Here is a 57,671-nt window from a genome sequence, read left to right on the forward strand (position 1 = left end):
CACCCGGTAGCCCGTCCAGCCGCCCAGCTTACCCACCGTCTTGCGATCAAACATTGCCGTGCCCCATTCCCATGCGGTCTCGGGCACAATACGGCGGGTGAGGTCAGGGGCTCAACGTCCCCGGAAACCTTCGAAGAACCTAAAAAAAGCGCCCTAGCGGCGGGCGCGGAAGAACCCGCGCAGGAGTTCACCGCTCTCCTCGGCGAGGGGTCCCTGGCGCCAGCTGACGCGGTGGTTATAGTGGGTGGCATCGAGGAGCCGGGCGGTACTGCAGACGGCCCCGGCGCGGGGCTCGAGAGCCGCGAAAACGAGTTCCGCCACCCGGGCGTGCACGAGCGCGCCGACGCACATGGTGCACGGCTCGAGGGTCACGTACAGCACGCTGCCGGGCAGGCGATAGTTGCCGAGGCGCTGGCCCGCCGCCCGCAGCGTAGTGATCTCGGCATGGGCTGTGGGGTCGCAGCGGGCGATCACGCCATTGGCGCCCTCTCCCACGATCGTGCCATCGCTGACCAGCACCGCGCCGATGGGGACCTCCCCGGCCTCTGCGGCCGCCTCGGCGAGCGCCAGGGCCCGGCCCATGAATTCACTGTCTCTGTCGACGGCCACCGCGCCGGCTCCCTTACTCTGCCAGGGCGCAAGTGTCGCACGGCGTCGCGGTTCGTGGCAGCGATCCGGCCGCTTCAGGTACGATCAACAGGGTGCGCCCTTTACCGACAGCCATCGGCACCCTGCTGCTTTGCACCGTGCTGCCGGCCTTCGCCGAGCCGACCGCCAACGAGTACAACGCCTACCTGGAAAAAGGCCCCTGGACGGCCATGTACCGACACTCCGAGGGCACCTGGCACGCCCGCCTGTCGCGACGGGCGGGTGACTTTACGCTGGCCTACCGCCGCGCGGACCTGTGCCTGGCCCGGGAACACCGGGTCAGCGTCCAGCAGGATCTTTTCAAAGGCGATGGCCTCTCCCTGGCGCACCGCCTGGAATACCGCGCCTTCAGCAACGCCGCGATCGACGATCACTGGCGCTATCGCCTGATTGCCGGCTACCGGCACCGGCTGACGGAGAACGTCGTGGCCTGGATCCGCCTGCAGCCGCGCCTGGCCTTCCCCGGCGGCCGGCGCCTCTTCGACGCGAGGGACCAGGTAGGCCTCGAGTTCCAGCTCGGCGCGCTGCGCATCTCACCGTTTTACGAGCGCTACGCCCTCAGGCGCTGGGATAGGCACGGCGGCAATGTCTTCGGGGTGCACGCGACCCTGCAGCTCTGACCGCGGCGAGTCCGCTTTCCAGTTACCACTCGCCTACCAGATAACGTTGATCATCGACACCGCTTTCATAGCCCTACCGTCCACCCGATTAGGGTCGGAAGCGGATTGTCACCCGGTTGCCAGGCGCGGCACCATCTGCCCGCTTCCCTGCTAGCGGGCAGCCTCACTCGCGATACCGTGCAGGGCACCCCGCATCGTTTCGAGGAGCGGCATGGACGGGTCTATGCCGTGACGCCCGGCGAGCCAGCGCGGGTCGTTCCAGCCGACGGTGACGCCGCCGTCCTTGTCCGCCCAGACCAGGTACTTCAGCGGTAGATCGATGCCAGCTGCGGGGGCCGCCTGCATCAGCGCCGTGCCGGCGGCAGGTTTGCCGAAAATCAGGAGTTCGCTCGCCGGCAGCGCCATCGCGACACGCTCGGCGCCGGCGCCGTGGTCGATCCGGGCAAAAATTGTGAAGCCCTGGGTCGTCAGGGCCTGCTGTAGGCGATCGACAGTGGCGGCGACGGGATGCTCGCTCTTCAGGGTTACCAGTCCCTCCCCCGCGTTCGCCAGGGCCCCGAAGACCAATGCAAGAGCCAGCATTCCCATTGTCAGCAGGGAGGCTCTCATGGCGATGCCTCCCGTGACGCGCCGTCAACGATATACACCTGTGTCATGCGCACATCGAGGGCGGTGGAGATGGCGGTGTTCTCGCCGGTCTCCGGGTCCGGGTAGGCGTCGGCGAGGCGGCGCAGGGCCTTGTAGAGGGAGATGGCGGAAATCTGCCCGTTGGCGAGGTGGTGCGTGGAGTCGTTGCGGATGAGCTGGAAATACCAGGTGTCGACGTCCGCGTAGCCGGCGAGCAGCCCCTCGGCGCTCGTCCCGTCGAGGCGCAGCTCGAAGCGCGCATCGCGGATGCGGTGGATCGACGGCACCTGCAGGTTCTGCCAGGGGATCACGAGTTCGTCGATGGGCTCGGTGGTCAGCACGCCGTCCTCAATGCGCCCGGGCGTCTCGCGGATCAGCGGCTCGCCCCAGCGGCGGTCCACGCGCTGCGTGCCGCCGGGCATGATCTCCTCGCCGGTGGCATCGGTGAGCAGCTCGTCGCGGCCGCGGTAGACGGTCACGGTGACGCTGTCGTCATCGGCCAGGCTGTCGACGCCGGTGAGGTTGATCATCATCCGGTTGTAGGCCTCGTCCTTGATGGCCTTGCTCTGGAAGATGTACTCCACGCCGTCGGGGCCGCGGAAGCCGATGATGCAGCCCACGGCGCGGTAGACGGCGTTGTCGATGCCGGGAGTCCCATCCGGGTGTTCGAAATCGTCGGGGCTGGTCTCGCCATCGAGGTCGAGGCCGTAGGCATAGGGCCCCTCCACGGTGTAGAACGGGAAGCCGTCCGGTTCCGCGGTCGGATGCCAGGTGGCGATCTCCTGCGCGAGCTGCGTTGCCTGGACATCGAGACGGTCCGGCTCGGGATACAGCGCCGCGAACTGCTCCCGCGGCCCGTCATTGAAGCCCTGCGGGCACTCGCTGGCGTCCTCGGTCTGGTAGACAGACCAGAACAGGTCCGTGAATACGTAACCGATGGTGCCGCCCGGCGGCCCTTCTGCCGCGGCGCCGCGCACACCGGCAAGCAGCAGCGCGACGACAAACAGCGCGGCGCGCGGCCTCACAGAATCCCCTGCATGTAATCGTCCCTCAGCCAGAAGGCGCGCAGGCCATTGCGCATGCCGCGCCATTCGCCGGTGCCGCCGCCGGCCACGTCACCGGGGCGGTCATCACCGCCGAAGGTGTACACGGGCCGGTCGCGGTAGGCCCAGACGCGCAGAGCCCCGGGCGCGTCGTCCGCGGCGAAGCGGCCCGTGCGCGGGTCGATGGTGACGATGGTCCAGGTGCGGTTCGGGCTCGTTTCCGCTTCACCGGCCGGTACATAAGGCCAGTGCGTGAGGCAGCGCTCCGGGTCGCCGCCGCCACACATGGCGAGGCGGTAGACCTGGGTATCCTCCGGGTGGTCGCAGGCGAGCTGGTCCGCCGAGTCGTCGGCACAGTAGTAAACATAGATCGTCCGGCCCTCGCGATCGGCGAGAACATTGCCGGCGAGCGTCGCCTGCACCGTAAAGCTCGCCGGCCAGGCCGGAGCGCGCTGCAGGAAGACGTTTTCCCAGCCGGGTACGTCGCTGCCCTGCCGGGACCAGGAGTGCCGGTCGAGGCGGTGGGTGTAGAGGGGCTGGCCGCGGAACACCCACTGGCGCACGCCCGGTGAGCGCTCCAGCAGCGTCCACTCCCCCTGCGCGGCGGCGAGCGCGGGGGCCGTCACCGGCGCCCAGCGCCGCAGGCAGGCGCCCCGGCAGGCCGAGGATTCCGCGTCGTCCTCCGCATAGGCGTAGACGGCATCATTGCTCGCCGTGGTCAGCATGCGGCCGACGCTCGTCGCCTTGACGGCAAAACCAGGCGGCAGCGCCGGCGGCGGCCCCACCGGTACGCGGTAGGCCGGGTCATCACGCTGGTAGCGCCGGCGGGTGCCACCGAGCACATCGCCCGGGCGGCGGTCGCGAACGGAGGTGTACAGCGGCTGCTCCTCGTAGGCCCACTGGCGGCTGCCGTCGCGCCGCTCAAGGATCGTCCAGTCGCCCACGGGCTCGGCGTCCTCAGCGGCCAGCACGGGCGGCCAGAGGTCCGTGCAGGCGGGCCGCTCGTCGAGTTCGGGCAGGGGAATACCCGCCGGGTAGGGGCTCATCAGGCCGGCGGTCACCGTGGTGGGTTCGCCGTAGCACGCCGGTGTTCCGGGCGCCTCGCCGCTGTAACCGTTACGCAGCACGTGCTGTGGCCACTCGTAAAGCGTGCGGCCCTCCGCGTCGGCGAAGACAGGGCCCTCGAGTTCGTTGACGATGACCTGGAAGCCCGGGGGCATCGGCACATCGCGCCAGGTCTGGGCATTTTCTTCACCCGCGACACCGGGCAGCGCCTCGCCGAGCGCCACTCCGGCAACAAGGACTGCGACCAGGGAAAGCAGGGCGCTGCGGCCGCGGGCACCGCACTCAGACAAGAATCTCACCGATCTCGCTGGCCGTCGTGTTGCTCTTGGTGCCCCAGCTGTCGATGTCGACACCCATGAGGCGCTGCGCCGTGTAGCCGAGGCGGCAGCCGGGTGTGCCGCCACCGTCGATGTGCAGGCCCGTGCGCACGCGGCCACCGGCCGTGCCCGCGCTGAACATGGGGATGCCCTCGATGGAGTGGATCTTGGCGTAGGACTGATCCGTGGTCGCATAGACGAAGGTGTTGTCCAGCAGCGTGCCATCGCCTTCGCGGAAGCTGGCCAGGGCCTCGACGAACCACGCCCATTCCTCCATCGCCCGGCGCGTGAACCAGGAAGTATTCGGCTGGTAGCCGAGCGCCGGATCGACGGCCTCCTCGTGCGTCGCCGTGTGGTGGGGCTTGTCGTAGCCGGGCCGCGTGGTGGCCGAGAAAGCCGAGGCATAGAACATGTTGAAGACCCGCGTCTGGTCGCAGGCCACGGCCATGAGCATCAGCTCGCCAAGCATGCGGTGCCGGCGGGCAACGAGATCCGCGTCGAGGCCGGCGGGCAGCTGCGGCGGCGGGTCGACGACCACGCAGGCCTCCCGCGGTTCCGGGCGCGTCAGCTGCAGATCGAAGCGGCGCTCGAGATCGCGCAGGCCGGTGAAATACTGGTCGAGGCGGGCCCGGTCTTCCGCGCCGAGGGACTTCTCAAGGGCTTTCGCATCCTCGCGCACGGCCGAAAGTACGCTCTTGCGCACCATCACCTTCGGGTCGGGCGTGAAGGTCTCGGCGTTCGGGTCCTGGAACCCCGCACCGAAGAGGCGCTCGTAGAAGCGCAGGGGCGACCACTCGGGTGCATTCACGGAATTGCCGCCCTCGTAGCTGAAGCTGTCGCGGACATCACCGGTGGCCGTCGCGCTGAGGCTGCGAAAGCGCGTGGCGTTGCCGAGCTTGCGCGCAATCGTCACGTCCAGGGTCTCCCCGGGGCGGTTCTCCCGGGTCATGGGTGCACTCCCGGAACGCAGGACGACCCATCCGGAGTGGTGGCACAGGTTGGGCGCGTCATCGCGGAAGACGTGGAAATTGGTGTAGAGATTGATGTGCTGCTGCACGGGGGCGAGCGCGGCGATCTCCTCCGGCAGGTCGAAAGCGGGGCCGGTGCGCTTCGGCACGAACACGGGTTCGCTCATGCCGAGGCCCCAGGACCAGGTGCCGAAGCGCTGGGGCACGGGCAGGCCGCTGGCGAGGGCCGAGCCGTTCTCGTTGAGGAAACAGTTGAGCAGGGGCAGACCCACCGTGACCGCGCCGCCGCCCAGTACGCCGCGCAGGAAGCGCCGCCGCGTGAACTTGCTCATCGAGTCGCCCCCGTGTCTCTCAATGCCAGTTGTGCTTCGGTGATACGCGCCGGCGCCGTGGGCGGCGGCTCGCGATCCAGCTTAACAGGTTCTGTCTCCGGCCGGAGCGTGCGGAAGGCGGGACTGGTCGCCAGGGCCTCGAGGAGCGCACGCAGCCGGTAGCCCTCATCGGCAAAGCGCTCCTCCAGCCAGGCCAGGGTAGGGCGATCGTGCACCGGTGACGGCGGTCCGCCGGTTCCCCAGGCATAGACCCGGTTCACCAGGCAGGCGGGCAGCTTGGGGTGGTTGCGCAGCGCTTCGGCAAGGCCCTCGACCCCGTCGTAGAAGACACCGTCGAGCTCGCCCGCGGTATCCAGCGGCGCACCGTTCTCGGTTTCACGGTACTGCCCTGCACCGTCGAAGTGCTCGAGGGCCAGGCCCATCGGGTCCGTGACCAGGTGACAGCCGGCACAAGAGGGATTGCTGTTGTGGGCGTCCAGCCGCTCCCGCGCGGTCTTCGCGTGGGCGTTTTCCTCCAGCGCGGAGAAGTCCACGTTCGGCGGCGGATCGGGCACCTTCTGGCAGAGAAGTTCCTCGCGCAGCGCCTTACCGCGCTGCGTCGGTGAGGAGCGAACGGCGTGGGAGTGCACGGCGAGGAAGCTCACCTGGGTGAGCAGGCCGATACGGGGACTGTCTTCCTCGAATTCATGGGGCGCCCAGCCCGGTTCCGCCGGCAGGTCGTAGACGACGGCCAGCGCCGGGGACAGAAAAGTGCGCCGGGTCGTGAAGAGGTCGCGGTAGTCCAGGTTCCGCACCAGCACATGGTCGACGATCGTGCGCAGCGTCTGCTCCCGGGCCTGCGCCAGGGTCGAGCCGGTCACCCGCGGGTAGACCATCGGGTCCTTGGCCAGGCTGTCGAAAGCGTCGAAGGCGAGCATGTCGTCAAAGAAGGCCCGCATGCCGGTTTCCAGGCGGCTGCTGGCGAGCATGCGCGTCACCGCCTCGCGAAGACCCGCCTCGCTGTGCAACGCGCCACTCGCAGCGGCATCCAGGAGCGCCGCATCCGGGGGACCGTTCCACAGGAAGAAGCTCAGTCGCGACGCCAGCGCGTAGCCGTCCAGGCGTCGCCGGCCGGGCCGCGCCGGGTCCGGCTCGCTGCGATCGGTGATGAAGAGGAACTCGGGGCTCAGGAGCACCGCCTCGAGGGCCAGCGCAAGGCCGGTGTAGAAGTCTTCCATTTCCTCCGCTGCGCGTCCGGCGCCGTCCACCAGCGCTGTAAGCCGCTCATCCGCCAGGGGCCTGCGCTGCAGCAGCCGCCCGGCCTCGCGCAGGAAGGCCTCGGCGCAGGCGGCATCGGCAGCGCCCGCATCCGCCGGGCGACAGGGCAGGAGAAAGGCACGGTGCGACTCATCCACGACCTTTGCCGCAATGGCCGCTGCGGAACGCTGGATCTGCGAGAGCTGGTCCGAGGTGAGACCCACGGCCGCCGCGCCGTTCGCGCGCAGCCCGGCCGTGCGCGACAGCGGGGGCATCGGCGCGAGCACGCTGTCGGCGATATCCGCGCCGAACACCGCCGCAATGCTATTGCGATACTGCTCGGCGGTCAGCAGCCGCGCGCGTTGCGCGGAGCCGGCGTCCGGCACCCCGGCGTCACCCCCCTGCACGCCGTCGCCACAGCCGGCGAGCAGCAAGAGCGCGCCGAGCAGGCCGGGCAGCACTGCGCGCATGCCGCGCAGTCGCAAGCCCCGTCCGCCTCTGCCCGCCGCGGTGATCGCGTGAGCTATCGCTGCCATTACCGCCCTCCTGCGCCGGCCTGGCGCTGCCGCTCGACCTGTGCCGGGGCAACGACACCCGCTGCATTGTCCCAGGTGTTGCGGATGTAGGTTGCCACCGCCGCTACCTCCCTGTCGTCAAGCAGGTAACGGTAGGCCTTCATGGGCTTGAGCCACTGCCGCGCGGGATCCGCACCGGCCACCTCCGGCCCGTAAAGGATGACGTTGATCAGCGATGCCGGGTTTGCCCCCTGCACCACCAGGCTGCCGCGATTCAGGCGCGGCGCCATCTCGGGGTCGCCCTCGCCCGAGGGCAGGTGGCAGGTCCCGCAGTGCAGGTTGTACAGCGAACGGCCCCGCCCCATGAGCTCCTCACCGGGCGCTTCCTCCGCCGCGCCGCCGCCCGCGGCTGGCAGCGCTTTCAGGTAGGTGGCCATGGCGTCGATGTCGGCCGGGTCGAGGTAGCGGGTGCTGTTCATGATGACCTCGTTCATCGGGCCGAAAGCCTCGAGGAAGGCGTTGCGCCCGGTGGCGAGGTAGGCCGTCAGATCCTCGTGGCGCCAGAGCGCGAGGCCCCGGGGATGGGCCGTCAGGTTCGGTGCGAACCACGGCCGGAAGCCGCCGCCCGGCACCCGGTCAAGGTACTCGCCGCCCGCGTGCCGCAGGTCGGCCTGCTCGGCCCCCAGCCGGTTGCGTGGTGAGTGACAGGCACTGCAATGACCCAGCGCCTCCACCAGGTAGGCACCCCGGTTCCATGCCTCGGAACGGGCCGGGTCGGGCTCGAAGGGCCCGGGTTCGTGATACAGCAGCTTCCAGGCCGCCAGCAGCGGGCGCTGGTCGAAGGGAAAGGCGAGCTCATTGGCCGGTGGCGTGCTCTCCACCGGCGGCACCGCGCGCAGGTAGGCCCAGATCGCGGACAGGTCCTCGTCGGTGAGCTGCGTGTAGGCAGTGTACGGGAACGCCGGGTAGAGATGCCCGCCATCCGGGCGCACGCCATCGCGCATGGCGGCGCGGAAGTCGGCCTCGGTCCAGTCGCCGAGACCCGTGGCCAGGTCCGGCGTGATGTTGGTCGAATACAGGGTGCCGAAAGGCGTTTCGAAAGCCACCCCGCCGGCCATGAAGGCTCCGGCGACGGCAGTGTGGCAGCTCGCGCAGTTCCCCGCCGTGACCAGGTAGCGCCCGCGCTCGACCGCTTCAGGCTCGGCGCTGCCAGGACTCGCTGCCGCTGCGCAGAGCACTGCCAGCAGCGGTCGGAGAAAATGGTAAAGCCTTGCGAACACGGGTTGGGGAGAACCTCTTCGACGTCACCGGATTGTGAACACCGGCACGACGCCAGGCCATCGCGGGTGCTGCGGGGGTTGCCGCATTAGGCGTTGTCGGCTGCCGCCTGTCAATACGCGGGCCGGCAGCGCGCTTGGCGGCAGGCCGGTAATCGGTAGTATGCTGCGCGCTCCCGATGGCCCGGCAACGAGATATCACCCTTGCATCCTGCCAACCCGCTACCCCCGCCCCCCTCCGCGCGCCCCGCTGCCCGCTGCAGCACCCGCCTCACTGCTGTGCTGGCGCTCCTCGCCGCCCTGGCTCCCCTGGCGAGCGGAGCCGACGAGGCGGGCGACGCCCACACGCTCGAAGCGGCGCTGGCGGCGCCGAGACCGATAGCTGCGGGCGAGTCACCGTGGCTCGAGGAACTGACCTGGATGGAGATCCGCGACCGCATCGCCGCGGGCACGGACACGGTGATCATTCCTACCGGCGGCATAGAGGAGAACGGCCCCTACCTCGCCACGGGGAAGCACAACCTGATCCTCGAGGCGACCTGCCCGGTGATCGCCGGAGCCCTCGGCAACGCGCTCTGCGCGCCGATCGTGAAGTTCGTCCCGGAGGGGCGCATCGATCCGCCCGAGGGCGCCATGCGCTACCCCGGCACCATCAGCCTGACACCGGCAACCTATGAGTCACTGCTCGTCGATATTGCCCGCAGCCTGAAGCAGGCGGGGTTCCGGCATATCGTGCTCATTGGCGACAGCGGCGGCAACCAGGCCGGCATGGCCGCCGTCGCCGAGCGCCTCGGCGCCGCCTGGGCCGGCAGTGGCACGGCGATCCACTTCGTGCGCGAGTACTACAACCCGGGCTGGTCGGTCACCGAGGATTACACGCGCCAGACGCTGGGCGTGCGCGAGACGCGCCACGACGGCTACCATGACGACATCTGGGTGACGGCCATGATGATGGTCACGGACCCTGCGCAGGTGCGCTTCGACGAGCGCGTACAGGCGGGGCTCGCCAGCATCAATGGCGTATCCCTGGAGCCCCTCGCGGATACCGTGGCCCTCGGCCGGGCGATGATCGACTTCCGCGCGCGCTTTACAGCAGACGCCATCCGCCGGGCCATCGCCGCCCATGGCAACCCATGACTGACCGGGGCGATGCCGCCGCGGCCCTGACTCCGGGGGCCGTCCTGCGCTTCGCGCTGCCGTCCCTGGCGAGCCTGCTCCTCTTCCTGGTGCCCTTCCGCATCGACGGCGAGAGCACCATCCTCGTCGCGGAACTCGCGGCGTTCCTGCGGGAGGGGCTGGCCCCGGTGCTGCCGGTGCTGATCCTGGTCATCGCCGGCGTTTCCGCCCTCGCGAGCCTGGTGCTCAGCCTGCGCCGCCGGGAGCGGGGCCTCGCGGGCAGGCTGTTCTGCGTGCGCTGGTACTGGGTGCTGCTGCGCCTGGCCGGCGCGGCCATCGCGGCCATGGTGCTTTTCGGGGCCGGGCCCGAGTTCCTGCGCGGCGACAGCACCGGCGGCACCATGGTGCAGCAGCTGGTACCGAACGTCATGACGCTGTTCCTCGCCGTGATCTTCCTGCTGCCCCTGATGACGGAGTACGGGATCATGGAATTCACCGGCGTGCTGCTCTCGCGCTTCTTCCGCCGACTCTTCCGCCTGCCCGGGCGCGGCGCCATCGACGCCATGGCCTCCTGGCTCGGCGCGGCGCCGCTGGGGGTACTGGTGACCATGCAGCAGTACGAGCGCGGCAGCTACAACCGCCGGGAGGCACTGAGCATCGTCTCTTCCTTCTCCCTCGCTTCGGTCGCCTTCTGCCTGCTCATCGCCTCCATCCTGGACATCACGGCGATCTTCCTGCCCTTCTACGGTTCCGTGGCGATCGTCTCGGTGGTGCTGGCGATGGTCGTGTGCCGGCTGCCGCCGCTGTCGCGCGTGCCGGAAACCTACCACCGGAAGAGCAGCAATGAAGAGGCGGTGCCCCCCGGTGAATCGCTAGGCCGCTGGGCCCTGCTGCAGGCCGTGGACCGCGCGGCCCACGCCTACCCGGTGAAAACGCAGGTGAAGCACAGCGCGGTGCGGCTGCTTGACCTCTGGTTCGGCCTCATTCCCACGGTCATCGCCATCGGCACCCTCGCGCTGGCGCTGGCCGAGTACACGCCGGTCTTCACCTGGATCGCCTGGCCTTTCGAGCAATACCTCGCGCTTCTCGGGGTGCCCGAGGCCACCGCCGCCGCACCGTCCATGGTGGTGGGCTTCGCCGACATGATCCTGCCCGCCGTGCTCGGCCAGGGCATCGAGAGCGAGCTGACGCGCTTCATCATCGCCGGCATTTCCGTCACCCAGGTGATCTACCTGTCGGAGATCGGCGCGCTCCTCCTGCGCTCGAGCATCGAGACCAGCGTCGCGCAGCTCGCCGGCATTTTCCTGGTACGTACCGTGCTCGCCCTGCCCCTGTTCGTTATCCTCGGCCACCTGTTCCTGGACTGACCCCTGCCCATGTCAACCGCCAAGCACGATCTCGCCTGCCCGCACCTCGCGGATCTCACGCCCTACCAGTCGGCGCGCCGCATCGGCGGCAGCGGCGACCTGTGGCTCAACGCCAATGAGTCCCCGTTCCCCCGCGAGCCCATGACCATGGATGTGTCGGAGTACCACCGCTACCCCGACCGGGGCCCCGGCGAGGTACATGCGGCCTATGCACGCTACGCGGGCCTGGAACCGGCGCAGGTGCTCGCCCTGCGCGGCGCCGACGAGGCCATCGACCTGCTCGTGCGCGGCTACTGCCGCGCCCGCCGCGACCGCATCCTTCTCTGCGGACCGACCTACGGCATGTACGAGAGCTGCGCCCAGGTGCAGGAAGCGGGCGTCGTGGACGTGCCCCTGGCCGCCGACGACAGCCTGGACCTCGACGCCATCCGCGCCGTGGAGGACGTGCGCGTGGTGTTCCTCTGCCACCCCAATAACCCTACCGGCAACGCCCTGCCCTGTGAGGAGCTCGAGGCCGTCATCAGGCATTTCGCCGGCCGCGCCCTCGTCGTAGTCGACGAGGCCTATATAGAGTTCTGCCCCGAGCGCAGCACGGTACCGCTGCTGGCCCGGCACGATCACCTCGTGGTCGTGCGCACGCTGTCCAAGGCCTTCGGGCTCGCGGGCGTGCACGTGGGTTTCCTGCTTGCGGGCGCCGCCGTGATGGACACCATGCGCAAGATCGTCGCGCCCTACCCCCTCGCCGACCCCTGCGCACAGATCGCCCTGCACGCGCTCTCGGGCGAGGGCATCGCCCGGATGCGTGCCGAGGTGGAGCAGCTGGCGGCGGAGCGCGACCGGTTCGCCGAGGCCCTGGCCAGGCTGCCGGGTGTCGTGGAGGTAAGGCCCAGCGCGACCAACTTCGTCACAGCGACCTTCCGGGCGGTAGACAGCGCCTGGGAGGCGCTTCTCGCCGCCGGCATCATCGCCCGGCGCCTGCCGCATCCGCGGCTTGCCGACGCCATCCGCTTCACCATCGGCACCGCCGCCGACATGGCGCGTGTCCTGCAGGCGCTGGCGGACCTGCCCGGGCGCTGACCAGGGCCGGGCGCGATGGCATGACGACAGCCGCACTTTCATGATCTGGCGCAATGCCTTGCGGTCTTTTTTGAATAAAATTAAGGATTTTCCGAAGCGCTTGTGCGAAGAGGTTGCACCGGCTTGGGGAGTGCGCCTGGAACTTGCTTGTTTGTGACTAGCAAGTATACTCGCAGGGAACTCGGGAGCCCGTCACGGGCACGCAGCAGCGACAGAGAAAACGAACACCACGAATAGTGACACGAACAGTTAGACGAATAGTTATAAGACGAGGAAAACACCCATGACGACCCCGCAGAAACCCGACTTCGACGTCATCGCCATCGGCGCCGGCTTTGCCGGACTCGCGCTCATCCACTACCTGCGTGAGGCCGGGCTGTCGATCCGCGTCTTCGACAAGGCCGACGACATCGGCGGCACCTGGACCTGGAACCGCTATCCGGGTGCCATGACCGACAGCGAGAGCTACTACTACTGCCTGACCTTCTCGCCGGAACTGCTGCAGGAGTGGAAGTGGTCCCGCCGCTACCCGGACTGGAAGGAAACCCACAGCTACTTCCACTTCGTGGCGGACAAGTGCGATATGTGGCCGCACATCCAGCTGAACACGGAGATCGTCGACGCCTCGTACCAGCAGGACAGCAACCTCTGGAAGCTCACCACCGCCGACGGTGAGACCTTTACCTGCAAGTATTTCATCAGCGCCATGGGCATGATCTCCCAGCCGGTGATCCCGAAGATCGACGGCATGGACCGCTTCCAGGGTCCCCTGTTCCACTCCGCGCGCTGGCCGGAGGATCTCGAGTGGGAAGGCAAGCGCATCGGCATCATCGGCGCCGGCGCGACGACCGTGCAGATGGTGCCCGCCATGTGCGAAAAGGCCGAAAGCATCACCGTGTTCCACCGCACGGCGAACTTCATCCTCCCCGCCATGCAGGCGCCCATGACCGAGGAGTGGGAAAAGGAGATCAAGGAGCATTACGACGAGATCGTCGCCAAGTGCAGGAACCACGTTTTCGGCATGGCCTTCGATACCGCCGAGGGGCGCCTGGCCGTGGAAACACCGCCGGAAGAACGCGAGCGGATCTTCGAGGAGAAGTGGACCGGCAGCTTCCGCTGGGTTTTCGAGACCTTCGAGGATCTGCTGGCGAACCCGGAAGCCAACCGCATGGCCTCGGAGTTCATCATCCGCAAGATGCGCGAGCGCATCAAGGACCCGGAGGTGGCGGACATCCTGGTGCCCAAGATCGACGATTACCCGCTCTTCGCCAAGCGCCCGCCGCTGGACCACGGCTACCTCGAGTGCTTTGATCGTGACGACGTCCACCTCGTGGATATCCGCGACGAGGGCGAACCCATCATCGAGATCACCGAGAAAGGCGTGCGCACCACGAAGAACGAGTACGAGTTCGACATCATCGTGCTTGCCACCGGCTTCAGCGCCTACACGGGCGCGCTCGAGGCTTTCCCGATCCGCGGCACGAGCGGCCAGACCCTCGCGGAGAAGTGGCAGGAAACCTCCAAGTCGATCATGGGTGTGTGCGTGGCGGACTTCCCGAACATGTTCGTCATCACCGGCCCGCAGGCGCCCTTCGCCAACCTGCCGACCTCCATCGAGCAGAATGCCATCTGGATCACGAACTGCATCAGGAAGATGGAGAGCGAGGGCTACGACGTCTGCATCCCGAAACCCGAGGCCGAGGAGGAGTGGTCGAAGCACGTGGCGGAGGTCCACAACGCGACGCTCATGAACGAGGGCGACAAGGTGCACTCCTGGATGATGGGCGCCAACCTCGAGACCAAGCCGCCGCGCGTGCTCATCTACTTCGGCGGCGCCAACAACTACTACGACAAGCTGGACGAGTCCGCGAACGAGGGTTTCCCGGAACTCGAGTTCGAGAAGCGCGCGGGCTGACCCGCACCAGGCGCGATCTCGTCAACGCCGCGCAGGCCCCCGGTCGTTGCCCTGGGCAACGCCGGGGGCGGTTCATCCGGCCGCCCGCTGTCCGCCTCCCGCCTCCCGCTTTCCGACCGTTGTATCCGCTGCCCGCCCGCCGTGCGCTGCGGCACCGTACTCGCCAGCGCTCGCCGGACTGAGCGGTGCCGAAGCGAACCTCGCCGGCCTCCGGGTGCCGGAACGCTCAGCGCAGACATGCTGGTTCGCCGGATGATCCGGGCCTGACGAAGCACCGCAACGCAGCGGGCACCGAACCCGCCGGCGTCAATGCTCTCCCCCATCTTTTAGCGCACACCGTTAGCGCACCGTTAGCGCACATCCAACCGGCGACTGAAATGGGTTAGCCTTGGCAGGGCCTGCGCTCTGCAACAGAATCCTCGACCACAGCCGGAGCTACCACGTGAGCGGCACGCTGTTATTGTCAGCCGTACTGGCACCGCTTCTACTGGCCGCGTGCTGGGCCGGTACGAGGCCGCGGGCGCTGGCCTGCCGGCTGGCCCCCTTTGCGCCACTGCCGGCGCTCATGCTTGCCCTGGCCGGTGCGGATGGGCAGCTCGACCTGCCCTGGCTGCTGCTCGGCGTGCGCTGGGGGCTCGACAGCACCGGGCGTTTCTTCCTGGGCCTCAGCGCGGGGCTGTGGTTCGCCGCCGGCATCTACGGCCAGGGCTATCTGTCGCGGACCCCGCATCGATGCACCTTCCAGCTCGCCTGGCTTCTGACCATGGCGGGAAACCTCGGGCTTACCCTGGCACTCGACATGCTCAGCTTTCTTCTGTTCTTCACCCTCATGAGCATTGCGGCCTACCCACTGATCATCCACGATCGAAAGCCAGCCAGCCTGCGCGCGGGACGGGTCTACCTCGTGCTGGTGATTATCGGAGAACTGCTGTTGTTCTGGGCCGCTGCCATTGCGGCAAGCAGCACCGGGGAGCTCGCCATCCATGCCGTGTCAGCAGCGCTGTCCGATGCACCGCACGGCGGCCTGGTCACGACCATGGTACTGCTCGGCTTCGGTATCAAGGTCGGCATCATGCCTCTCCACAGCTGGCTGCCCCTCGCCCACCCCGCCGCTCCGACTCCCGCCAGCGCTGTCCTCAGTGGCGCCATGATCAAGGCCGGTCTCCTCGGCTGGCTGCGCTTCCTGCCGGCGGGCAGCGCACCGCTGGTTCCCTGGGGCGAGGGGCTGCTTGTCCTCGGGCTGGGCTCCACCTTCCTCGCCGCGCTGCTCGGCCTGACCCAGCACAACCCGAAAACGGTGCTCGCCTACTCGAGCGTCAGCCAGATGGGCCTGGCATCGATGCTGGTCGGCGCCGCGCTGCTCGCGCCGACCCTCCGGGGCGAGCTCACCGCGGTGCTGCTTGTCTTTGTCCTGCACCATGGCGTGGCAAAGGCCGCGCTCTTCCTCGGCACCGGGTTTAGCGCGGCGCCACTGGCTGCACCATGGCAACGGCGGGCTGTCATCGCGGGTCTGCTGCTGCCCGCGGCCTCCCTGGCGGGCCTGCCCCTGACCCTGGGCTACGTGGCCAAGAAGGCACTGGTCGACGGCGCCGGCCAGTTCGCCGATGCCCGGGGCCCGCTACCGGAGTGGCTACTGATGTTGAGCGCCTTCGCCACGACCTTGCTGCTCTGCCGCTTCCTGGTACTCGCCTGGCCCGGGACCGGGGAACACACCGGGGCAACGCCGGGCCTGGCCATGGTCTGCGGCTGGCTGCCCCTGCTCGCCGTCATCGCGGCTCTCGCATGGCTGCCGGGCTTCCTCACCGGCGCTGAACCCGGCTGGTACCGCTACACGCCCGGGAGCCTGTGGGCTGCCAGCTGGCCTGCCCTGTGTGCCATCGTCGTCGCCCTCATTACCCTGCGCAGACCTGCGTGCCACGCTGTGCCACCCGTGCCGGCCGGCGACCTGGTGGTTCCCGTGGAGCGGCTCATCACCACCCTGAAGCGGTCCTTTTCACGGTAGGAGCGTCCGGCGCCGCCGCAGCTGAAGCACACCGGTGGCGATCGCCGTGCCCAGCAGGGTCGCGATCATGCCCGCCAGCATCTGCAGGGTAAGCGTCTCGCCCAGGAGCAGCATTCCCCAGGCCAGTGCGCTCACGGGCACGAGCATGGTGACCGTGGACGTTGCCGTGGCACCGGCACTCGACAACAGGCGGAAGTAGAGCAGCAGCGCGCCGGCCGTGCTGAAAGCCGCCAGGCCCAGGGCAGAGCCCCAGGCCAGCGGACTTAACGGCGCCGATGGCCAGAGCAGTATGCTCGGCACCAGCAACGCAACCGCTGCCACGGCACAGCTCCCAGCCGCCAGCACGCGGCTTGGCAGGTGGGCGAGGTGCGTGCGCGAGTAGTTCCCGCCGAAGCCGTAGCAGACTGTGGCCGCCAGGGCGGCGAGGATGAACCACCCATCGCCCCCGGCCTCGAAATCGAGACGCCCGAAGGACAGGACGCCGACCCCCGCCAGCGCGAGCGTGAGCCCGATGATCTGCTCGCGGAGTACGGGCGTGGCAAAGAAGGTCATGCCGATGAGCGCGGTGGCGACGGGCGTGGCCGCGTTGATCAGCGACGTGAAACCGGCTTCCAGGCCAACGGTAGCCAGGGCCAGCAGCGAATAGGGCAGCGCCGTGGTACTGAGACCGAGGACCACGAGGGGCTTCAGGTTCGCGCGAAGCAGTCCCAGGTGCTGGCGGCTGGCAAGCAGCGGCAACAGCAGCAGAGCGCCCAACCCCATGCGCAGGCCAATGAGGCTGACCGGCCCGAACTCCGGCACCGCCACGCGCATGAAGATGAAGGAGAAACCCCAGAGCGACGACAACAGGAGCAGGCGCGCGGTATCCGCCGGGGACATCCTCGACATGATCTGTTTCCCGAACCTGTACGCAGCCGCGCCCCGGATCAGAACGGGATGAGCGTATAGCCCTCGCTCTGCAGCTGCACGTGGGCCGCCATCGCCGACAGGGAGAGCTCCACAGCGGGGTTCAGCGCCGCCGGTGTGAGCCCCCGGTAGGCCGCGGTCTGGCCGCAGAGGTAGATCGCCACGCCCGCTTCCGCGAGGCCGTCGAGGAGGCCCGTGTTGGGGTTGGCAAGACCGAAACGCTCCCGGTACGCGGCATCCGTGAGGAGATCCTTCCAGGCACCACCATGGACCACCATGGCCACCTGGAGCTGCTCCGGCGCCGTTCCGGCGCGTGCCTGCATGTTGAGGAAGCGGGCCAGCGCCTCAATGTTCCGATTGCGTTCACCGGGATCATCAGCGGACGCGGAGACATCCTTGCTGACCTTGTAGACCCGGTCGTTGCCTAGCGCAAAGGCGCCTTCCGGCACCGGGAAGACGGGGCCGTAGCCGGGCACAGCCGGGCCGGTCTCCGCCCCCGGATAGCCCTCAGCGAAAGCCGCGGCGGGCAGCCAGGACGCAAGCAGCATAAACAGCAGCGCCACAGGCCGGGCAAAGGGACAGGACAGAGGGTTTCGCATTGCAATCACTCCTATTCGTGAGGCCAGGGTGGCCAGGCCGGTGGCCTTCACGGCGCCGGCCGCGCGCCCGTGTTGTCATGCTGGCCCAGGAGCTGACCATCCACGACCGTGCCATAGCGGGTGTGGCGATGGAACTGCCGGTGGCGGGCCCGGGTCCGGCGGGCATCGCCATCATAACGCGGATCCTGGGGCCGCTCGTGGCTGTTGATGAACAGCGACAGATCCCAGGCGTCCTGGGCCGACAGGCTGCCGGCCTCGCCAAAGGGCATGTTCAGATGGATGAAGGCGGCGGCCGTGAAGATGCGGCTCATGCCTGCGCCCCAGTTGTAGGCGCGATCACCCCAGAGCGGCGGCACCAGGGGCTGCGCATCGACCACCAGCCCGTCGCCGTCGGCCCCGTGGCACTGCGCGCAGCGCCGCCCGTAGAGCGCCTCCCCACGTTCACGGCTCGTGCCTTCGGGAATCGCGGTGCCCAGGTGGCGGAAACCCCGGCCGTAGATAGCGCGTTCATAGACCGGCGCGCCCGTGGCCAGCCAGCGATGGTAAGCCACCAGGGCGACCATGGCCTCGCTGTCCCGGGCCGGCGGGCGACCGTTCATGGAATAGGTGAAACAGCCGGCGATGCGCTCCTCGAGCGTATTCACGTGGCCGTTCTTGCTACGGAAATCCGGCAGCGTGGTAGCGGCCGGCCACACCGGCCCGGCCCAGGCCCAGCGTCCGTCACCGGGGTGGCAGCTGCTGCAGTTCATGGCGTTGAAGACGTGGGAACCGCGCAGCTGCTGGGTGTTGGCGAAAAGATCGCGTCCGCGAAGGATCGCCGCCCTGAGCGCCGGATGAATACGGTCGTCGGCACGCAGCGCAGCGACGGTGGGCGGCTCGTGCCGGTACTCGCCCTCCTGCCAGGCCGGCGCGGCCGCCGGCGGGACCGGCCCGTCGGCCAGGGCCGCCGCTGCCAGGAGGCATAGCAATACCAGCGAACACAAAGGCCTCACCCGTACGGCCCCGTTGAAAGCCGACACCGTTCCGGCTGTCCCGCTGCGCTTGCCGAGGGGCCCGCCACGGTGAGCGGCTCCCCACGCACAACACCACTGCCAATCAGGTACTTGCTGGTCATCCAGATCGTCTCTCCATCAATGATACTGCCACGGGCGCCTCAGGGGTTAAGAGGGGCCAGGACATCGTTACGGCGCCGGCGGCGGGCGCTCCGCCGATAGCGCTGCCGCGCCTGCACCAGCGCCTTCGCCAGCCGGTCTGGCGCGAGCGGTTCGCCGCTCCCGTCGAAACAGTGTGCGCTGAGCGCATCGACCGCGGCACACAACGTGGCGTCGCCGTAGGCACGGGCGAACGCCCGCGGACACAGGCCCGGCTCGAGGCGGGTGAGCCAGTGCTGCAGTGCCCGGTATTGCCGGGCTCCACTCCCGTCGCGCAGGGCGCGACGGAGCGCCCGGAACGCGTGTGGCTCCGAGACCTGCGCGGCGATCCCACGGCGGCGAAGACGAAGCATAACGGCTCGGATTGCGAAGAGTGCCAGGAAGAGGAGCGCTCCGGCCAGGAGGGGCAGCCGCCAGCGCGACGCGCCGGCTGCCGCGCCGTCGACCTGACCAGCGGCCGGTCCCGACACCGACAGCTGCAGGGCTTCGACACGGGCGCTGCGCACCTCCCCCGCTTCGATGTTCCAGTAGTCGAGAGCCACCGCGGGCACGGTGAGCTCGCCACCGGCCTGGAGCAGCAGCGTGACCCGCTCGCTGCGCGTCGCCAGCCGCTCGTCATCCTCGAAGCGCGGGGCGTCGGCATGGACAGAAACCCGCCCCGCCTCGACGGGGGCGTCGAAGGCGGGCGCGAGCGGCGGCAGGAACATCGACGGCAGACCGTCGAGGGCTGCGCTGTAAGTGAGGACGACCGCGTCGCCCACCGCCAGTTCGCCATCGTTGCCCTCCAGGGCAACGGAGAGTGTCAGCTCGCGCCCGGCGAGGTAGGGCTCCAGCCCCTCGGCACCGCCGGGCACGGTACCCCGGAAGACCACAGGCGGCAGCACCACATCCCGCACTACCGGACCGTCCCCGGGATTGGCATAGGTCACACGCATGCTCGCGCCTTCGATCCGGTAGCTGGCGGCCGCGAGCGGATAGATCCGGTACTCGCGGACGATACCGGACCAGTTCTCGCCGCCGACGCGTTCGCTGGTCGGGAAGGAGCTGTCCGGGGGCAGGCGGGTGATGGCGTTGGCTACCTCGAAGTCGGGGTAGACCGGCGGCCGCGGAAACCAGGTGGGCACGAGCACGGTGACGCGGAGTGTCAACGCCTCGCCCACGCGCACGGTTTCCGGTTTCACGGCAAGGCGCACCACGGGGTCGACCTGTGCCCCCGTGGGCGCCGTGCCCAGCAGGAACGCGAGCGCAAGGAGCCTCTTCACTGATCTCGCTCCCGCTCAAGCAGCTCGATCCGGAAGCGCATGCGCAGGAAGTCCGCGGTTCGCGTGTCCACCGTCCTCATCCATTTTTCCGCGGACTGCTGCTCGATCGTGCTGTCGCGCGTGATCTCGATCGTCTTGCCGCGCTTCTCCTCGTTATCGAAACTCACGTCATCGGCACCCAGCTCCCTTTCATCACCGGTGTCGGTCTGCTCGCGCTGCTCCTCGATGTAGTCCCGCGTCCACCGGGCGAGGGCCAGGTTGTCGTTGGCTTCCGCCCACGCCGGCGCCAGGGCCACCGCCTGCTCGTAGGCCCTGACCGCGCCGCGATAGTCGCGGGCCCGGTACAGGGCATTACCGCGATTGTAAAAGCCCTCGGCACCCGTCAGCCTGCCGAAGGCGGCGGCCGCCAGCTCGTACCTGCCGGCCCGATAGGCGGCGATACCCTGCCAGGCCGGATCCTCGAAGCGCTCGAGAGCGCGGGCGTAGTCGCGGCTGCGCAATGCCCGGAGGCCTTGCTGGTCCCGCGTGAGCCACAGGTCGGCGAGAGTCTGCACGGCGGTGGCCTCCCGGTACAGCGCCAGCAACGCCACCAGTGTCACCGCCACGAGCTGCACGGCCGGGCGGCCAGGCCGCAACGCGATCGCGCGGCGGCTCACCATCGCATCGTCCAGCCGCGGCGGAACCACGAAAGCGCCAGCAGCAGCGCCGGCCAGAGGATGAGCCAGGCCTGGTCCTTCCAGTGTGCATCGGGATCGTTCGCGGCCAGTTGCTGCGAGGCGATATGACGGAGCAGCGCCCGCGTGTCTCCATCGTCCGCCCTCGCGCGCAGCACCGGGACAGCGGCCTCCCGCTCGGCATCGCGCAGCGGGCCCGGGTCGATCCGGGTATCCAGGGGCCCGCCGCCAGGGGCCAGCACCGGGGAGCCATCGGGAAGCAGTGCGACACCGCCTTCGTCGCGACCGACCACCAGGCTGACGACCCCCGGCGTCCCGGGTTCGTTCACGAAACCCGCAAGCGCCGCAACCGCCGTGCTGTCGAAACCGTCGTTCACGAAGAGGAGCGTCGACCGGCTGCCGCCTTCCCGCAGCAGCTGGCGGGCGACGGGCAGCACCGCGGCGGCCCGGGCCCCCGGGACCGGCATGATGGCCGGATCCAGGCTCTCCAGGAAGGTCTGCAGCACGCGGACATCGTTCGTGGGCGGCAGGACGATATGGGCGGTTCCGGCATAGGCAATCAGGGCCGTGCGCGAACCGGTGCGGGCCTTCACCAGGTCAAGTACCTCGTAGCGGGCGCGGTCCAGCCGGGTGGGTAAGAGCTCGTTGCTGCGCATGGAGTCGGAGACCTCAATGGCAACAACGAGGGGAGCGGCTTCGCGGAACCAGGGGCTCTGCTGCTGGCTCCAGGTCGGCCCCGCTGCTGCCACCGCAAGGCACAGCATGACCAGCACCACACCGTCGACGCCGCGCGGGCACCGGGTGCGATCGCGCTCGATGATGAGAGCGTCGCGCAGGTGCGGTGCCAGGAAAGCGGGACCGCGGGGGGGCCGTTCACCCTGGCGCCGTACCAGCCACCAGGTGAGCAGGATCAGCGGCAGCGTGAGCAGCCAGAGCGGCCTCAGGAAGTGAAACGCCTCCATCACGCGCTGCGCTCCCGGTGCGACCGTCGCAGCAGGAGCACTGCGTAGCTCGCCAGCAGAAGCAGCAGCGCGAGGCCCGCCGGCCAATGCGCGACCGAATCCCGCGGCCGCCAGCTCTCGCTGCGTACGTCCGCCGCCGCCAGCTCGTCGATGTGCGCGTAGATGGACGCCAGCGCCGTCTCGTCCTCCGCGTTGAAAAACCCGCCGCCCGTGCGCGCGGCGATTTCCTGCAGCACAGCGAAGTCCACCCGGTCTTCACCGCTGGCATCCGTATCGCCGATACCGATCGTGTACACCGTGATGGTTTCGGCAGCGGCGATCGCCGCTGCGTTAACCGGCGTCATCCTGCTCACGGTGTCATTGCCGTCCGTCAGCAGGATCAGCACCCGGTGGTCGGCTTCGCTGCCTTCGAAGGCGTGGATGGCGAGACCCAGGGCGTCGCCCAGCGCTGTCTGCGGTCCGGCCATGCCCACCGCCATGAGCTGCACGAGCTCCTGCGCCATGGCCAGGTCCCGCGTGAAGGGAAGCTGGCTGTAAGCCCGGTCGCCGAACACGATGAGGCCGATGCGGTCGTTCTCACGGGCAGCGATGAAGCTGCTCACGACCCGCTGTACCGCCTCGAAGCGGGTGACGGTGCCCTCCCCACGGTCCGGGAAATCCCGGTACCCCATGGAGCCGGAGAGGTCGATGGCGAGCATGATGTCCCGCGCCGCCTCGTTCCGGATGATGGGCTCGCCGACACGCTCCGGCTTTGCCACGGCGATAACGAGCAGGCCCCAGGTGATCGCGGCGAGCACCAGCTGCCAGCGGCTGGGCCGCAGCACGACCGATCCCCTCCCCGCCGTCGCGCCGGCCGCGTGCACAACCTGCTCGAAAAAAGGAATACGCAGCGCAGCCACGCTATTGCGCTTCGGCGGCAGCAGCACCCGCACCAGCAGGGGAAGCGGCAGGCACAGGAGCGCCCAGGGGCAGGCCAGCTCAAGCATCGTGGACCCTGATCCAGCGGCGCGCAGCGGCGATGACCGCGGCCGGGTCGTCGACGCGCCGGTAGGCGACCACCGCGACCACCTCGGCCGCATCGCTGACCCGGCGGTCACCGGGCGCCGTCTGCCTGAGGAATGCTGCCCAGGCGTCGCCGTGCAGGGAGGCCACCTGTTCGCGCGCATAGGCCGTCATCGCCGTTCGCTTGAGCAGGGTACCGACGGCGGCGAGGGCGTCCGGGTCCGCTTCCAGCTGGCGCTCGATGCGCGCGAGCGCCGCCTCGGCCTCGCGGCGGTAACGGTTGCGGCGCCACCGCAGGAGCGCGTGGGTTGTGAGGACGGCGACGACGGCAAGTGCCCAGCCGCCGAGGATCAGCCAGCCGACGGTCTCCGGCGCCATCGACACCGGCGCGGGCATAACGACATCGTGCAGCCGCTCAGTCAGCTGCGGCAGGCTGAGCCCCTCGAAGCGCCCGTTCACCGCAGGCGTCGCCGCGGTGCAAGCTGCCGCAGCTGCCCGCGCAGCTGCCGCAGCGTGTCGTCACCGGCACTCAGCGGCAGCACGGTCAGGTCAATGAGGTGCTGCCAGCTGTGGATGCGTGCCAGCCGTTGCCGCGTGTAGCCGCCGACGGCCTCGCGCACAGCTGCGGCGGAGAAGTCGACCTCCGCCTGCGCCAGGGCATTGCCCACCACCTGTTTGCGGGCGGGAAATTCGCGCAGGGCCTGGGGGTCGTAGACGAGCGACAACAGCACGTCGTTGTGGGCGGCGAGGGATCGCAGGCGGCGCTCGGTGCTGTCGTCGATGCCGTCAAAATCGGAGAACACGATCACCAGGTGGTCATGCACCGCCGTGCGCGCGGCCCGGTCCAGCACGCTGTTGAGCTGCCGCGTGCTCGCCCTTACCGGACGATCGGCGCTGAGCCGGTTGTTCATCGTGCTGATGGCCTCGAGCAGCGCGAACACCGAGCGGCGGCTGCGCCGCGGCGCCACGACCCGGACCTGTTCGTCGTCGAAGACGATGCCGCCGACCCGGTCCCCGGCGCCGAGAATGCGAAAGGCGGCGATGGCCGCCGCCTCCGCGGCGGTCACGGATTTCATGTTCAGCCGGGACCCGAAGAACATCGCCATGCGCTGGTCTACCACCAGCAGTGCCGGCCGGTCGCGCTCCTCCGTGAACACGCGCACGTGTGCGGAACCGGTGCGGGCGGTGGCCTTCCAGTCGATGGCGCGCACGTCATCGCCGGGCAGATAGCTGCGCATCTCCTCGAAATTGAGACCGCGCCCGCGCAGGCGGGACCCATGGCGGCCGCTCAACACACTGCCAGCGGGCTGCCGGGGAAGAAAACTCAGGCCCCGGGCCGCCCCCTCCAGGCTTCGCAGGTGGGGCAGGGAAACATGTATGCGGTGATCAGTTGCCATCGGACATCACTGCTGCGGCATCGCCATGGACGACCACTCAGGGCAGTGCCACCTGTGCGATCACTTCATCGATCACCTGGTCGGCGCGGATACCCTCCCCTTCGGCCACGTAGGAGAGACCCAGGCGGTGCCGCAGGCAGTCGTGCACCACGGCTCGCACGTCTTCCGGGTCCACGTAATCGCGGCCCTGCAACCAGGCGTGGCTGCGGCTGCAGCGGTCGAGGGCGATGGAGGCCCGCGGGCTGCCGCCGATCGCGATCCACCGGGCCAGCTCGGCGCCGAACTTGTCCGGCGTGCGGGTCGCGTAGACGAGATCCGCCACGTAGCGCTTGATGGCATCGGGCACGCGCACCGCCGCGATCTCCCGGCGCGCATCGAAAATGGCCTGCTGGGGAATCCGCCCGGCGGCACCCGTCGTCGCGGGACTGTCGCTTTCCGGGGAACTTTCGGCGCCGGCAGCCGCTGCCTGCGCATCGATCTCCTCCCTTCGCACCAGGTCGACGATGGAGACCTCGTCCTCGATCGGCGGATAGTCGATGTTCACATGCATCAGGAAACGGTCCATCTGCGCCTCGGGCAGCGGATAGGTGCCCTCCTGCTCCACGGGGTTCTGTGTCGCCATCACCATGAACAGCGGCGGCATGCGGTGCGTGGTGCCGGCCACCGTGACCTGCCGCTCCTCCATCGCTTCGAGCATGGCTGCCTGCACCTTGGCCGGGGCGCGGTTGATCTCGTCGCCGAGGACGATGTTGGCAAAGATCGGGCCGGGCTCGAAGCGGAAGCTGCCCCCCCCCTCCGCCTGGTAGTAGACCTCCGTGCCGGTCACGTCCGAAGGCAGGAGATCCGGCGTGAACTGGATGCGGCTGAAGTCGGCCTCGATGTTGCTGGCCAGGGCCTTGATCGCGCGGGTCTTGGCAAGTCCCGGCAAACCCTCCACGAGCAGATTGCCATTGGCCAGGAGGCCGATGATCAGCCGCTCGATGACCCTCTTCTGGCCAACGATCGACGCCTGCATCCGCTCCCGCAGAAGTGACAGCTGGGCAAGGGAATCCACGGTTTCAGTACCGAAGCGGCAGCAGCAGGACGCGCATGATCACAGGTTTTCCTTTCACGGGGCGCAATCGACTGGCGAAAGATGGCCCGCGGCGCCCTGCAGGTCAACCTCCGCGGAACGCTCTACTCACGGGCCGCCATCAGGTCCATCGCGGCCAGGCCCGGGCTTTCAAGCCGGTCCGGGATGATAGCGAGGGCCACAGCATGTCCGTCCCCATTGCTGCCAACAGCATCTGTCATTGCCGCACCCAGTATGGCTGGCGCTCCCCGCATTCGTTGCGCAAACTACAGGGCAGGCGTAACAACTGGAGGTGAACCCGTGAAAATCCTGCTGCCTGTGTCGCTGCTTGCGGCCGCGCGTCCGGTCCTGGCTCATGACGGTCACGGCCTCGGCAACCCGCTGCTCCATGCGCTGGACCACGGCCTGCTCATCCTGGCGGGCGCCGTAGCGATCGGCGCGGCTATCCTGGGCATCCGGTCTCTTCGCCGTGCGCGCAGGTCGGGCCGGTCCTCGGCTGGCAACGGAGAATCGGGGACGCGAGCTTGAGCGTCACCAGACGACATCCCGGGCTACCTTACGGACCCTGACCTGCAGGTGAAACCGCCGGTAGGCCAGCGCCAGCAACAGGGCCGCACCGGCCAGGCTGGCAACTACCGCAGCGTAGCCCTGGCACAGACCCGGCAGCACCGCGACCACCAGCAGCAGCGGCAGGGTCGGGAGCAGGTCACGCAATGCCGCAAGCGATTTCAGGTTGAGCCCCTGCAGTGCCGCGGTGGTCGCCATACCGGCCCCCATTGCGAAAAAGAGACTGCCCGGCGTCAGGCCCGAGCGGTAATGCACCGCCGCGATAAAGAGCAGCGTGGCAAGGAATCCGCCCGCCGCGGCGACAAGGAACCCGCGAAGCTTTCGTTGCGACACCTGGGCCAGTCGCAAACCATGCAGGGCCAGGAGCGGCACCAGTACCCAGCTGGTACTCGCCAGCTGGAGCCCCGCGGGGTGGAACTGTGTTGCGGGGAACCATGACAGAAGGTATGGCAGCGTGTAGTTGAGCACTACGGCGGTAGCGCCGCCGATCAACAGGGCACCGCTGACCACCAAGCCGCAAAACGCCTGTATGCGACGCTCGTTGCCGCCAACCGCCGGGTTGAGAGCCGGCAGCGCTGCATTGCTGACAATCAACAGTATCTGGCCGAGCACCTGGAAAATCTGCAATACCAGCGCAACCGTGCCGATGCTCTGAAGGTCCGAGCCCAGATAGCGGTATACGATGAGCAAGCCCGGTTGCATCAGGAACAATAGAAAGGTGGCAGCACCGATGGTGGCCCCATCAATCACCAGGTTGCGCAGCACGGCCATGCGTACGTGCCCCAGGGCGACCGGTAAGCTGGCTCGCAGGGTGAGTCCTGCCACCGAAAGACTGCATAACCACACAACGCACTGGCAGACAGCCAACACCGCCAGGTCAGCCCCCGACGCGGCCAACGCCAGCACCAACGCCACCTCCAAGGTAATGAAAACGGAAGAAATCCTCATCCAGTAGCTGCTCCTGCCATGGGCGATGAACACAGCAGAGAGACCACTGGTGAGACTTCGGATCAGCACACCCGGCGCATAAAGCAGCATGAGCAGCGTGAGCCGGGGGCTGGACTCCAGGCACAGCGCAGCAATAACCATGGCCAGACTGCAGGCCACACCCAGTGCGAGTCGCAAGGCGAGACCCGTTGCAAGCAACTGCCCCCGCTCGCTAGGCGGCAGGGCAACAAGCCGGCTGATTACCAGTTCATTGGTCCCCCACGTCGCCAGCGGCACCAGCAACAGGTACCAGTTTTGCGCATAGGCCAGATAACCGTAGGCGTCCACGCCGATCACCGTGACCAGCGCCACGATATAGGCCACACGGATAACCAGGTAATAAAGTTTGGCCACACCCAGCGCCGCACCGTTGCTCAGGGCAGAGCGCAGGCCCGGAGGCTGTTGGTCTTCAGGCAGCGGCCGCGCTAGTGGTTTAGTAGCCATCGTCGCTTACGCACCCGCGGGGAGGCCTGCGGGCGTCGTTTCAGTATAGGGGCGTCGGTGGCTCACGACCCAGTCGCTCCAGCAACGCGCCGTAGCACACCGCCGGCGCCATCGCCGCCAGGAATAGCGCACAGGCGCCAACACGACCCCACGACAGGCCCATGGCGCGTCGATGCTCCAGTAGCCGTCGCCAGTCCATGACCATTTTCGCCGGGATCAGCAGCAGCGGCCCCGCGAGACCGAGCCTGTGCCACCAGCGGTAAGGTACCGGTTCGCCCGCGGCCATCGCCGCCCGGCGCAGATGCAGGAAACACCAACCCCAGTACATCGAGAAATCAATAAAATGACCTACGCCGGGATAAAATGCATGTCGTACTGCGGCGCCAGGTTCCAGTACAACCTGGCGGCCGGCCTGCTGCAGCCGCGCAAGCTTGCGTACTTCGGGCCCGTGAAACTGCGGCGCCTCGTCAAAGGGTTCGGCCAGAAACGCATCGCGCCGAAAAGCGCAGTTGTTGCCGGTGAGCATGGTTGCAGGTTGTCTCGTCCTGGCCTGCACCTGACCAAAGGAGGTGGCCGCAAACGCCTGCCCTTGCAGGGTGTCGTCCGTAAAAACCACACCCTGCACAGCCGCCACGGACTCCTCGCCATCCGTCGACAGATACCCGAGCACGCACTCCGCCCAGCTCGCCAGGGGCACACAGTCGGCATCGATAAAACCCACGACGGGCGCACTCGCCGCCTCGGCGCCCCGATTTTTCTGCGCGTAGTAGTGGGCGCCGGGAGCATCGACCAGGCGCACCCCGGGCGCCTGTTGCGCCAACCACTGGCGCAGCTCCGGGTGCACTGCCGGGTCGGCCACCACCAGCACCTCCAGTTCCTCCTGCGGTACCGTCTGGCTGGCCAGCGCCCCGAGCACCGCCGCCAGCAGATCGGCATTGCCCCGGTCGTAATTGAGGGTCTCGATGACAATCGCAAGACGTGGCGTCACGGCACTAGCTCAACAACGACTGATAGAGCGCCAGCGTGTCGCTGACCACCGCCGGCGCACGGTAGGGTGCTGCCAGCGAGGTGGCTTCGCGGCCCATCCGCTGCGCGACGCCGGCGTTCTGGAGCAGATGGTACAACGCGGCGGCCAGTGCCCCCACGTCGCCGGACGGCACCACGGTGCCGGCCCGCTCGTGAATAGGCAACATCACGCCGAGGCCCGTTGCTGTGGTGATCACCGGCAGGCCGCAGGCCATAGCCTCCAGGGTGGCGCAGCCAAAACTCTCGTTAAAGGAGGGTAGTGCCAGCAGGTCCGCGGCGCGCATGAGGTCGGCCACGTCGTCGCGAGCCCCAAGGAAGCGGATCGAAGCCGTGCCCCGGGCGCGGCTATGCAGCTCCTCCGCCAGTGGGCCCTCGCCGACTATCACCAGCTGCGGGGCAGTGCCAGTGCCGGGCGCCATCTGCCACCAGGCCGCCAGCAGCTCGCGCACCCCCTTGCGGGGCACCAACTGGCCCACAAACAACGCCGTGGGGGTATCGGCGAGCCCCAGGCGCGCCCGCAGCGCCGCGCGCTGACCCGGGGCCACAGGATAAAACTGCTTACTGTCGAATGCGTTACGCACCGGTCGCAACCTGTGCTCCGCGATACCGATGGCCTGCAGGTCTGCCTGGATGGAACGGTCCAGTACTGCAAAGGCACCGATACGCCGCAGCAGCGGGTCCAGCCAGCGGCGCAGACCTGGCAAACGCGCTCGCGCCAGTTCGCCGTCAGCCCCGCCCAGGGTCGGTTGCAGCAAGAACGGCGTGCCCCGGTCAAGGTAGTGCTGTGCCGCCGCCAGACAGGTGGGGGACAAGCAATGGCCGTGCACGATGTCGGGTTGCCAGTCATGCTTAGCAAGATGGCGGCGGGTGCAGTACCACTGCGCCGGCTGCCTTGGCAGACACTGTGGCACCGTCACAGGATCCAGAAAGCTTTCTTCCGGTAACTCGGAGCCAGCAGCACCACGCACCGTGGTAAGGACCCGCAGCTCATGGCCTGCGGCGACCAGGTGGCGTGCCAACAGCTGGACCTGCAATTCCGAGCCCGCCCTTCGGGCCGGCGGATAGCGCTGGCTGACGAGGAGAATCCGCACCCTGTCACAACCACTCGGCCACCGCGGCATGCGCTGGATAGGCGTCGGCGACGCCCAGCCACTGGCAGATGGTGGGGACCAGGGCCTGCGAGCTGATGCTGCCTTGCAGACCACAGCCGTGAGCCCCGCAAAGCAAGGCGAAACCTGAAGGCCGGTGATCACCGCTGCGCCGCGAGGGGCTGTTGCCCTGCACCGTTGCGATACCGGGGCCACTGGCAGCGGTAATGGGCGCACGGCCATCCCACTCCACCAAAACGTCCGGAAACTGTGGGCACTTATCACCCGGGTAGCATGCCTCGCGCGGATAGGCCCGCCGTACCAGGGGACGCCCGCTCTGCGGGTCTACCAGCGCTTCAAGGTCAGCGCACAGGCTGGCTGTGTAGGCCTCCTGCTCAGCCCCTGGCGCCAGAACGCCATCAGGCTCACGGCCCCTGATGTTAAGCCGGATACAGCTGGTACTGCTGTTGCTGGGCGGCAAGGCAAAGCAGGGGCGGCCCGCCCAGTCAGTGGACTGCAGCCGATTGCGCAAGCGGTTTTTCACAGCGCCGAAGGGACTGTGCAGGGCGGCGGGAATGTACTGGCGCAGTGCAAACAGCCGGTGGTAAAGACTGCCGCTGGCGCTCAGGCCACGGCCACCATCCCGTGCAGCCAGTATGCGATCAATCAGGTGCTCACCGCTGTAGGCCGGCCCCATGCCCTGGCTGGAGTAAATCAGTACGCGCGCGTCATCGCCTGCGGACCCGATCAGTTGACCCATGGCCCGGTCAATCGCCCTGTACACATCACGCACGGGGTCACCGGCAAGAGCTGCAAGCTCGGCATCATAGCGGGGATGCGACGCATCGTGCAGATGCCAGGCCTGGTGCCCCACACAGTGGGGCTCGCTGAAAACCGTGCAGAACAGGTCCCAGGGCTCTTCCTCCAGCACATCCAGGGAGAATTCTAGCCGCGTCTCGAGCCGTGCCAGCAGGTCATCTCGGAATGCAGGCAGGCTGCGGGGACCGTTGCCCCCGAAATCACACTCGCCCACCGGCTCCTTGCCGTAGCGTGCCAGAAACTCGCCGCGCCATTGTGGGGGCCAGCTGTGGCATTCGCCCTCTACATCGTGGGGCCCCCAGTAAGCCAGTTGCTTGCCATTCAGTGGGCCCGTAGCGACCGCGCTGGGGACATCCAGCAGCGCGACCCGCCGGCCAGCCTCACTCAGGTGGTGCCAGAAAGGCGCTACCGGCAGCTCGGACGGTGATGTAACCCGCGTGCTGTAGCTGCCCTTGGCTAACTGCCGAAAGGCATACCGTCCGTGCTCCGCCGGTGAGGCCGCTGTATAAAACGTGGGCCACAATGACACGGAGGCAATGAAACCCGGCGGGTTATCGCAGTCGGCAAAGCAACCTTCGGCCATCAGTGCAGCAAACGTGGGCAGCGTGCCATCGGCCGCCCACTGTTGCACGAGGCCCGCATCCATCGAGTCCAGACCGATCAGCAGGACCCGGCTAGGCATGGACGTCGCCCCGGTTTTTCCGCATGCCGGTGCCTGACGGGGCAAAGGCCTCAAGCGCGCGCACTACCGTGCTCCAGTCGCAACCTTGACTGCGCGTGCGGATGTTGGCTTCCAGGTCACTCTGACGATTGTCGGCGAAGAAGTGAATCAACTGGGCGGCCAGCGCCTGCGGGTCCTCCGGCGTGAACAGCAGCCCGGTGACATCGTGGGTGACGGCGTCGCGCAGGGGCGCCAGGTCACTGGCGATAACCGCCCTGCCGCAGCCGAAGGCCAGCTTCGCCACACCGCTGGCGGTCACGGACCGGTACGGGAGCACCACAGCATCGGCCGCAGCAAAATACGTTGCCACCTCCTCATGGGATAAATACCGGTTCTCGATGCGCACGCGGCCCTCGAGAGCCAGTGAGCGCACCAGTCCGTCGTAGTCGCCAGTATCCTCCCAGAATTCTCCGGCCACCACCAACTCCACATCCAGCACCTGCAGCACCTCCGGCAGCGCTCGCAACAGAATATCCAGGCCCTTGTAGCGGCGAACAAAGCCGAAGAACAGCAGCGTGGGCCGGGTGAGCGCCAGTTGCTCCCGTGCGCTGCTGCGCTGGAGTGACTCGCTGTCGTAAAAACGATAGCTGGGGTGCTCGACAAAGGCGACGGGCACCCCGGTAAGTTGCATTCGAAGCTCCGCCTCGTCCTGCCGACTCTGGGTCAGAACCGCATCCCCCAGCGCCAGCGTGCGCCATGCCAGCCAGTTGCCGAGCCGGTGCTGTTCGTGGGGCCGGGCGTTGTGGCACAGGAACACAATGCGGCAGCCGGGCAGCCTGCGCCGCAGGGCCGGCACCAGGTACGCCATATGGGGCGCCCAGAACCAGGTCCACCAGGGCAGCACGATCAAGGCTGGCTCAAAGGCTGCAACCTCGCCTGCCGCCTGACGCAGGCTCAGCGGGTTCAGCGAATCGATAAGCGGCTGCAGCCCCGGCTCGATCAGCGCGGCATTCGCCTCGTCGCGATCGCCCCGCCCGGGATAAAGCCACTGGGGGTACTGCCGCCGGTATCCGCAGTAATACACGCTGTGCTCCCGGCGCAGGGCCCGGTAGAGGCAGGTAGTGTGGTAGGCAATGCCACCCTTGAAGGGGTAACCGGGGCCGATCAGTGCAATTCGCAAAGGCACCTCCGGCCAGTACTTGAATCGATGCGACGCAGCGCCACCCTGATGCTATCCCTGTTGCCGAAGCGCAGGCAAGCAGAGCCGGGGCTAGAGGCAGTCGCCGCCGCTCTGGAGGACCGGAGGTCGCCCGGTCACTCCCACTCGATCGTCGCCGGCGGCTTGGAGCTGATGTCGTAGGTGACCCGGGAAACGCAGCTGATCTCGTTGATGATGCGGTTGGACACCATCTCCAGCAGTTCATAAGGCAGGTGCGCCCAGCGCGCGGTCATGAAATCCACGGTCTCGACGGCGCGCAGGGCGATGACGTACTCGTAGCGGCGGCCGTCGCCGACCACACCCACAGACTTCACCGGCAGGAACACGGCGAAGGCCTGGCTGGTCTTGTCGTACCAGCCGCTGGCGCGCAGTTCCTCGATGAAGATGGCGTCGGCGCGGCGCAGCAGGTCGGCGTATTCCTTCTTCACCTCGCCGAGGATGCGCACGCCAAGGCCCGGGCCCGGGAAGGGATGGCGGTAGACCATGTCCCAGGGCAGGCCGAGTTCGAGGCCGATCTTGCGTACCTCGTCCTTGAACAGTTCGCGCAGGGGCTCGACCAGTTCCAGCGCCATGTCCTCGGGCAGGCCGCCGACGTTGTGGTGCGACTTGATGACGTGGGCCTTGCCCGTATTGGCACCGGCGGACTCGATCACGTCGGGGTAGATGGTGCCCTGGGCAAGCCAGCGCACGTCCTCGAGTTTCGCCGCCTCGGCGTCGAACACCTCGATGAAGGTATTGCCGATGAGCTTGCGCTTGCTCTCCGGGTCGTCGACGCCGGCGAGGCGGCCCAGGAAGAGGTCCTCGGCGTCGACGCGGATCACGCGCACGCCCATGTGGCTGGCGAACATCTCCATCACCTGGTCGCCCTCGTTCAGGCGAAGCAGGCCATTGTCCACGAATACGCAGGTGAGCTGGTCGCCGATGGCCCGGTGCAGCAGCGCCGCGACAACGGAGGAGTCCACCCCGCCGGAGAGCCCGAGCAACACCCTGTCGCAGCCGACCGTCTCGCGCACGCGGGCGATGGCGTCGTCGACGATATTCGCCGGCGTCCACAGCGCCTGGCAGCCGCAGAGGTCGTGCACGAAGTGCTCGAAGATGCGCTTGCCCTGCAGCGTGTGCGTGACTTCCGGGTGGAACTGGATGCCGAAGAAGGGTTTCTCCCGGTGGGCCATGGCGGCAATGGGGCAGCTCGGCGTCGCGGCGGTCACCTCGAAGCAATCCGGCGCGCGGCTGACCTTGTCGCCGTGGCTCATCCATACATCGAGAAGCGGCATGCCGTCGCCGTCGAGGTGGTCGCGGATGTCCCGCAGCAGGCCGCTGTTGGCGGTGAGGCGGATCTGCGCATAGCCGAACTCGCTCGTGGGCGAGCCCTCGACCTCGCCGCCGAACTGGGCGGCAATGGTCTGCATGCCGTAGCAGATGCCGAGCACCGGCACGCCGAGCTCGAAGACGACGGCCGGGGCGCGGGGGGAACCGGCCTCGGGGACGGACTCGGGGCCGCCGGAGAGAATGATGCCCCGGGGATCGAAGGCGCGGATCGCGTCCTCGTCCAGGTCCCAGGGGCGGATCTCGCTGTAGACGCCGCTTTCCCGCACCCGCCGGGCGATGAGCTGGGTGTACTGCGAGCCGAAGTCCAGGATCAGGATCTTCTCGGCGTGGATATCGGTCATGGGCGGGGGTCCGGCGCCGGGCGCCTCAGCTGACGGGGTAGTTGGGCGCTTCCTTGGTAATGGAGACGTCGTGGACGTGGGACTCAGTCATGCCCGCCGCGCTCACGCGCACGAGGCGCGGCCGCGTGCGCATGGTGTCGATGTCCCGGGAGCCGGTGTAGCCCATGGCCGAGCGCACCCCGCCCATGAGCTGGTGGATGATCGCCGAGGCGGGGCCCTTGTAGGGCACGCGGCCCTCAATGCCTTCCGGCACCAGCTTCTCGGTGCCCTTGCTGGCGTCCTGGAAGTAGCGATCCGAGGAGCCGAGCTGCGTGGACATGGCGCCCAGGGAACCCATGCCGCGGTAGGCCTTGTAGGTGCGGCCCTGGTAGAGCTCGACCTCCCCCGGCGCCTCCTCGGTGCCGGCGAACATGGAGCCCATCATCACGGAGTGGGCGCCCGCCGCGATGGCCTTGGCGATGTCGCCGGAGAAGCGGATGCCGCCGTCGGCGATAACCGGGATGTCCGTGCCCCCGAGCGCAGCCGTCACGTTGGCGATGGCGGTCATCTGCGGCACGCCGATGCCGGTGACCACGCGGGTGGTGCAGATGGAGCCGGGCCCGATGCCGACCTTGACCGCGTCCGCCCCCGCTTCGGCCAGCGCCTTCGCCGCCTCGCCGGTGGCGATATTGCCGCCGATCACCTGCACCTCGGGGAAGTGCTCCTTGATCCAGCTGACGCGGCTGAGCACGTTGCGGGAGTGGCCATGAGCCGTATCGACCACGATCACGTCCACCCCGGCGCGGACCAGAGCAGCCACACGCTCATCCGTATCGGCGCTGGTACCCACGGAGGCACCGACGCGCAGGCGGCCGTGCTCGTCCTTGCACGCATGGGGGAAGCTCTCGGCCTTGTCGAAGTCCTTGACGGTGATCATGCCCGTGAGGTCGAAGTCGTCGTTGACCACGAGGATCTTCTCGATGCGGTGCTGGTGCAGGAGCAGCTGCACTTCCTCGGCGCTCGCGCCCTCGCGCACCGTGACCAGCTTGTCCTTCGGCGTCATGATGCTGGACACCGGCTTGTCCATGGACGTCTCGAAGCGCAGGTCGCGCCGGGTGACGATACCGACGAGGTCGTCGCCGTTGAGCACGGGCACACCGGAGATGCCGTTGGCACGGGTGAGATCGATGAGCTCGGCGATGGTGGCCGACTGCTGGATGGTGATCGGGTCCTTCACCACGCCACTTTCGAATTTCTTCACGCGGCGCACGTGGTCCGCCTGCTCTGCGATACTCATGCTCTTGTGTACGATGCCGACGCCGCCCTCCTGGGCCAGGGCGATGGCGAGGCGCGACTCGGTCACCGTGTCCATGGCCGAGGAGACCAGCGGGATGTTGAGGGCGATCTCGCGCGTGAGGCGTGTTCGCAGGGACACGTCCGTCGCCACGACGTCCGAGTATCCGGGCAGCAGCAGCACGTCATCAAAAGTGAGGGCTTCCTCGTCGATGCGAAGCATGGCCGGGTCTCCGTTGGCGGGGAGGTGATAAACGTGCAATTATAATTCCTTGGCTCTTTCCAGGTAAACCAGCCCCGTTGCAGAGCGCCGCCAGCACACCCCCTGCCGTCACCGTCAGCCGCCTCGCCCGGGAGGTGAAGACCCTCCTCGAGAGCCACTTCGACTTCGTCTGGGTGGAGGGCGAAATCTCCAACCTCGCCCGCCCCGCCTCCGGACACTGGTACTTCTCCCTGAAGGACGACCGGGCCCAGGTGCGTTGTGCCATGTTCCGTCGCGCCAACCAGCGGCTGCGTTTCACGCCGGAGAATGGCGATGCTGTGCGCCTGCGCGCCCGGGTCTCGCTCTACGAGGCCCGGGGGGACTTCCAGCTGATCGTGGAATACCTGGAGCCCGCCGGGGCCGGCGCCCTGCAGGCACGCTTCGAGGCGCTGCGGGCGAAGCTCGAGGCCGAGGGCCTGTTCGCCGCCGAGCGCAAGCGCCCCCTGCCGGTCGCGCCGGCCCACCTCGGTATCATCACCTCGGCCAGCGGTGCGGCCCTGCACGACATGCTCACGGTGCTGCGGCGCCGCTGCCCGCTGATCCGGGTCTCGGTGCTGCCGGTGCCCGTGCAGGGCGCGGAGGCGGCACCGGCCCTCTGCGCCGCCATCGCCCGGGCCAACCACTGGCACGAGAGCGGCGCGGTCCCCCTCGACGCGCTCATCGTCGGACGAGGCGGTGGCTCCCTGGAGGATCTCTGGGCCTTCAACGAGGAAAGCGTGGCCCGGGCCATCGCGGGCAGCGCGCTCCCGGTGGTGAGCGCCGTCGGCCACGAAACCGATATCACCATCGCCGACCTGGTGGCGGACCAGCGCGCGCCCACCCCTTCGGCGGCGGCGGAACTGCTGAGCCCGGACCAGGCCGACTGGCAGCTGCGCATGACGCAGCTGGACCAGGCGCTGACCCGCAGCATCGCCCGACAGCTGCGCGATGGTCGCCGGGAGCTCGCCCACCTGCGGGCGCGCCTCAAGCACCCGGGCACGCTCCTGCGCGAGCGCGCCCAGCGCCTCGATGATCTCGAAGGGCGGCTCGCGCGTGCACAGGCCGGAGCCTTCCAGCGGGAACGCCGGCGGCTCGACCGGCTGGCGGAGCGCCTCCTGCGCCGGGACCCGCGGCCGCGGCTCGCCCGCCTCGGCGACCGCCTCGACGGCGCCGAGCGCCGCCTCCGCCAGGCCATGAGCCACGGCCTGGCGCGCCGGCGGGACCGGCTGTCGCGCCTCGCCGCCCTCCTCGACTCTCTCAGCCCCCTGGCCACCCTGGGCCGCGGCTACGCGATTCTCAGCGACGAGGGCGGGGCCATCCTGCGCCGCGCGCAGGATACGTCGGTAGGCGATGCGGTGAGCGCACGGCTCGCCGAGGGCAGGCTGGCGCTGCGGGTGGAGTCAGTCGAGGAAGACGACGGCTGAGGGCGGCCGCCCTGGTGCCGCTCAGTACTTCGCCGGCAGCCGCGTGTTGATGATGATGTGCCGGCCCTCGAAGCGAATATACTCGCCGATGGTCAGATCCTTGAGGATCCGCGCGACCATCTCGCGGGAGGCGCCGACGCGGTCGGCGATGTCCTGCTGCGTGAGCTTTTCCGGGATGAACAGGGAGCCGTCATCGCGCTCCTCGCCGAGGTCCATGAGCACATTGGCCACCCGGCCGTAGACATCCTGCAGGGCGAGGCTTTTCACGTCCGCCGTGAGCTTGCGCACACGGGCGGCGAGGTTGCCGATGAGAGTACGGGTGATGTTCGGGTGCTCCTCGAGCACCCGGCTGAAATCATCCTTGTAGACGATGCAGAAGGTGGATTTCTCCACCGTACGCACCGAGGCGGAGCGGGTACTGTCATCGAGCAGCGCCAGCTCACCGAAGTAGTCCCCGGCGCCCTGGGTGTTCATGATGAACTCCTTGCCGTTCTTGTCGCTGCAGTAGACCTTGACCTTGCCGCTCTCGATCACGAACAGGGAGTCCGCCGGGTCGTTTTCGTGGATCACCACCGTGTTCTTGGGAAAGGTCCGGCGGGTGCTGGTCTCTTCCAGTGCCTCGAGCTCGTCGGTCGAGAGGCCCTTGAAAATCTCCACCTGTTCCAACATGGGTTCCAATGTCCGCGAATGGCCGCAATAGCGCCATGGTACCGCAGGGTTTGGGGCGGCGCATCACCTGGCACCGGCCTTCCCCCTCTCGCCGGCGCGTCGCTATACTCGCGTCATCGAAAGCGCCGCGCGGCGCCAGCGAGGACGGGCGATACGGTGACCGGCGAGGCACAGCCATTTCCCTTCAGTGACGTGCTTCTGCGCGCTATCGCCGAGGTGCGCAGTATCGCGCCGGGGGCCGCGGCCGCGCTGCCTGCCGAGGCCCGCGGAGACCTGGCGGGCGTTCTCGGCGCTGCCGGCGCGCTCGAGCGGGACCTTCGCGATGCCGCCGGCGCGGACCGGCACGAGCTGCGCAACCGGCTCGGCGCCCTGCGCGGCTACGCCGAGATGCTCCTGGAGCAGGTGGAGGGCGACACCCACGCCGAGCTGGGCGACAGCCTCCTGCGCCTCGTGCAGGCCACGCACAGCGCCGGCGACCTCACCCTGGACAGCCAGCCCGGCCGGGGCAGCGTGACCCTGGCCAGCGAGCCCGGCTTCATCCTCGCCGTGGACGACCGCCGGGAGAATCGCGAGCTGGTGGCCCGCTACCTGTCCCGCAGCGGTCACTTCGTCGTCACCGCCGCGGACGGCGAGCAGGCCCTGGCCACTCTCGAGGAATCGGACGTGGACGTGGTGCTGCTGGACCTGGTCATGCCCGGCATGGACGGCCGCGAGGTGCTCGCACGCATCAAGGCGCACCCCGAGTGGCACGCCACGCCGGTGATCGTGATCTCCGGCCACCAGGACATGCAGCGCATCATCGACTGCATCGAGGCCGGCGCCGACGACTACCTGTTCAAACCCTTCAACCCGGTGCTGCTGCAGGCCCGCATCAAGGCCGGCATCGAGCGCAAGCGCTGGCACGACCGGGAGGATCAGTACCGGCAGCAGCTGGAGCGCAGCGAGCAGTTCATCCGCGCCACCTTCGGCCGCTACCTCTCCGACGAGATCGTCACCGACATCCTCGAGCGGCCCGAGGGCCTGGACCTCGGCGGCGACCTCCGCGAGGTGACGATTCTCATGTCCGACATCCGCGGCTTCACCACGCTCTGCGAGCAGCTGGAGCCGACCCAGGTGGTGACCATGCTCAACCGCTACCTCGGCGCCATGACGGACATCATCCTGGCCTGGAACGGGACCATCGACGAGTTCCTCGGCGATGCCATCCTCGCCGTGTTCGGCGCCCCACAGCGCCGCGACGACGACGCCGACCGCGCCGTGCAGTGCGCCCTGGCCATGCAGGCCGCCATGGAGGCCGTCAACGCCGCCAACGCCGCGGAGGGGCTGCCGGCGCTGCGCACGGCCATCGCCCTGAACACGGGCACGGTCATCGCCGGCAATATCGGCTCCGAGCGCCGCAGCAAGTACGGTTTCGTCGGCCACCCGATGAACGTGACCTCGCGCATCGAGGACGCCGCGGGGCCGCAGGAGGTACTCGCGGCGGACAGTACCGTCGCCGCCCTGGGCGGCCGCGCCACCGTGGCGGAGAGCCGGGAACTGCAGGCCCGGGGCATCGACGAGGCGCTGCGGGTTCACCTTGTCACGGGCTACGCGCCGTGAGTGGCCGCGGCCCTCTCCTCCTCGTGGAGGACAACGAACTCAACCGGGACATGCTGTGCCGGCGCCTCACCCGGGCCGGCTTTGCCGTGCTCACCGCCGGCGACGGGCGCGAGGCCCTGGGCCGCATGGAAGCCGAGCAGCCCGCGCTGGTGCTCATGGACATGAACCTGCCCGTGCTCGACGGCTGGAGCGCCTGCCGGGAAGCCCGCGGGAACCCGGCGACCCGCGCCATCCCGATCATCGCGCTCACGGCCCACGCCATGGAGACGGACCGGCAGAACGCTCTCGGCGCCGGCTGTGACGACTACGCCACCAAGCCCATCGACTTCCCGGCCCTGCTCGCCAAGATCGAGGCGCTCTGCCCGCCATGAGCCTGAGGCGCCGCCTGACTTTGTCGCTGCTGGCGATCCTCGTGCTCTTCGCCATCAACGTCGGCACGCACTTCTGGGGGAGCTACGCGCGAAGCGAAAGCATGGTCGCCTACCGGCAGGCCGTGGAAGCCGCGCAGCTGTCCACGGACCTCGAGCAGATGCTCGAGGAACAGCGCCAGCAGATCCTGGTGCTTGCGACCCTGCGCGAGACCACCGATGACCGCCTCGGCGATGCCGAGAAGAGCCAGGAAAGCGCTGACCTCGCTGCGATCCGCCAGCGCATCGAGGACCTCGGCGCCGTCAGCCGGGACGTCACCCAGCTGCAGTACGAACGACTCCAGGAGGCCGCAGACAGGCTCCTCGGCAACTGGCAGACCTTCTACGAGCGCTACAACGACCCGGCCTACGAAGCCGACGTGGAGGATCCCGCGGCCTACCTCGCCACCAGCCAGCGCCTCAAGGAACTGGAGCAGCGGCAGGCCTTCATCGCCGTGCAGCGCGCCAACGTCATCGACCGCACGATCCTGCTCACGGACCGGATCACAGTGATCGGCTTCCTCACCTCCATCTTCCTCACGGCCACCGTGGGCCTCGTTCTCCTGCGCTACACCAACGCTTCCCTCAAGCGGCTCAAGCGCGGCACGGAGCGCATCGGCGCGGGCGATCTCGACTACCGCATCAACGACATCGACGATCAGGGCGAGCTCGGCGACCTCGCCGAGGCCTTCAACACCATGGCCGACAAGCTGCGTATTGCCATCGAGGACGAACAGCAGGCCCGCGAGGAAGCCGACGAGGCCAACGCGGCCAAGAGCATCTTCCTGGCCAACGTGAGCCACGAGCTGCGCACGCCGCTGAACGCGATCATCGGCTACAGCGAGATGCTGTACGACGAGCTGGGCGACCCCGGCGCCGTAGACCGGGAAAGCCACCGGGCGGACCTCGACAAGATCACCCTCTCCGGCCGGCAACTGCTCGCCCTCATCGACGACATCCTCGACCTCTCCAAGATCGAGACCGGCAAGATGGAGCTGCACTGCGAGCGCTTCCAGCCCGAGGACGTCCTGCGGCAGGTCTGCGACGGCCTTGCACCGCTGGTGCGCGAGAAACAGAACCGGCTGGCGCTGGACCTTGCGCCGGACCTGCCGGCGCTGAACTCCGACGCGACCAAGTTCCGCCAGGTGCTCGTGAACCTGCTCAGCAACGCGAGCAAGTTCACCGACGGCGGCACCATCACCGTGTGCGCCCGACGCGCGGAGGGTCCCTACGCCCTGGCCGTGGCGGTGACCGACACGGGTATCGGCATGAGCGAGGCGCAGCAGGCGCGGGTTTTCGAGGCCTTCGTGCAGGCCGAGCCGGACACCAGCGCCGCCTACGGCGGCACCGGGCTCGGCCTGGCGATCTGCCGGAATTTCTGTGAGCTCATGGGAGGGCGGATCAGCGTGAGCAGCGTACCGGGAAAGGGCTCAACCTTTACTGTGGAGTTGCCGGCTGACCCAGGGTCAGCTCGCGCAGCCGCCTGAGCGCCTGTTCGCGCTTCTCGAGGTCCTGGCGCAGCATCGCGTTGCTGCCCTCCACATCGTCCAGGTGCCGCGCCAGCTCCACCAGGGCCTCCAGGGCCCGGGCCAGCAGTACGGCGGTGTCGTGTGGCGCAGGGTCCGTGGGCTGGCGCCCCTGCAGCTCGGCACTCGCGGCGGTGGCCGCTTCCAGGTCATAAAAGGGGCTGTTCGGCAGGATGCTGGCGTACGCGATGGCCACGTCGGCCTCCCAGGCCGCCGTGGCGTTCTTCTCCAGCCGCTGGTAGCGCTGGAAGTACTGTACCGCCTCGATGCTCTCGCCGGCCGCCAGGGCCCGGAAGCCGCGCTCGAGAAACGTGTAGTCGGCACCGGGCTCGGGACAGTCGCAGGCCGGCGGCTCGGGGAGGTTGAGCGTCAGCTCCACCTCCCGCTCGTCCGCCGGCGCGCTGTCGCCGGCCGGGGCCGACGGCTGGCTGGCGCAGCCGGCGATGAGGGTCAGGGCCAGGGCGGCGCCCAGGGCCCGGGGTGTCAGTACCTGCACGGGCGTCTCCGCGGTGCGTAATGGGCGGATTCTAGCACGGCGGTCGCCGCTCACTCGGGCCGCAGGTGCGGAAAGAGAAGCACGTCACGGATCGACGGCGAATCCGTCAGCAGCATCACCAGCCGGTCGATGCCGATGCCCTCCCCCACCGTCGGCGGCATGCCGTATTCCAGCGCGCGCACGTAGTCGTGATCGTAGTGCATGGCCTCCTCGTCCCCGGCCTCCTTCTCGGCGACCTGGGCGCGGAAGCGCTCGGCCTGGTCCTCGGCGTCGTTGAGCTCGGAGAAACCGTTGGCCAGCTCCCGCCCGGCCACGAAGAACTCGAAACGGTCGGTGACGAAGGGATCGGCGTCGTTGCGCCGCGCCAGCGGTGACACTTCCGTCGGGTAAGCGGTGATGAAGGTCGGCTGATCGAGCTTTTCTTCCGCCGTGTGCTCGAAGATCTCCAGCTGCACCTTGCCGAGGCCCCAGCCGTCCTTGAGAGGGATACCCAGCTCGGTGGCGAGCGCCCGGGCCGGGGCCTCGTCGGCCAGCTGCGCGGCCGTTACCCCGGGGTTGTGGGCGAGGATGGCCTCGACCACGGTCATGCGCGTGAAGGGCTTGCCGAAGTCGTAGTCCTGCCCCTGGTAGTGCACCGTGGTGCTGCCGAGCACCGTCGCCGTGAGCGAGCGCATGAGGTCCTCGGTGAGGTCCATGGCGTCGCGGTAGTCGGCGTAGGCCCAGTAGTACTCGAGCATGGTGAACTCGGGGTTGTGCCGGGTGGACAGCCCCTCGTTGCGGAAGTTGCGGTTGATCTCGTAGACGCGCTCGAAGCCGCCCACGGTCAGGCGCTTCAGGTAGAGCTCCGGCGCGATGCGCAGGTACATGTCGAGGTCGAGCGCATTATGGTGCGTGACAAAAGGCTTCGCCGCGGCGCCGCCGGGGATCGGCTGCATCATCGGCGTTTCCACCTCCATGAAGCCGCGGCGGTTCATGTAGTCGCGGATGAACGTGACGATCTGCGAGCGGCGCTGGAACACCCGGCGCGACTCCTCATTGACGATGAGGTCGACGTAGCGCTGGCGGTAGCGCAGCTCCTGGTCGGCGAGGCCGTGGTACTTGTCCGGCAGCGGGCGCAGCGCCTTGGTCAGCAGCCGGGCCTCGGCCATGTTGATGTACAGGTCGCCCTTGCCCGACTTGTGGATCGGCCCGCGGGCCGCGACGATGTCACCGAGATCCCAGTGCTTGATGGCCTCCAGGGTGTCCGCGTCCAGGCCCTTGCGGTTGATGTACAGCTGCACCTGGCCGCTGCCGTCCTGGATGAGCAGGAAGGCACCGCGATTGCGGATGAGGCGCCCGGCGACCGCGTACTCGGTGTTGGCTGCCTCCAGCTCCTCCTTGCTGCAGTTGCCATACTCGGCCTGCAGCCAGCCGGCCTCCGCCGTGCGGCGGAAGTCGTTGGGGAAGGGGTTGCCGGCCTCGCGCAGGGCGGCGAGCTTGGCCCGGCGCTCCGCGATCAGCTTGTTCTCGTCCGCCTGCGGCGGCTGTTCTTCACTCATGGGTCAGGTCCGTCAGAGATCCGTCAGAGGCCCTTCTTCAGGGAGGCCTCGATGAATAGGTCGATGCCGCCGTCGAGCACCGCCTGCGTGTTGCTGGTCTCGACGTTCGTGCGCAGATCCTTGATGCGGGACTGGTCCAGCACGTAGGAGCGGATCTGGCTGCCCCAGCCGATGTCCGCCTTGTTGTCCTCCATGGCCTGCTTCTCCTCGCTGCGCTTGAGCACCTCCAGCTCGTAGAGCTTGGCCCGGAGCAGCTTCATGGCCTGGTCCCGGTTCTGGTGCTGCGAACGCTCCGTCTGGCACTGCACCACGATCCCCGACGGGTTGTGCGTCAGTCGCACGGCGGAGTCCGTCTTGTTCACGTGCTGGCCGCCGGCACCGGAGGCGCGGTAGGTATCCACGCGCAGGTCCGCCGGGTTGATCTCGATCTCGATGTTGTCGTCGATCTCCGGCGAGACGAAGACGGAGGCAAAGGAGGTGTGCCGGCGGTTGCCCGAGTCGAAGGGCGACTTGCGCACGAGCCGGTGCACGCCGGTCTCCGTGCGCAGCCAGCCGAAGGCGTACTCGCCGGAAAACTTGATGGTCGCGCTCTTGATGCCGGCGACCTCGCCGGCGGAGACCTCGATCAGTTCCGTGTCGAAGCCGTGGGCCTCGCCCCAGCGCAGGTACATGCGCAGCAGCATCTCGCCCCAGTCCTGGGCCTCGGTGCCGCCGGAGCCGGCCTGGATATCGAGGAAGGCGTTGTTCGGGTCCATCTCGCCGCTGAACATGCGGCGGAACTCCAGCTTCTCCAGCCGGCCCTCCAGCTCGCCGAGGTCGCCCTCCACGGCCGCGACCGTGTCGGCATCGTCCTCCTCCGCCGCCATCTCGAGGAGATCGAGGGCATCGCGGGTTCCCGCGTCGAGCGCCTCGATGGTGCTGACGATGGCCTCGAGCGTGGACCGCTCCCGGCCCAGTTCCTGCGCCCGCTCCGGGTCGTCCCAGACGGCGGGCTCGGCGAGTTCGAGTTCTACTTCCGCCAGCCGTTCCTTGCGCTGGTCGAAGTCAAAGATACCCCCTCAGCACGTCCGTACGTGCTTGCATGTCCTTGAGGCGGCTGACGAGAGGGTTGATCTCCAGCATGGCGTTGAACGTCCTTGGAAAAACGCGCCATTCTACCGCAGCGAGGCGGCTCAGTGGAGGGGCCTGCCGCCGCGCTCCAGGCGCACGCGCACGGACTTGAACCCCGGCGTACGGCTCCGCGGATCACGCTCGAGGGCGGTGAGGCAGTTGGCCTCCGGGTAATAGGCCAGCGCGTTCCCCGGGGGCAGGTCGAAGGGGCGGACGACCGCGTTGCGCATGAGGCCGTCCCGGGACCGGATGTCGACGAGACTGCCGGGTTCCAGCCCGAGCGCCCGCATGTCGTCGGGGCACAGGAGCACGGCGCGGCGCTCCGCATCGTAGCGATAGCTGTCGGTCTCCTCGTAGATGATGCTGTTGAACTGCCCCTCGCTGCGCACCGACGCCAGCATCAGGGGCCAGGCAGCCTGCCCCGCCCCGGCGGATGTCGCGGGTCCGGCCGGCTCCTCCGGCAGGGCACGCACGCGGAAGCGGGCCCGGCCATCTTCCGTGCGGAAGCTCGGTTCGTGCAGGGTGCGGCCGCGAACATGGAACTCGCGCCGCGCCACCGAGATATCCGCCAGCGCCTCCATGCCCGGGACCGTCCGCGCGATGGTCTGACGGATGCGCTCGTGGTCGCCGTAGGCGGTGAAATCAACGGGGTGGTCGGGCAGCAGGCGGGCACCGAGCTCGGACAGGATTGCCACCTCGGAGCGCACGCCGGGCAGCCGCGTGATGCCGCCGTCGCTCAGGCGGACGTAGTTGAACATGGACTCCTGGGTCGTCGGCTGCGGCTCCTCGTCCCGGGCAGTCACCGGCAGGATCAGCGCGTCGCCGCTGTCGATGCCGTGCAGGTGCCCCTGGTTCAGCGTCGTCGTCAGGTAGAGCTTGAAGGGAATCCGGTCCAGCGCCGCTGAAGCCCAGGCCGAATTGGGTGTCGCCGCGTAGAGGTTGCCGCCCATGAGGCAGGCGGCATCGATCGCACCGGCGTGCGCCGCTTCCAGCGCCGCCAGCGTGTCGAAGCCAGGGCCCGCCGGCATTGCCATGCCCAGTTCCTGCTCGAGGCGCGCAATCACCTCCGACGCGAGCACAGGCTTGACCCCGATCGTACCGATCCCCTGCACATTGCTGTGCCCGCGGAGCGGCAGGAGGCCGGCGTGGCGCCGGCCGATCATGCCGCGCAGCAGCGCGAGGTTGGCAAGGTACTCGACGTTCTCGCTGCCGTGCCGGTGGTGGGTCATGCCCATGCCCCAGGCGAACACGGTGGCCCGGGAAGCACCGTAGCGGCGCGCCACATCCTCGACCTCTCCGCGCTCGAGGCCGCAGGCGTCGAGGAGCGACGGCCAGCTAGCCGCCTCGATATCGGCACGGAAAGCCGCCCAGTCGCGGCAGTGGTGGTCGATGAAGGTCTCGTCGACGTGCCCGCCCTCCAGCAGAGCCTTCGCCAGCGCCTTGAACAGCGCGAGGTCGCTGCCGATCCGCGGCTGAAGGTACAGCGAGGCGATGTCACTCCCCCCGCGGGCGAGCATGGACTTCGTGCTCTTCGGCACCGCGAAGCGGACCAGCCCCGGCTCCCTCGCGGGGTTGATCACGATGACCTCACCGCCGCGCTCCCGGCAGGCGAGAAGCTGGTGGATGAAACGGGGGTGATTGGAGGCCGGGTTGGCACCGATGACGAAGATGAGGTCCGCCCCGCTGAGGTCCGCCAGCTCCACCGTCGCCGTCCCGGTGCCTACCGTCGATGACAGGCCGACGCTGGTTGCCTGGTGACAGTAGTAGGAGCAGTTGTTGACATTGTTGGTGCCCCAGCAGCGCGCGAGCAGCTGCAGCAGGAAACCCGCCTCGTTGGACGAGCGGCCCGAGGCGTAGAAGAAGGCTCGCGCAGGATCGACAGCGGAGAAGCGCTCCGCGGCCAGCGCCATCGCGTCATCCCAGCCAAGCTCGCGGAAGCGCTGCTCCCCCGCCGCCTTGTAGATGGGGTTGGCCAGCCGCCCGGCGTGCTCCAGTTCGCGGGCGGAGAGTTCACGCAACTCGTCGAGGGTATGCTCGAAAACTTCCCGCGGTATGCCCGGCTGGATATCCGTGGCTTGCGCCTGCACGCTCTTGTTACAGACCGAGGGAAACTCGCCGAGCTCGTTGGTCATGCCGCCAAGCTGGCCACCCATACCCAGCCCGCAGGCCTTGCAGGCATTTTTCCCGGTGAGGGCCTTCGCGGACTTTGCGACGCCGATCCGCCGCACCGTGTCCAGGGTGTACAGCACCTTCTTGACACCGCCGCCCTTCGCCTCAGCCATGGCTGTCAGCCCCTCGTCGCGTCATGGACCCTGACGGAAGGCCGGCAACGCCCGGGCCCCGTCACGCAAACTGGTTGAGAAGGTAGCCCAGGATCATGACCTGCGGCACCGTGAGCAGCGGCAGGAACAGCGCCAGGCGCCAGGAGCCGCTGGTGTCCTTGATGGACATGACTTCCGTGTAGTCCGTGGCCACGCCGGCCATGAGGAAGGTAAACGCGTTGCCCGGCGCTTTCGCGCGGTTGAGCAGGTCCGCGGCGATGGGCGTGGCGCCCTCGGAGCAGACCTCGATGATCGTCGCCGCCGCCAGGGTCAGCCAGAGGCCGACCACCGAGGCGCCGAACCAGTTAGCGTAAACATCCTCGGGCACCAGGCCGCGGATCGCCGCCGCCAGCAGCAGGCCGAACAGCGCCCAGCGGATCACCACCTTCGAGCCGCGCACGCCATCGACGAGCAGGCGGCCCGTGCCGGCGAGGGAGAACTGCAGGGAGCGGCGGTAGTCGCGCAGCTGCTGGCGCAGGGGCACGGCCTCGCCGTCCAGGTCGCGGTGGGGGTTCTGCGGCAGCGTGCCGCGGCGCACGAAGGCGTCGAACAGGAGGCCCGTGGTGATGCCGATCACCAGCGACAGCCCGATGAACAGCAGCGTCCAGCCGAGGCCGATGAGGGCGATGAGGATGAGCGTCAGCGACAGCGAGTTCCAGGGGCTGGCGAGCAGGAAGGCCATGACCTGCCCCACGCTCGCGCCGCGCTCGTAGAGACGCATGCCGACGGCCAGGATACCATGGCTGCACAGGTCGAGGAGCACGCCGGCCAGCGTGGCCCGGAACATGCCGCTGAGGCCCGCCTGGCGACCTAGGAGCCCCATGACAAGGTCCCGGGGCACGGTGCCGAGGATGCCCACGAAGATTACGCCGATGGCGAGCCCCCACCACATGCGGTTCATGAGTTCGACCACGCCGCTTGAGAAGGTCGCGACAACACCGTCGTCCGCCGCGCCCACCATCAGCACACCCCAGCCATAGGCCAGCACGACGCCGGCCAGGCAGGTCCAGAGGAACCAGTCCGGCCGGCCTCGCGCAGGACCGCAGCTAGCGCTGCAGCTGTCTTCCTGCGCATTTTGTTGCGTGGCGTTGCCGTGACACCCGGCCACGGCCGTACTGTGGCAATCAGTCATGGCCCTAGGATACTCCCCGCGGCAAAGGCCGCGTCAAGCGACGGGAAGGAGGTGCTCCACCACCAGTTGCACCCGCTCCTCACCGCGCCAGGCGTTGACGTCGAGGCGATAGGCGATTTCCAGAGCCCTTACGGCCGGGTCCGGCCAGACGCCCGGGTCGATATTGAAGGCGATGGCGTCCACGGTGTGCTCGGGCGCCTCGGTCGGCGCCAGCACCAGCTTGAGGTGTCGCTCGCCGACGATACGCTGGCTCTTCACGAGAAAGCGGCCATCGAAGAGCGGCTCGGGGAAATGCTGGCCCCAGGGGCCGCCCGCGCGCAGGGACCGGGCGAGCCCCAGCTCCAGCTCGGCGGGCGCCAGTTCGCCGTCGCTCTCGAGAACGGCCTCCAGTGCCACGCCCTCCGCGAGGCGGGCGACCTCCTCGACCAGCGCCGCGGCAAAGGCATCGAGGTGTTCCCGCGGGAGACTCAGGCCCGCAGCCATGGCGTGGCCGCCAAAGCGGTCGATGAGCCCCGGGTGGCGGTTGTCGAGGTTGGCGAGCGCGTCGCGGATGTGCACGCCGGGAATGGACCGCGCGGAGCCCTTGAGCATCGCCCCGCCCTCCTGGGCATCGGCGAAGGCGATGACCGGGCGGTGCACCCGGTCCTTGATGCGCGAGGCGAGGATGCCGATCACCCCCTGGTGCCAGCCGGGCTCGTAGATCGCCAGGGCCAGGGGCGGCTCCGTGAGGTCGTCCTCGCGAGCGGCCAGGAGCGCGAGGGCCTCGGCCTGCATGTCGCGCTCGATGAGGCGCCGGTCGCGGTTCAGCTGGTCCAGCTGTGCGGCCAGGCCATGAGCCTCGCCGGGGTCATCACTGAGCAGGCAGGCGATGCCGACGGTCATGTCGTCCAGCCGCCCGGCCGCGTTCAGCCGCGGCCCCGCGGCGAAGCCGAGGTCCGAGGCCACGACGCGGCGCGGGTCCCGGCCGGCCACGGCGAGAAGCGCCGCGATCCCCGGTGAGGCGCGACCGGCGCGAATGCGGGCGAGGCCGCCCTGGACGAGGATCCGGTTGTTACGGTCCAGGGGCACCACGTCCGCCACGGTGCCGAGAGCGACAAGGTCGAGAAAATCAGCCAGACGCGGCTCGTCGATGCCCCGCGCCGTGAACCAGCCGCTGTCGCGCAGCTGCCGGCGCAGGGCCAGCAACAGGTAGAACACGACACCGACGCCGGCCAGGTGCTTGCTCGGGAAGGCACAGCCGGGCTGGTTCGGGTTGACGATCACCGTGGCGTCGGGGAGTTCCTCCCCCGGCAGGTGGTGGTCGGTGACGATGACGTCCATGCCGCGCGACCGCGCCGCCGCAACACCGGCGATGCTGGCGATGCCGTTGTCGACGGTGACCAGGAGGTCGGGCCGCCGTTCCTCCGCAAGGGCGACGATCTCGGGAGAGAGCCCGTAGCCGTACTCGAAGCGGTTGGGGACAAGGAAGTCCACGTGCGCGGCCCCGAAGGCACGCAGCGCGCGCACGCCGAGGGCGCAGCTGGTGGCACCGTCCGCATCGAAGTCACCGACGAAGAGAATGCGCTCGGCCGCTTCCAGCGCCGCGGCGAGGCGCGCCGCGGCGCGCTCGACACCGGTAAGAGCCTCGGGGGACAGCAGGCGGCCCAGGGACAGGTCGAGGTCGCCGGGGTCCTGGATCCCCCGGGCAGCGTAAGCGCGGGCGAGTACGGGGTGCAGGCCGGCCGCCTCCAGGGGCTCACTGCCCGCGACGGGCCGGCGCCGAAGTTGCTTCTCGGCCGCGCGCACGGACCCGTCTCAAGCCCGCAGGTGGTCCGCCATGAAGGCCTGCACGGCGGCGAGGTCGTTCGGCAGCACCGTATAGCGCTCCTCGCGATCGTAAAGGTCGGCGAGGTGCGCGGGCAGCGCAGGCTCCCGCGCGACGCCGGCGCGGCGCACGGCATCCGGGAACTTGGCCGGGTGTGCCGTCGCCAGGGTGACCATCGGCACCGCCGGATCGCGCTGTGCGGCGCGGGCGGCAGCCACACCGATGGCGCTGTGCGGGTCGAGCAGATACTCGCTGCTTTCCCAGGTCGCGGCGATCTCCGCACAGGTGTCCTCGTCATCGACCCGGTGGCTGGCGAAGAGCGCGCGCGCGTCGGCGAGGGCCTCCGGGGACAGGCGGATCTCGCCGCCGTCGAAGGCGCGCATGAGCCCGGCGACGGCCTCGCCGTCGCGGCCGTAGAGGTCGAAGAGCAGGCGCTCGAAGTTGCTCGAGACCGTGATGTCCATGCTCGGCGACAGGCTGGGCTCGAGGGGCTGGCGGTCGTAGAGACCGCTGCTCAGGACCCGGTGCAGCACGTCGTTGCGGTTGGTGGCGATCACCAGCTGCGAGACCGGCAGGCCCATGCCCCGGGCGAGGTAGCCCGCGAAAATGTCGCCGAAGTTGCCCGTGGGCACGGAAAACGCCACGGGGCGGTCCGGCCCGCCGAGGGCCAGGGCCGCGTGGAAGTAGTAGACCACCTGGGCCATGATGCGCGCCCAGTTGATCGAATTCACGGCCACCAGTCGCCGGCCCTCGGGCAGGAAACCCTGGCCACCGAAGCTGGCCTTCACCATGGCCTGGCAGTCGTCGAAGTTGCCCTCCACGGCGAGGTTGTGAATACCCTCGCCCGGTACCGTGGTCATCTGCCGGCGCTGTACCTCGGACACGCGCCCGTGCGGGTGCAGGATGAAGATGTCGACATTCTCGCAGCGGCGGCAGCCCTCGATGGCCGCGGAGCCGGTGTCGCCGGAGGTCGCCCCCATGATCACGACCTTTTCGCCGCGGCGCTCGAGTACGTAGTCGAGGAGCCGGCCGAGGAGCTGCAGGGCGAAATCCTTGAAGGCCAGCGTCGGGCCGTGGAAAAGTTCCATGATCCACTGGTTGGGGCCGAGCTGCACGAGGGGCGCCACGGCGCCGTGGCGGAAAACCGCGTAACAGTCCTCGACAATGCCGCGGAGGTCCTCCTCGGGCACGGCATCGGCCACGAAGGGCGCGATCACCCGTTGTGCCAGCGCGGGATACGGCAGGCCGCGCAGCGCGATGATCTCCTCGCGGGAGAACTGCGGCAGGGTCTCGGGCACGTAGAGACCGCCGTCGCTGGCGAGGCCCGCCAGGAGGACCTCCTCGAAGGGCAGGGCCGGCGCGGCACCGCGCGTGCTGATGTAGCGCACTGCCCTAGCCCTCGAGGGACTCGACGCGAATGCGCGTCACCGGGCCGGCGATGCTGTCCAGGGCCTCGATGGCCATGACCGCCCGCTCCAGGTTGCCCTGGCTGGCGACATTGGTCACGACGACCACCGGCACCCGGCTCTGCCCCGGCTGCGGCGCTTTCTGGATCAGCGCCTCGATGCTGATGCCCTGGTCACCGAGAATGCTGGAGACCTGCGACATGACACCGGGCCGGTCTTCGGCCTCCAGGCGCAGGTACCAGGCCGTGCGCACCTCGCCCATGGGCAGGATCGGTAACTCGCGCAGCTGCCCCATGGGCAGGCCGAGAGCCGGCAGCGGGCAGCGCTGGCCGCGGGACAACTCCCTGGCGAGGTCGATCACGTCGGCCATGACCGCCGAGGCCGTGGCACCGCCGCCGGCACCGGCGCCGTAGTACATCGTCGGGCCCACGGCATCGCCCTCCACGAGAACGGCATTCTTGACCCCGGCAACCTTGGCCAGCAAGAGGTCCTTCGGCAGCAGCGTCGGGTGGACGCGCAGCTCGAGGCCCGCGCCGGTCTCACGGGCGACGCCCAGGTGCTTGACGACGTAGCCCAGCTCCTCCGCGTAGGCGAGGTCCTCTGGCGTCAGCGCGCTGATGCCCTCCGTATACACCGCGTCGAAGCGCAGCGGCGTGTTGAAGGCGATGGCGGCGAGGATCACCAGCTTGTGGGCCGCATCGATGCCCTCGACGTCGAAGGTCGGGTCCGCCTCGGCGTAGCCGAGGGCCTGCGCCTCCGCCAGCACGTCAGCGAACTCGCGCTCCTCTCCCGCCATCTCGGTGAGAATGAAATTGCCGGTCCCGTTGATGATGCCGGCGAGCCAGGAGACCCGGTTCGCCGAGAGCCCCTCGCGCAGCGCCTTGATGATCGGGATGCCGCCGGCCACCGCGGCTTCAAAGCGCAGGCTCACGCCCTTCTCCTCGGCGAGCGCGAGCAGCTCGTTGCCGTGCTCGGCGATGAGTGCCTTGTTGGCCGTGACCACGTGCTTGCCCGTCTCGAGGGCGCGGCGCACCAGCTCATGGGCGTCGTCGGTGCCGCCGATGGCTTCGACGAGGATGTCGACGGCCGGGTCCTCCGCGACGGCGAGCACCTCGCGGCTGACGGTAGCGCCGCCCGGGTCGACACCGTCGCGGTCCCGGCGGGCACCGACGTGGGCGATCTCGAGCGGGGCACCGGCACGACCTGCCAGGGCCTCCCCGTTGCGCCACAACAGGTCCAGCACACCGCCACCGACGGTACCGATACCGCAGAGGCCGAGTCGAATTGGCGTCACTGTGTCACTCCCTGGTCCGCGCGCATCATGCGCTTGATGTTTCGAAGGGCCTGCCGCGTCCGGTGCTCGTTCTCGATGAGGCCGAAGCGCACGTAGCCCTCGCCGTACTCGCCGAAGCCGATCCCCGGCGACACCGCCACCCGGGCTTCCTCGAGAAGCTTCTTGCTGAACTCCAGCGAACCCAGGTCGCGATAGGGCTCCGGGATGCGGGCCCAGACGAACATGGTCGCCTTTGGCGGTTCCACGGGCCAGCCGGCGGCATTGAGGCCGGCGCAGAGCACGTCGCGCCGCGCCTGGTACATGGCGCGAATCTCGTCGACGCAGCCCTGGTCACCCTCGAGGGCGGCGATGGCGGCTACCTGCACGGGGGTGAACATACCGTAGTCGAGGTAGGACTTCATGCGCGCCAGGGCCCCGACGAGGGTCTTGTTGCCGCAGCAGAAACCCACGCGCCAGCCGGGCATGTTGTAACTCTTGGACATGGAGAAAAACTCCACGGCCACCTCCCGCGCGCAGGGCACCTGCAGGATCGAGGGCGCTTCGTAGCCGTCGAAGCAGAGGTCCGCGTAGGCGAGATCCTGTACGACCCAGATGCCATGCTCCCGGGCGACGGCGATGATCTTCTCGAAGAAGTCGAGCTCGACGCAGTGGGTGGTCGGGTTGGAGGGAAAGTTCAGCACCAGCATCTTCGGCCGCGGCCAGCTGTTGCGGATCGCGCTCTCCAGTTCATCGAAGAAGGCGCTGTCGTCAGCCATGGGCACGTGGCGGATGTCCGCGCCGGAGATCACGAAGCCATAGGGGTGGATCGGGTAGGACGGGTTGGGCACCAGGACGGCGTCGCCGGGGCCGGTGGTCGCAAGCGCCAGATGGGCCAGGCCCTCCTTCGAGCCCAGGGTGACGATGGCCTCGCTCTCCGGGTCCAGGGTGACGCCGTAGCGGCGCTGGTACCAGTCGCAGATGGCCTTGCGCAGCCGCGGAATGCCGCGGCTCTGGGAGTAGCGGTGCGTATCGCCCCGGCGCGCCGTCTCCACGAGTTTCTGAACGATGTGCTCCGGTGTCGGCTGGTCCGGGTTGCCCATGCCGAAGTCGATGATGTCCTCACCGCGGGACCGGGCCTGCTGCTTCAGGTCCCCGATGATCGAGAAGACATAGGGCGGCAGGCGCTGGATGCGCTGGAACTGCTCCTCCATGGACCTAGTCCAGGCCGAGCGCGGCGATGAGGTCGTCCGCGGGGCGGTAGCCCGGCACCATCTGCCCGTCCGGCAGGATGATCGCGGGGGTACCGCGTACACCGACGGCCTGGCCCAGGGCGTACTCATCGGCCACCGGGTTGCCGGGGCAGACGGAGGGCTCGACGGTTTCCCGTGCCTTCAGGCGCGTGAGCGTCTCCCGCCGGTCCTTCGCGCACCAGGCGGTGGCGAGCAGCCTGAAGCCCTCGGAGCCGACGCCGGCGCGGGGATAGGCCAGGTAGCGCACCTCGATGCCGCGGCGATTGAGCTCGGGCACTTCCTTGTGCAGCTTCTGGCAGTAGAAGCAGGTGACGTCCGTGAACACGGTGATGTGGCCGCGGGTCTCGCCCTCGGCGGGAAAGACGATCATGTCGTCCACCTCCACGGCGGCGATGGCTTCCTGGCGCTCACCGTTGCGGCGCTGCTCAGCCAGGTTCACATACCCCGCGGCGCCCACGGAGTAGAGATCACCGAGGACGAAGAACGTCCCGTCGGGTGTGGCGTAGACCGTGGGCCCGTCGGCGAGCTTGACCTCGAGCAGGCCGGGCACGGGAGACTGCCGCGCCGTTTCGACGCTCAGCCCCCCGGGAGCCTCGAGCGTGGCGCGCAGCCGCTCCAGCGCCTCACCGGTCACCGCCTCGTCCGCCTGCGCCGGGCCGGCGAGCGCGCAGAGAGCGACGACCGGGGCGAGGAGCAGGGCGAGGAAAAAAGCGAAGTTGCGTCGGGAAGCTGTCATGGACTGTACCTTGTCTTCGTAGGCGGTCGTCGTCGTCGGCGATCGTCGTCGTAGGCGGTCATCGCTGGCGGTCGTCGTCGGCGCCGGTTCAGCGCCCTCCCCCGGTTGACAGCGCGCCGCGCGCCGCGTTCAACACGGTACCCGCTCAGCCTCGCGGGTGGTGCTCTGCATGCAGGTCCTGCATGCGCTGGCGGGCCACGTGCGTGTAGATCTGCGTGGTAGTCAGGTCGCTGTGGCCCAGCAGCATCTGCACGACCCGCAGGTCGGCCCCGTGGTTAAGCAGGTGCGTTGCGAAGGCGTGCCGCAGCGTGTGCGGCGAGAGCGGCTTACCGATACCCGCATTGCGCGCATGCATTTTAATACGATACCAGAAGGTCTGGCGAGTCATCTGCCGCCCGCGGCGGCTCGGGAAGACCACGTCACTCGGCATTCCGCGCGTCAGTTCCGACCGCGGGCCGGCGAGGTAGCGCTGCAGCATGCGCAGGGCGGGGTCGCCCATGGGTACCAGGCGCTCCTTGCCACCCTTGCCGAAAACGCGCAGCACACCCTGGTTGAGGCTGACCTGCGCCAGTTGCAGGGAGGTGAGCTCCGAGACGCGCAGGCCGCAGGCATAGAGCAATTCGAGCATGGTGCGGTCGCGAAAGCCCAGGGGATCCTCCAGGTCCGGCGCCGAGAGCAGCCGCTCGACATCGGCCTCGGAGAGGGACTTGGGGAGCGGGCGCCCCAGGCGCGGGCTCTCCACGTCGAGGGTGGGGTCGACGGTGAGCCGTCCCTCGCGGAGCTGGTAGCGGTAGAAGCCGCGCAGGCAGGACATGACCCGGGCGGTGGACCGGGGCGACTGGCCGGCGGCCAGGCGGGCGCCGAGGTAGCGCTGGAGCTGTTCCCGGGTGGCCTTGAGCAGGGTGCTGCCGAGCTCCCGGCCAAGGAAGCCATCGAACTGGCGCAGGTCGCGCCGGTAGGCGTCGAGGGTGTGGTCGGCGAGCCCCCTCTCGATCCAGAGCGCGTCGATGTAGCGCTCGATCTCGGGGTGGGTAGCCGGTGAACTGTCGTCTGCAGGGGCCATGCGCGGCAGCTTAAACCGCTACCGCGCAGCCCGGAAGCCGTGCCTCAGGAGGACAGCTTCTCCTTGATGCGCGCGGACTTGCCGGAACGCTCGCGCAGGTAGTAGAGCTTGGCCTGGCGCACGTCGCCGCGGCGCTTGACCGCAATGCTGTCGAGCAGCTTGCTGTAGGTCTGGAAGGTACGCTCGACGCCGATGCCGTGAGAGACCTTGCGCACGGTGAACGCGGAGTTGAGGCCGCGGTTGCGCTTGCCGATGACAACACCCTCGAAAGCCTGCAGGCGCTCCCGGTTGCCCTCCTTCACCTTGACCTGGACGACGACCGTATCGCCGGGGTTGAACTCCGGCAGGTCCTTGTCCATCTGCTCGGCGTCGAGCTGGGAGATAATGGAATTGGTGCTCATGGGGCACTCCTCAAGTCATTCCAGGGCGCTGCCGCCCTGTCCGTTGTCGATCCCGTGCTCGCGGCAGTACTCCGCGAGCAGTTGTTCCTCTTCCGGGCCCAGGGCCCGGCCCTCGAGCAGATCCGGGCGACGCTCCCGCGTCCGGCCCAGGGCCTGCTTGAGGCGCCAGCGGCGGATCCGTTCGTGGTCCCCGCTGAGCAGTAGCTCCGGCACCCGCCGGCCCTCGAACTCCTCGGGCCGCGTGTACTGCGGATAATCCAACAGCCCCTCCGCGAAGGAATCCTCCGCCGCCGAGTCCGCGTGGCCGAGCGTCCCCGGCAGCAGCCGCGCCACGGCGTCAATCACGACCATGGCCGGCAGCTCGCCGCCGCTCAGCACGTAATCGCCGATGGACAGCTCCTCGTCCACCTCGCTCTCGAGGAGGCGCTCGTCCACCCCCTCGTAGCGCCCGGCCAGCAGCACCAGCGACGGCTCCGCTGCCAGGGCCTGTACCCGGGCGTGGTCCAGGCGCCGCCCCTGGGGCGACAGGTAGACCACGCGCGGCGGTGCCCCCCCGGCCGCCGCCTGCTCCCGCGCGGCATGAATGGCCTGCCGCAGCGGATCCACCTTCATCAGCATCCCCGGGCCGCCGCCGTAGGGGCGATCGTCCACGGTGCGGTGCCGGTCATGGGTGAATTCCCGCGGATCCACCGTCGTTACCGCGAGCCCGCCCTGGGCCACCGCGCGGCCGGTCACACCGTACGCGGTGACCGCCTCGAACATCCCCGGGAACAGGGTCACCACCGCGATGTGCACCGCTTCCTCCCAGGGGCCCGGGCTTACGCCTCGCCCGGGTCAGTCAGAGCTCCGGGAACCAGTCCACGGTGAGGCGCCCCACGGCCAGGTCGACGTCTTTCACCACGTCGCCCGGCAGGTACGGCACCAGGCGCTCCCGGTCGTCGATGCTGCCGGGGCTTGCCCGCACCACGAGCACATCGTTGGCCCCGGTCTCGATCAGGTAGGCGACGCGACCGAGCAACTGCTCGCCCGCCGTTTCGCCCTCCTGGCCAAGGCACCACACCTCGAGACCCTCGAGCTGGTGCCAGTAATACTCGCCGTCCCCGAGGGGCGGCAGGGCGGCCTCGCGCACGAGGATGTCAAGGCCCCGCAGCGCTTCCGCCGCTGTGCGGTCATCGACCCCCGCGAGATGCACCAGGAGTCCGCGGCCCTGGCGGCGCCCGGCGTCGATGACCACCGGCTCCGGCCCCTCGCGCCCCCCAAGCCACCAGGCGGGGAAGTCGAGCAGGCTTTCTGCCCGGTCGGTGTACGGATGGACCCGTACCCAACCCTTGATTCCGTAGCAGCCGGTGATACGTCCGGCTGTCAGCAGGCCTTCAGGCGGCAGCGCTGTCCGCGGCGTCATCGGCCGGCTTTTCCGCGAGGAGCTTGGCGACGCGCTCGGAGAGCTGCGCGCCCTGCCCCTGCCAGTAAGCGATGCGCTCGCGGTCGATGCGCAGGCGCTCTTCCTGGCCGCGGGCGACGGGGTTGTAGAAACCCACGCGCTCGATGAAGCGGCCGTCGCGGGCGTTGCGGCGGTCGGTGACCGTCACGTGGTAGAACGGACGCTTCTTGGCGCCCGACCTGGAAAGTCGAATTGTTACCATCTGCCTGAATATCCCTTGATCGTCACGTGATCGTCGCGGTAACACCGGGTGTTCTGCCGGCGGGCCCACAGCTACTCGACAGCGCGGGCCAGCCCGCTGCCGGAAAGGTCGCGTATCATACGGAAATCACCCGCCCCTGAAAAGCCCCTCAGCCGGGATTTTTCAACACTGGCACGGTGTTAGGAAATCGCGCGCAGCGCCCGGGCCCGCGCTAGCGAAAGGGCATGCCCCCGCCGCCGGGACCGCCGGGGCCACCACCGCCCGGCCCCGTCATGCCGCCGAGGCCGCGCATCATCTTCTGCATGCCGCCGCCCTTCATCTTCTTCACCATCTTCTGCATCTGCTTGTGCTGCTTGAGCAGGCGGTTCAGATCCTGCACCTGGGTGCCGGAGCCCCGGGTGATGCGGCGCTTGCGGCTGCCCTGGATGAGGTCCGGGTTGCGCCGCTCCTTCGGGGTCATGGAATTGATCATGGCCTCCATGCGGGCGAAGAGCTTCGGATCGATCGCCTGCTGCGCCGCCTGGGCCATGTTTCCCATGCCCGGCATCTTGTCGAGCATGGCCGCCATGCCACCCATGCTGTTCATCTGCTGCAGCTGGTCGCGGAAATCCTCGAGGTCGAACTTCTTGCCCTTCTTGACCTTCTTCGCGAGTTTCTCGGCCTTCGCCTTGTCGACCTTCTGCTCGGCCTCCTCGATAAGCGACAGGATGTCGCCCATGCCGAGAATGC

52 protein-coding genes (1 of these 52 running past the window's edge) are annotated in these 57,671 nt (G+C 68.6%); 11 read left to right on the top strand and 41 right to left on the bottom strand.

Annotated features, from left to right (window positions below; genetic code table 11):
- Positions 1-153 precede the first annotated feature (153 nt).
- The gene (tadA, locus tag ACX93N_RS03895) at positions 154-609 is read right to left on the bottom strand and encodes a tRNA adenosine(34) deaminase TadA (RefSeq protein WP_459427084.1); all 456 of its coding nucleotides are present in this window, start codon (positions 607-609) and stop codon (positions 154-156) included.
- A gap of 92 nt (positions 610-701) precedes the next feature.
- On the opposite strand from tadA, the gene ACX93N_RS03900 reads away from it, so the two are divergent.
- Positions 702-1,268 (top strand): hypothetical protein, encoded by a 567-nt coding sequence (locus tag ACX93N_RS03900; RefSeq protein ID WP_459427085.1) that lies wholly within the window; start codon positions 702-704, stop codon positions 1,266-1,268.
- A 150-nt stretch (positions 1,269-1,418) separates the two neighbouring features.
- Here the strand turns inward: ACX93N_RS03900 and ACX93N_RS03905 are convergent, their stop codons facing one another.
- The 6 genes from ACX93N_RS03905 to ACX93N_RS03930 are packed head-to-tail and all read right to left on the bottom strand — an operon-like array spanning position 1,419 to position 8,651.
- Positions 1,419-1,877: a DUF302 domain-containing protein gene (locus ACX93N_RS03905; protein WP_459427086.1), complete on the bottom strand. Its 459-nt coding sequence runs from the start codon at positions 1,875-1,877 to the stop codon at positions 1,419-1,421.
- Complete coding sequence (locus ACX93N_RS03910; RefSeq protein WP_459427087.1) at positions 1,874-2,920, bottom strand: hypothetical protein; 1,047 nt, start codon at positions 2,918-2,920, stop codon at positions 1,874-1,876. Before ACX93N_RS03910 ends, ACX93N_RS03905 begins: the two co-directional genes overlap by 4 nt.
- Positions 2,917-4,293, bottom strand: coding sequence for a hypothetical protein (locus ACX93N_RS03915; protein WP_459427088.1), 1,377 nt, complete (start codon positions 4,291-4,293; stop codon positions 2,917-2,919). Before ACX93N_RS03915 ends, ACX93N_RS03910 begins: the two co-directional genes overlap by 4 nt.
- The gene (locus ACX93N_RS03920) at positions 4,286-5,620 is read right to left on the bottom strand and encodes a DUF1552 domain-containing protein (RefSeq protein WP_459427089.1); all 1,335 of its coding nucleotides are present in this window, start codon (positions 5,618-5,620) and stop codon (positions 4,286-4,288) included. Before ACX93N_RS03920 ends, ACX93N_RS03915 begins: the two co-directional genes overlap by 8 nt.
- Positions 5,617-7,392: a DUF1588 domain-containing protein gene (locus tag ACX93N_RS03925; protein ID WP_459427090.1), complete on the bottom strand. Its 1,776-nt coding sequence runs from the start codon at positions 7,390-7,392 to the stop codon at positions 5,617-5,619. Before ACX93N_RS03925 ends, ACX93N_RS03920 begins: the two co-directional genes overlap by 4 nt.
- Entirely contained in the window at positions 7,392-8,651 is a 1,260-nt protein-coding gene (locus ACX93N_RS03930; RefSeq protein ID WP_459427091.1) for a c-type cytochrome, read from the bottom strand. The genes ACX93N_RS03925 and ACX93N_RS03930 overlap by 1 nt, the downstream gene beginning before the upstream one ends.
- 276 nt (positions 8,652-8,927) lie before the next feature.
- Here ACX93N_RS03930 and ACX93N_RS03935 point away from each other — a divergent pair, with 276 nt between their 5' ends.
- From ACX93N_RS03935 to ACX93N_RS03955, 5 genes are all read left to right on the top strand, one after another.
- Entirely contained in the window at positions 8,928-9,785 is an 858-nt protein-coding gene (locus tag ACX93N_RS03935; protein WP_459427092.1) for a creatininase family protein, read from the top strand.
- A complete protein-coding gene (locus ACX93N_RS03940; RefSeq protein WP_459427093.1) occupies positions 9,782-11,131 on the top strand; it encodes a YjiH family protein in 1,350 nt (449 codons plus the stop codon). Before ACX93N_RS03935 ends, ACX93N_RS03940 begins: the two co-directional genes overlap by 4 nt.
- A 9-nt stretch (positions 11,132-11,140) precedes the next feature.
- Entirely contained in the window at positions 11,141-12,208 is a 1,068-nt protein-coding gene (gene hisC, locus ACX93N_RS03945) for a histidinol-phosphate transaminase (protein WP_459427094.1), read from the top strand.
- Between the two features lie 283 nt (positions 12,209-12,491).
- Entirely contained in the window at positions 12,492-14,123 is a 1,632-nt protein-coding gene (locus ACX93N_RS03950) for a flavin-containing monooxygenase (RefSeq protein ID WP_459427095.1), read from the top strand.
- 442 nt (positions 14,124-14,565) lie between these two features.
- Positions 14,566-16,125: a complex I subunit 5 family protein gene (locus ACX93N_RS03955; protein ID WP_459427096.1), complete on the top strand. Its 1,560-nt coding sequence runs from the start codon at positions 14,566-14,568 to the stop codon at positions 16,123-16,125.
- Here ACX93N_RS03955 and ACX93N_RS03960 read toward each other — a convergent pair.
- The 10 genes from ACX93N_RS03960 to ACX93N_RS04005 form a co-directional block, all read right to left on the bottom strand.
- Positions 16,117-17,013, bottom strand: a complete 897-nt coding sequence (locus ACX93N_RS03960) for a DMT family transporter (protein WP_459427097.1) — start codon at positions 17,011-17,013, stop codon at positions 16,117-16,119. The genes ACX93N_RS03955 and ACX93N_RS03960 overlap by 9 nt on opposite strands.
- Positions 17,014-17,051: 38 nt before the next feature.
- Positions 17,052-17,630: a DsrE family protein gene (locus ACX93N_RS03965; RefSeq protein WP_459427098.1), complete on the bottom strand. Its 579-nt coding sequence runs from the start codon at positions 17,628-17,630 to the stop codon at positions 17,052-17,054.
- Positions 17,631-17,677: 47 nt separating this feature from the next.
- On the bottom strand, positions 17,678-18,613 hold the full coding sequence (locus tag ACX93N_RS03970) for a c-type cytochrome (protein ID WP_459427099.1): 936 nt from the start codon (positions 18,611-18,613) through the stop codon (positions 17,678-17,680).
- Between the two features lie 170 nt (positions 18,614-18,783).
- Positions 18,784-20,043: a hypothetical protein gene (locus ACX93N_RS03975; RefSeq protein ID WP_459427100.1), complete on the bottom strand. Its 1,260-nt coding sequence runs from the start codon at positions 20,041-20,043 to the stop codon at positions 18,784-18,786.
- On the bottom strand, positions 20,040-20,702 hold the full coding sequence (locus ACX93N_RS03980) for a tetratricopeptide repeat protein (protein WP_459427101.1): 663 nt from the start codon (positions 20,700-20,702) through the stop codon (positions 20,040-20,042). The genes ACX93N_RS03975 and ACX93N_RS03980 overlap by 4 nt, the downstream gene beginning before the upstream one ends.
- Positions 20,696-21,679 carry a VWA domain-containing protein gene (locus ACX93N_RS03985; protein ID WP_459427210.1) on the bottom strand — a complete coding sequence of 328 codons (984 nt, stop codon included), beginning with the start codon at positions 21,677-21,679 and terminating at the stop codon, positions 20,696-20,698. Before ACX93N_RS03985 ends, ACX93N_RS03980 begins: the two co-directional genes overlap by 7 nt.
- Positions 21,679-22,665 (bottom strand): VWA domain-containing protein, encoded by a 987-nt coding sequence (locus ACX93N_RS03990; RefSeq protein WP_459427102.1) that lies wholly within the window; start codon positions 22,663-22,665, stop codon positions 21,679-21,681. The genes ACX93N_RS03985 and ACX93N_RS03990 overlap by 1 nt, the downstream gene beginning before the upstream one ends.
- Entirely contained in the window at positions 22,658-23,140 is a 483-nt protein-coding gene (locus ACX93N_RS03995; protein WP_459427103.1) for a DUF4381 domain-containing protein, read from the bottom strand. Before ACX93N_RS03995 ends, ACX93N_RS03990 begins: the two co-directional genes overlap by 8 nt.
- Positions 23,137-24,078, bottom strand: a complete 942-nt coding sequence (locus ACX93N_RS04000) for a DUF58 domain-containing protein (RefSeq protein WP_459427104.1) — start codon at positions 24,076-24,078, stop codon at positions 23,137-23,139. Before ACX93N_RS04000 ends, ACX93N_RS03995 begins: the two co-directional genes overlap by 4 nt.
- 37 nt (positions 24,079-24,115) lie before the next feature.
- Positions 24,116-25,132, bottom strand: a complete 1,017-nt coding sequence (locus tag ACX93N_RS04005; RefSeq protein ID WP_459427105.1) for an AAA family ATPase — start codon at positions 25,130-25,132, stop codon at positions 24,116-24,118.
- A 318-nt stretch (positions 25,133-25,450) separates the two neighbouring features.
- Here ACX93N_RS04005 and ACX93N_RS04010 point away from each other — a divergent pair, with 318 nt between their 5' ends.
- Complete coding sequence (locus ACX93N_RS04010) at positions 25,451-25,678, top strand: hypothetical protein (protein WP_459427106.1); 228 nt, start codon at positions 25,451-25,453, stop codon at positions 25,676-25,678.
- Positions 25,679-25,681: 3 nt separating this feature from the next.
- On the opposite strand, the gene ACX93N_RS04015 is transcribed toward ACX93N_RS04010, so the two are convergent.
- From ACX93N_RS04015 to guaB, 7 genes are all read right to left on the bottom strand, one after another.
- Complete coding sequence (locus tag ACX93N_RS04015) at positions 25,682-27,058, bottom strand: MATE family efflux transporter (protein WP_459427107.1); 1,377 nt, start codon at positions 27,056-27,058, stop codon at positions 25,682-25,684.
- Positions 27,059-27,188: 130 nt separating this feature from the next.
- Complete coding sequence (locus tag ACX93N_RS04020; RefSeq protein WP_459427108.1) at positions 27,189-28,136, bottom strand: glycosyltransferase family 2 protein; 948 nt, start codon at positions 28,134-28,136, stop codon at positions 27,189-27,191.
- A gap of 4 nt (positions 28,137-28,140) precedes the next feature.
- The gene (locus ACX93N_RS04025) at positions 28,141-29,295 is read right to left on the bottom strand and encodes a glycosyltransferase family 4 protein (RefSeq protein WP_459427109.1); all 1,155 of its coding nucleotides are present in this window, start codon (positions 29,293-29,295) and stop codon (positions 28,141-28,143) included.
- On the bottom strand, positions 29,270-30,763 hold the full coding sequence (locus ACX93N_RS04030; RefSeq protein ID WP_459427110.1) for an alkaline phosphatase family protein: 1,494 nt from the start codon (positions 30,761-30,763) through the stop codon (positions 29,270-29,272). The genes ACX93N_RS04025 and ACX93N_RS04030 overlap by 26 nt, the downstream gene beginning before the upstream one ends.
- Entirely contained in the window at positions 30,756-31,826 is a 1,071-nt protein-coding gene (locus ACX93N_RS04035) for a glycosyltransferase (RefSeq protein WP_459427111.1), read from the bottom strand. The genes ACX93N_RS04030 and ACX93N_RS04035 overlap by 8 nt, the downstream gene beginning before the upstream one ends.
- Positions 31,827-32,056: 230 nt before the next feature.
- Complete coding sequence (gene guaA, locus ACX93N_RS04040) at positions 32,057-33,631, bottom strand: glutamine-hydrolyzing GMP synthase (protein ID WP_459427112.1); 1,575 nt, start codon at positions 33,629-33,631, stop codon at positions 32,057-32,059.
- Between the two features lie 25 nt (positions 33,632-33,656).
- Entirely contained in the window at positions 33,657-35,126 is a 1,470-nt protein-coding gene (gene guaB, locus ACX93N_RS04045; protein WP_459427113.1) for an IMP dehydrogenase, read from the bottom strand.
- A gap of 77 nt (positions 35,127-35,203) precedes the next feature.
- Here guaB and xseA point away from each other — a divergent pair, with 77 nt between their 5' ends.
- A complete protein-coding gene (xseA, locus tag ACX93N_RS04050) occupies positions 35,204-36,568 on the top strand; it encodes an exodeoxyribonuclease VII large subunit (protein WP_459427114.1) in 1,365 nt (454 codons plus the stop codon).
- Between the two features lie 21 nt (positions 36,569-36,589).
- Here xseA and ACX93N_RS04055 read toward each other — a convergent pair whose 3' ends face one another.
- Positions 36,590-37,237 (bottom strand): Crp/Fnr family transcriptional regulator, encoded by a 648-nt coding sequence (locus ACX93N_RS04055; RefSeq protein WP_459427115.1) that lies wholly within the window; start codon positions 37,235-37,237, stop codon positions 36,590-36,592.
- A gap of 156 nt (positions 37,238-37,393) precedes the next feature.
- On the opposite strand from ACX93N_RS04055, the gene ACX93N_RS04060 reads away from it, so the two are divergent.
- Genes ACX93N_RS04060 through ACX93N_RS04070 form a run of 3 tightly spaced genes read left to right on the top strand, consistent with a single transcriptional unit; the run spans position 37,394 to position 40,730 of the window.
- Complete coding sequence (locus ACX93N_RS04060) at positions 37,394-38,836, top strand: adenylate/guanylate cyclase domain-containing protein (RefSeq protein ID WP_459427116.1); 1,443 nt, start codon at positions 37,394-37,396, stop codon at positions 38,834-38,836.
- Positions 38,833-39,207, top strand: a complete 375-nt coding sequence (locus tag ACX93N_RS04065) for a response regulator (protein WP_459427117.1) — start codon at positions 38,833-38,835, stop codon at positions 39,205-39,207. Before ACX93N_RS04060 ends, ACX93N_RS04065 begins: the two co-directional genes overlap by 4 nt.
- Entirely contained in the window at positions 39,204-40,730 is a 1,527-nt protein-coding gene (locus ACX93N_RS04070; protein WP_459427118.1) for a sensor histidine kinase, read from the top strand. The genes ACX93N_RS04065 and ACX93N_RS04070 overlap by 4 nt, the downstream gene beginning before the upstream one ends.
- Here ACX93N_RS04070 and ACX93N_RS04075 read toward each other — a convergent pair.
- The 16 genes from ACX93N_RS04075 to ffh form a co-directional block, all read right to left on the bottom strand.
- Complete coding sequence (locus ACX93N_RS04075; RefSeq protein WP_459427119.1) at positions 40,681-41,265, bottom strand: hypothetical protein; 585 nt, start codon at positions 41,263-41,265, stop codon at positions 40,681-40,683. The genes ACX93N_RS04070 and ACX93N_RS04075 overlap by 50 nt on opposite strands.
- Positions 41,266-41,315: 50 nt before the next feature.
- Entirely contained in the window at positions 41,316-42,803 is a 1,488-nt protein-coding gene (gene lysS, locus ACX93N_RS04080) for a lysine--tRNA ligase (RefSeq protein ID WP_459427120.1), read from the bottom strand.
- 23 nt (positions 42,804-42,826) lie between these two features.
- A protein-coding gene (gene prfB / locus ACX93N_RS04085) for a peptide chain release factor 2 (RefSeq protein ID WP_459427121.1) occupies positions 42,827-43,925 on the bottom strand; the annotation gives its coding sequence in 2 pieces (ribosomal slippage) (positions 42,827-43,849 and positions 43,851-43,925; 1,098 coding nt in all).
- Positions 43,926-43,975: 50 nt separating this feature from the next.
- Positions 43,976-46,195, bottom strand: coding sequence for an FdhF/YdeP family oxidoreductase (locus tag ACX93N_RS04090; RefSeq protein WP_459427122.1), 2,220 nt, complete (start codon positions 46,193-46,195; stop codon positions 43,976-43,978).
- Positions 46,196-46,256: 61 nt separating this feature from the next.
- Entirely contained in the window at positions 46,257-47,366 is a 1,110-nt protein-coding gene (locus ACX93N_RS04095; protein ID WP_459427123.1) for a permease, read from the bottom strand.
- 33 nt (positions 47,367-47,399) lie between these two features.
- Complete coding sequence (gene recJ, locus ACX93N_RS04100; RefSeq protein ID WP_459427124.1) at positions 47,400-49,151, bottom strand: single-stranded-DNA-specific exonuclease RecJ; 1,752 nt, start codon at positions 49,149-49,151, stop codon at positions 47,400-47,402.
- Between the two features lie 9 nt (positions 49,152-49,160).
- A complete protein-coding gene (gene thrC / locus ACX93N_RS04105) occupies positions 49,161-50,558 on the bottom strand; it encodes a threonine synthase (RefSeq protein ID WP_459427125.1) in 1,398 nt (465 codons plus the stop codon).
- Positions 50,559-50,562: 4 nt separating this feature from the next.
- Positions 50,563-51,870, bottom strand: a complete 1,308-nt coding sequence (locus ACX93N_RS04110) for a homoserine dehydrogenase (protein WP_459427126.1) — start codon at positions 51,868-51,870, stop codon at positions 50,563-50,565.
- Complete coding sequence (gene alaC / locus ACX93N_RS04115; RefSeq protein ID WP_459427127.1) at positions 51,867-53,060, bottom strand: alanine transaminase; 1,194 nt, start codon at positions 53,058-53,060, stop codon at positions 51,867-51,869. Before alaC ends, ACX93N_RS04110 begins: the two co-directional genes overlap by 4 nt.
- A gap of 4 nt (positions 53,061-53,064) precedes the next feature.
- Positions 53,065-53,835: a thioredoxin fold domain-containing protein gene (locus ACX93N_RS04120; protein WP_459427128.1), complete on the bottom strand. Its 771-nt coding sequence runs from the start codon at positions 53,833-53,835 to the stop codon at positions 53,065-53,067.
- A 145-nt stretch (positions 53,836-53,980) separates the two neighbouring features.
- Entirely contained in the window at positions 53,981-54,898 is a 918-nt protein-coding gene (gene xerD / locus ACX93N_RS04125) for a site-specific tyrosine recombinase XerD (RefSeq protein ID WP_459427129.1), read from the bottom strand.
- 44 nt (positions 54,899-54,942) lie between these two features.
- Positions 54,943-55,299: a 50S ribosomal protein L19 gene (rplS, locus tag ACX93N_RS04130; RefSeq protein WP_459427130.1), complete on the bottom strand. Its 357-nt coding sequence runs from the start codon at positions 55,297-55,299 to the stop codon at positions 54,943-54,945.
- A gap of 15 nt (positions 55,300-55,314) precedes the next feature.
- Entirely contained in the window at positions 55,315-56,094 is a 780-nt protein-coding gene (gene trmD, locus ACX93N_RS04135) for a tRNA (guanosine(37)-N1)-methyltransferase TrmD (protein ID WP_459427131.1), read from the bottom strand.
- Positions 56,095-56,137: 43 nt separating this feature from the next.
- A complete protein-coding gene (rimM, locus tag ACX93N_RS04140; protein ID WP_459427132.1) occupies positions 56,138-56,701 on the bottom strand; it encodes a ribosome maturation factor RimM in 564 nt (187 codons plus the stop codon).
- On the bottom strand, positions 56,673-56,942 hold the full coding sequence (gene rpsP, locus ACX93N_RS04145; RefSeq protein ID WP_350034718.1) for a 30S ribosomal protein S16: 270 nt from the start codon (positions 56,940-56,942) through the stop codon (positions 56,673-56,675). Before rpsP ends, rimM begins: the two co-directional genes overlap by 29 nt.
- Positions 56,943-57,153: 211 nt before the next feature.
- On the bottom strand, positions 57,154-57,671 hold the 3' end of the coding sequence (gene ffh / locus ACX93N_RS04150) for a signal recognition particle protein (protein ID WP_459427133.1). Its footprint extends 877 nt past the window's final position; 518 of the gene's 1,395 nt are visible here — the last part of the coding sequence; its start codon lies beyond the right edge, outside the window; its stop codon occupies positions 57,154-57,156.

The sequence above is a fragment of the Pseudohaliea sp. genome (assembly GCF_054552115.1).

Excerpts from the sequence above, each read along its gene's own strand:
- ACX93N_RS03905 (WP_459427086.1), bottom strand. The coding sequence starts at position 1,877 with ATGAGAGCCTCCCTGCTGACAATGGGAATGCTGGCTCTTGCATTGGTC.
- ACX93N_RS03920 (WP_459427089.1), bottom strand. The coding sequence starts at position 5,620 with ATGAGCAAGTTCACGCGGCGGCGCTTCCTGCGCGGCGTACTGGGCGGC.
- ACX93N_RS03925 (WP_459427090.1), bottom strand. The coding sequence starts at position 7,392 with ATGGCAGCGATAGCTCACGCGATCACCGCGGCGGGCAGAGGCGGACGG.
- ACX93N_RS03940 (WP_459427093.1), top strand. The coding sequence starts at position 9,782 with ATGACTGACCGGGGCGATGCCGCCGCGGCCCTGACTCCGGGGGCCGTC.
- hisC (WP_459427094.1), top strand. The coding sequence starts at position 11,141 with ATGTCAACCGCCAAGCACGATCTCGCCTGCCCGCACCTCGCGGATCTC.
- ACX93N_RS03950 (WP_459427095.1), top strand. The coding sequence starts at position 12,492 with ATGACGACCCCGCAGAAACCCGACTTCGACGTCATCGCCATCGGCGCC.
- ACX93N_RS03960 (WP_459427097.1), bottom strand. The coding sequence starts at position 17,013 with ATGTCGAGGATGTCCCCGGCGGATACCGCGCGCCTGCTCCTGTTGTCG.
- ACX93N_RS03965 (WP_459427098.1), bottom strand. The coding sequence starts at position 17,630 with ATGCGAAACCCTCTGTCCTGTCCCTTTGCCCGGCCTGTGGCGCTGCTG.
- ACX93N_RS03980 (WP_459427101.1), bottom strand. The coding sequence starts at position 20,702 with ATGGTGAGCCGCCGCGCGATCGCGTTGCGGCCTGGCCGCCCGGCCGTG.
- ACX93N_RS03985 (WP_459427210.1), bottom strand. The coding sequence starts at position 21,679 with ATGGAGGCGTTTCACTTCCTGAGGCCGCTCTGGCTGCTCACGCTGCCG.
- ACX93N_RS03990 (WP_459427102.1), bottom strand. The coding sequence starts at position 22,665 with ATGCTTGAGCTGGCCTGCCCCTGGGCGCTCCTGTGCCTGCCGCTTCCC.
- ACX93N_RS04000 (WP_459427104.1), bottom strand. The coding sequence starts at position 24,078 with ATGGCAACTGATCACCGCATACATGTTTCCCTGCCCCACCTGCGAAGC.
- ACX93N_RS04025 (WP_459427109.1), bottom strand. The coding sequence starts at position 29,295 with ATGCCGCGGTGGCCGAGTGGTTGTGACAGGGTGCGGATTCTCCTCGTC.
- ACX93N_RS04030 (WP_459427110.1), bottom strand. The coding sequence starts at position 30,763 with ATGCCTAGCCGGGTCCTGCTGATCGGTCTGGACTCGATGGATGCGGGC.
- guaA (WP_459427112.1), bottom strand. The coding sequence starts at position 33,631 with ATGACCGATATCCACGCCGAGAAGATCCTGATCCTGGACTTCGGCTCG.
- guaB (WP_459427113.1), bottom strand. The coding sequence starts at position 35,126 with ATGCTTCGCATCGACGAGGAAGCCCTCACTTTTGATGACGTGCTGCTG.
- ACX93N_RS04055 (WP_459427115.1), bottom strand. The coding sequence starts at position 37,237 with ATGTTGGAACAGGTGGAGATTTTCAAGGGCCTCTCGACCGACGAGCTC.
- ACX93N_RS04070 (WP_459427118.1), top strand. The coding sequence starts at position 39,204 with ATGAGCCTGAGGCGCCGCCTGACTTTGTCGCTGCTGGCGATCCTCGTG.
- lysS (WP_459427120.1), bottom strand. The coding sequence starts at position 42,803 with ATGAGTGAAGAACAGCCGCCGCAGGCGGACGAGAACAAGCTGATCGCG.
- ACX93N_RS04090 (WP_459427122.1), bottom strand. The coding sequence starts at position 46,195 with ATGGCTGAGGCGAAGGGCGGCGGTGTCAAGAAGGTGCTGTACACCCTG.
- ACX93N_RS04095 (WP_459427123.1), bottom strand. The coding sequence starts at position 47,366 with ATGACTGATTGCCACAGTACGGCCGTGGCCGGGTGTCACGGCAACGCC.
- alaC (WP_459427127.1), bottom strand. The coding sequence starts at position 53,060 with ATGGAGGAGCAGTTCCAGCGCATCCAGCGCCTGCCGCCCTATGTCTTC.
- ACX93N_RS04120 (WP_459427128.1), bottom strand. The coding sequence starts at position 53,835 with ATGACAGCTTCCCGACGCAACTTCGCTTTTTTCCTCGCCCTGCTCCTC.
- xerD (WP_459427129.1), bottom strand. The coding sequence starts at position 54,898 with ATGGCCCCTGCAGACGACAGTTCACCGGCTACCCACCCCGAGATCGAG.
- rplS (WP_459427130.1), bottom strand. The coding sequence starts at position 55,299 with ATGAGCACCAATTCCATTATCTCCCAGCTCGACGCCGAGCAGATGGAC.
- rimM (WP_459427132.1), bottom strand. The coding sequence starts at position 56,701 with ATGACGCCGCGGACAGCGCTGCCGCCTGAAGGCCTGCTGACAGCCGGA.
- rpsP (WP_350034718.1), bottom strand. The coding sequence starts at position 56,942 with ATGGTAACAATTCGACTTTCCAGGTCGGGCGCCAAGAAGCGTCCGTTC.